We start from the raw sequence: 54501 nt of genomic DNA, 5'->3' as shown, positions 1-54501 counted from the left end.
CCTTCGCCGCAGCCGCCGTCCTCCTCGCCCTAGCCATCCCCACCATCCGCCACCCCCGCCCCACGGTCGCGGAGCCGGCCCTGGAAGAACTGGTCGGCTAACCCGTCGACTGCCGCGAGGACTCGGTCCCACGGCAACTCCCGCTTGGCTTCGGTCCGCGGCTCCAGCAACTCCCACTCCACCAGTACGACGCCTGCCTCGCGCAGTGTGTCCAGATGACCGGCCCACGCGGGATGCCTCGCGTGGGCCGCGTTCACTTTCGGGAACACGACCATCGGCGTACTGCCGAGTCCCTCCGAAAGCACGCTCAACGCCTGGTTGTCGCCGATCCCGAGGGCCAGCTTGGCAACCGTGTTGGCGCTCGCCGGAGCCGCCACGAACAGGTCGATCGGTGGGTGCGGCCGAGCCTCCCCGGGACGCCGGGGCTGCGACCGCACCGGCAGTCCGGTGATCCGTTCCAGTTCCCACCGCTCAGCCGGCGCGATCCACGCGGCCGCCGTCGGCGTGACGGTGATCGCCACCTGATGCTCCCGATCGAGCAGAGGCCTGACCAGCCCCTCCCGCAACTGCTCGACGCCGCCGGTTGCCGACGCGACCACTCCGATGACGCTCATGTCCCTAGTCTGAGGGGATGAAGCTGCCGCATCCGTTGACGGGGGAGTTGTTCGAGAGTCCGGTGCCGCCGGGGACCGGGTGGCCGGAGGATCCCGCCGTACGACGTACTCCGGTGGCGGAGGATGCGTCCGGGGTGCTGCGGTTGGCGGCGACCGCAGAGTTGCGGGAGCTGGAGGCGCGCGTGTCCGTCTGCCGCGCCTGTCCGCGTCTCGTCGAGTGGCGGGAAGACGTTGCCGTCAGCAAGCGAAAGTCCTTCGCCGACCAGCCGTACTGGGGCCGCCCGATCCCGGGCTGGGGTGCCGCCGATCCGCGGATCCTGATCGCCGGCCTCGCCCCAGCGGCCAACGGCGGCAACCGCACCGGCCGCGTCTTCACCGGCGACCGCTCCGGCGACTGGCTGTTCGCCGCCCTCCATCGCGTCGGCCTGGCCAACCAGCCCACCAGCGAACACGCCGGCGACGGCCTCCACCTGATCGGCACGCGCATGATCGCGGCCGTCCGCTGCGCCCCACCCGCCAACAAGCCCACCCCCGAAGAGCGCGACACCTGCGCTCCCTGGTTCCGCCGCGAACTCGAGCTCGTCCTCCCCACCACGCAAGCCATCATCTGCCTCGGCAAATTCGGCTACGACGCCCTCCTCGCCGCCCTGGCCACAGTAGGAGGCACCGTCCCCAAACCCCGCCCACCCTTCGGCCACGCCGTAGAGCACCCCATCGAAACGCCGTACGGCGAAGTCACCGTCCTGGGCTGCTATCACCCCAGCCAACAAAACACCTTCACCGGCAAACTCACCGAACCAATGCTCGATGCAGTCCTCACCCGCGCGAAGTCGATCGCCGGCCTCTGACGGTTGAACCATCTGACCGGTGCCCTGCGTATGAGTGGCCGCGTCTGCAACCTGGCGCCCAGCTACCCAGTACAAAGCAGAGCAGAGGAGAGGCATGACCATCGACAGCACGAGTCTGGTGAAGGTCCGCATCGCCGCCGGAGCCGCGGCAGCCGCACTGGCGTTCGCGGCCGCGCCCCAGGCGTCGGCATCCGCCGCGGCAAAGTCGGTCCATGGATTCACCAGCACCGGAATGGAGTTCATCAACTCGGACAACAGCGTCCTGGCCGAATGCGGGAACCAGTTCAGCGGTCGGGTGACAGCTGACGACGGCGGCGGCGAGGTGAAGGCTGCCATCGACAACTTCATCGTCAGTTGCAACGACGGCACCCGGGTGACGCCCAACGCCCTGCCGTGGACCCTCGACCTCCTGAAGGATCGCGGCTACACGATCGACGGCGTCGACCTGAACATCACCACGTCCAAGGGAACGTGTCGGTACACCGGCACGGTCAACGGTGTCATGGAATTCCCGGACGGCGTCTACGACCTGCGCGGTTCTCTGACCCGCCGAAGCGGTACCTGCGGCGGATCCGAAACCCTCAATGTGAGTGCCCTCACCGAGGTGATCAACACCGGCAATTGACGAGCCGCACCGCCCGCCGGCGCTCGGGGGCCGGCGGCGGTGCCATCTCCACAAAGAGGCGGTTGATCCCACCGGGAGCGAGTGGCAGGGTCCTGTCTCATGATCGACGACTTCGCGAAGGCATATCTGCACGATTACCTGCAACATATCCGCGAGGCGATGCTCGCCAAGGTAGATGGGCTCTCGGAGTACGACGCCCGCCGCCCGCTGACCACTACCGGGACCAACCTCCTGGGCTTGATCAAGCACTTGGCGACCTGGGAAGCCAGGTACTTCGGCGAGGTCTTCGATCGTCCCTTCCCCGAACCGTTGCCCCGCTGGGATGTCGAGGCCGAGCGCCTCGCCGACATGTGGGCGACCGAGTACGAGTCCCGCAGCAACATCATCGACCGGTACCGGCGAGTGTGGGACCACAGCGACGCGACGATCAAAGCGCTCGCTATCGATGCCCCTGGCCACGTTGCGTGGTGGCCGCGCCCCGAGGTGAAACTGTTCGACATCCTGGTCCACATGCTCGCCGAGACCAGTCGGCACGCCGGCCACGCCGACATCCTTCGCGAAGGACTCGACGGAGCGGTGGGAACGGACGCGGAGAGCATGGCCGTGCAAAGGCACGACGCGGCCTTCTGGAAGGAGCAGCGCGCAAAGATCGAGCAGGCCGCCAGAGCAGCCGACCCGACCAACGCCTGACGGGTACCGTGTCAGCGACCGGGCAGTCCTCCCGCATGGGGTCCGCGGTCAGTTCACAGGGGCGCGACGGCTTGCTTCGCGGACGATGCGATCGGCGGTCTGATCGGGGGTAAGGGTCGCGGTGTCGAACCACCAGCCGACATCGCCAAACTCGCGCTTCATGTCGGCGTCGAGGGTCTCGTAGTCGTCGAAGTCGAATCGCTCACGGGGATCCCTGATGGTGTTGCGGTATTGGCAAGCGTCGATGCCCGGCGCGAGGACAACGAACAAGCCCCGCCGGGCACTGAGGAGATCAAGGAAGAAGTCCAGCTTCTCGCGGGACGGCACCGTCGCATCGATCAAGGGCGTGAACCCGGCGTCGGAGAAGTTGTTCGCCAGCGCGCACAGATTGCGGTGCAACAGCTCCACCTGCCGCGCCGCTTCATCGGCAGGCTCGCCCAGCGCCCAGACGAAGCCATTGACAATCATCGCGTTCAGCCCGTCGCCGCCGAGCCGAGCGGAACGCTCCAGCCGCTGGGCAACCAGCCTTGCACAGTCGACTTCCCGGCGCCAGGCATCCCCGTCACAAGCAAGCAGTCCGACGCCCCAACACCAATCACGACCGAAATCGTGTCAGCACGCCCGCAGCCCGGCAGTCACATTTCCCAGACGCCTTCAAGGAGAGCCGGCGTTGTCCGATCCAGCGCTGACGTGAGCGTGATGTGCGACACGGGACGTCACAGGCGCGATGGCTGCGGCGTCGTATGGATGACCGCGGATTGCGGCCGAGCGTGGAGGATGACCAAGGAGGGTCGAGCCATGAAGCGCCCATGGAGCAACCTGCGAGCAAGGGTATTCCCCGACCATTGGTCGCTGCTGTTCGGGCAGATCGCCTTCTACAGCTTCGTCGTGATCGTACTCAGCGGCGTGGTCCTGACGGTGTACTACGAACCGTCGGTCGGTCACGTCGTGTACGACGGACCGTACGCACCGCTGCACGGCGTAGAGATGTCGCGGGCACTGGATTCGACCATGGCGATCACCTTCGAGGTCCGCGGTGGGCTGCTGATCCGCCAGATCCATCACTGGGCCACGCTGATCATGATGGCGGCGATCACGCTGCACTTGTTGCGGCTGTTCTTCACCGCCGGGTTCCGTCGGCCACGGCGCCTGAACTGGCTCGTTGTCGTCGGGCTGCTCATCGTCATGCTGGCCGCAAGCCTCACCGGCACTTCACTCCCGGACGACATGGCGTCCGGCACGAGCCTCGCCGTACTCGACGGTGTCCTGCAGGCGACTCCGCTCGTCGGCTCTGGCCTCTCGGCCCTGCTGTTCGGTGGGCAGTTCCCGGGCGATGTGCTCTCGTGGTTCTACCCGTTGCACATCGTCGTCCTGCCCGCCCTACTTGTCGTCCTCTTCGTTGTCGGTGCGGTCCTCGCGCTCAGGCACAAGCCCGCGCAGCTCGCCGAACCCGGGCGAACGGAAGACAACGTGGTGGGCCGTCCGGCGACTGTGGCCGCGGTCAAGAGCGTTGGCCTGTTCTGCTTCGTCGCGGGGGTTACGATCCTCATGGCCGCGACGGCGACCATCAATCCGGTGTGGCTGTACGGCCCTGCGGATCCGGCGAACACCTCGGCCGGTGTCGGCCCGGCGTGGTATCTCGCCTTCCTCGACGGCTCGCTTCGGCTGGCGCCAGGCTGGGAATTCGTCTGGTGGGGCAAAACGTTCAGCTTGGCCGTGCTGATGCCGGTCACGGTCTGCACGCTGTTCCTTGCACTCGTCGCCGTCTACCCGTTCATCGAGGAGCGGCTGACCGGCGACCGCAGGCATCACCACCTGCTCGAGCGGCCACGCAACAACCCGACCCGAACCGGCATCGGAGTCGCCGGCGTCACCTTCTATGGCATCCTCTGGGCCGCAGCCGGCGCCGACACCATAGCCGTGCAGTTCCACCTCTCGGTCAACTCACTCCTGCACGTCTTCCAGGTCCTCGTGGTCCTGGGCCCGCCCGCCGCACTGGTGATCACCCGCCGCATCTGCACCGGGCTGCAGGAACGGGATACGCAGATCGCGGTGCTCGGCGTCGAGACCGGCCGCGTAGTCCGGCGCACGGACGGCGGGTACGTCGAGCAACACCGTTCAGTCGACGTATATCGGCGCTGGCAGCTCGTGGGTGCATCCGCGGAAGACCGCGCGATGACCGCACAGACCATCCCCGCGACGACGGACGCAACGCACGAAGATGCTGAATGACAGGCACGAGGAGCGTGCTCAGCCCGTGCGATGGTGACATGTATTCCGAGCCTCGGGAGTTCATTGCAGGCCTGACAGGAGGGCCTTCCGGCCTTGCAGATTCCGTAGTGCGCATTCCGCTCGACAAACGGAACGACGACTGAGTGAGCCGGATGGCGGACCTCTGCATCGGCCCATCAGGAGGCACGGAATCGTAGGACATCAGGTGGCACACGACACTCAAGGGTGCACCGTGTACACGTGACGCGCGACGGTCGAAAGCACGGATCGTGCTAGCGCCGCGTCAAGCAAGGTTGGGGAGGTAATCCGCAGTGACCACCATCCCGAAGCCGGACCTGGCGGCCAGGTGCGGGGTTCACCCCTGATCTGGTCCCTTCACCCCGGGTATGCGGTGGGTAGAAGGGTGCAGCTGCGAGGTTCTCCCCCGAAATTGCCCCGGGCGGAAGGCGAGTGCGGTAACGACCTCGACGTTTCCTGGCGAGGCACTAGTAGACAGGTGGAGTCCGTGATGGTGGCTTCGGCGGCGACGAGTTGCCGAGGTGCTCGCTGGCCTGGAGTGGGGAGCTGGGTCACGCGGTGGGGACCTTGAACACGCTATTTCCTGTTCACGGTCCCTGTTCGGGGTCCACGGCCTCGCGCTGCGACCGCTGCCCGGCGTACCGGCGGCGGCGTGATTTCGGTGGGGGTCGCCCGGGACTGGCGTGCGGGCGCGGGCAGCTGCCGCTCACCAACCTCGATCGATGACCTGCAGCCACGCTCGCGTAGGAAAGCGCTCGACTGGAACGGCAAGTTGGTGAGTGCCGGCGGTCTGCCATCAGTCTCGCAACATCGCGGACCGCGGCTCCCTGGATGAGTGTGTTGCCGTGCAATCCCAGGGTCGGCGTTCGTCCGGCAGTTGTCGATCGAAAGGCCTTTGCGCAGGATCGATGACGAGGACATGGACCAGTTCCACTACTACTGCCCCGGACGGCATTCGAACCTGTATGCCTGTGAGAGCCGCGAGGTTTAGGTTCGACCTGGCCGTGTTCGGGGCGATCCGCACGGGTTCGTGTCGCCTCGGTCGCCCGGGCCGTGCACGCCGCCTGAACGCGACCGAACGCGGTCGAACTGCAACCGAGACGGCTGAGGTGCACGGACGGCCATCCGGCAGCCGTCCGCCAGGTGATCTGCGACAGTCGAAAGCACGGATCGCGGCATGTTCGCGCTTCGAAGCGGAGATAAAATTCGAGTGTGACCGACACCTACGACGACGGCATGATCGTGTGCGGCACCGACCGGCTGGAGATCCGCTCCTACTACTTCCCATTCGGTACCAAGCGCGTTCCGTACGCGCGGATCCAAGGCCTCCAACGCATCGAGATCAAGGGCGTTTGGTCCGGCAAGTGGCGCTTCTGGGGAACGGGCAACCCGCGGTACTGGGCCAACCTCGACAGGAAGCGACCGAACAAGACGGCCGGCTTTGTCGTCGACCTCGGACGCAGGGTCAGTCCGATCGTCACCCCCGACAAGCCCGACGCGTTCGAGTCCGTGCTCCGCAGCCGAGCGAACCTCGGAGCGGGCAACGCACGTCGGATGAAGGGTCCCTTCATCTGACGGACCGCCCTCGGCGCGCCACGAAGTCCTTCCGAATGCGCCGTTGGAGCCGCTGTGACATGCGTGCCGGGCAGCCGGAAACGTCCAGGAGACATCCCCACATCCAAATCGGCTGCCTTCGGACTGCACTGACAACTGCAACCGCTGTTGCAACTATCGCGGGTGTTCTTTCAGCCTGGCTAATATTCCCCGCAACGCATCTTCGCAGGTCAGAGGATGGTGCCCGGGACGGGATTCGAACCCGTATGCCTGTGAGGGCCGCGAGGTTTAAGCTCGCTGCGTCTGCCGTTCCGCCACCCGGGCCAGCCGGCTCGCCTTGAGGTTACAAGTTACTTGTAGACCTTGCGGGGGTAGACGGCGTGGGCGCCGGCGACGCGGTCGAGGAAGAGTTGGCCGTTGCAGTGGTCGATCTCGTGCTGGAGGGCGCGGGCCTCGAAGGCGTCGGTGGTGATGGTGAGGGCGTCCGTCGTACCGGGGAGGACGCCGGTGACGGTCAGGCGGGTGGCGCGTTTGACGTCGCCGGTGAAGTCGGGGACGGACATGCAGCCCTCGCGGCCCTTCTCCTGCCGGGTTGCCTCGACCACGACGGCGTTGCAGAGCACGAAGACGCCGTGGCGGGTGCGCGCCTTCGGGTGATTGGTCACGTCGAGAGCGAACATCTGCGCCGCCACGCCGACCTGGGGCGCCGCCAGACCGACGCAACCCGGCGACACCCGCATGGTTGCGACCAGATCCGCCGCGAGCTGGATCATCGCCGGATCGAGCGGATCCACGGTCGCGCCCTCGGTCGCCAGGACGGGGTGCGGGGCGCGGACCACGTCCAGAACCTCACCGGCCACGCCGAGCTGCGAAGGAGTCCAGCCGGAAATCAGTTCGGCCACGGTCACAGGTCGTCGCTCTCGGCCGGCCGCAAGGTGACGCCGACGCCGAGCTCTTCGGCGGTGATGTCGAGTGCGCGGTAGAGCATGTCCAGCTCGGCGGACGGCGGCAGCTCGACCTCCGCGGTCAGCACGTACAGCTCCCCGCTCAGCCGGGTCGCCAGGTCCGTGATCGTTCCGCCCGCCGACGCGATCATCCGCGTCACGGCGGCCACGATCCCGGGCCGGTCGGCGCCGTGCACGCTCAGCATGTACGGCGCTCCGATCGGCGCGTGCTCGTGTTCGGGGCCGACCCGGCGCACCGTGATCACCAGCTCACCGCGCAGTGGCTCGAGTGCGGACTTCACCTCGTCGTACGGTCCGGAGCAGACGATCATCATGGCGAAATGACCGCGCAGCAGCGTCATGGTGGAGTCCTCGAGGTTGACCCCGGTCCCGGCCAGGGCCTCGGTGACGTCCGCGATGATGCCCGGGCGATCCGGGCCGATGACGGTGACGGCGAGCTGACTCATGCCCGGAAACCTACCGCCGACCTAAGTAGCTCAAGAAAGCGACTTCGGTATGCGGACAGCCACAACTGCCCTGGAGAGCGCTTACGCACCGCTAGATTCGGGACATGACCGGGTCCACACATCGCCGTCGCAGCAGGCGGGACTGGATCGTGGACAGCATCGTCTTCGTTCTCGCGATCCTGTTCGGCATCTGGACATTCAGTGAGGGCGAGAGCGACCCCGTCCACCGGGGCCTGCTCGCGTTCGACTTCGTGTCGGGGATGGCGCTGTGCCTGACGCTCTGGTTCCGGCGCCGATGGCCGGTCCAGCTGGCCCTGGTGGCGGCCGTGGTCACGATCTACTCCGAGGCGGCCAGCGGGGCGGCGCTGGTCCTGATCATGACGGTCGCGATCCACAAGCCCTGGCGTACGTCGCTACTGATCTTCGTGGCCAACGCGGTCAGCCTGCTCGTCTACATCCAGGTCCGGCACAAGGCCGATGGAACAGCGCTGATGGTCGCCGCCATCGCGATCTACATCGCGGTGGCCGGCTGGGGCTTCTACATCCGATCGCGCCGCCAGCTCCTGCAGACTCTGCGGGATCGCGCCGAACGCGCCGAGACCGTCGCCAAGCTGGAGGCCGAGCAGGCCCAGCTGCGGGCTCGGGAGGAGATCGCCCGCGAGATGCACGACGTACTCGGCCATCGCCTGTCCCTGCTGAGCGTGCATGCCGGCGCGCTGGCCTATCGCCCGGACGCGTCCACCGCGGAGGTCGCCGGGGCTGCCGAGATCATCCGGGCCAGCGCGCACCAGGCGTTGCAGGACCTTCGCGAGGTGATCGGCGTACTGCGGGCCCCGGTGGGGGAGCTGCCGCAGCCGACGTTCGCCGATCTGCCCGTGTTGGTGGAGGGCTCGCGCAAGGCCGGGCTGCCGGTGGAGTTGGTGCTGGACGCGCCCGGCGCACTACCCGAGCACGTCGGGCGGACGGCGTACCGGATCGTGCAGGAGGGGCTCACCAACGCGCTCAAGCACGCGCCAGGCGAGCCGGTCCAGATCACCGTATCCGGTGCCCCGGGCAACGGCTTGGAGGTGGAGCTCCGCAACCCCGCGCCGAACCGCAGACGCGGGGACGGGCAAGGTTTGAAGGGATTGACCGAGCGCGCCGCCCTGGTGGAGGGACGGATCGAGCACGGCCGCACCCCCGACGGCGAGTTCCGGCTCTTCGCCTGGCTACCGTGGCCGGCATGAGCGAGCTCAGCATCAAGCACAGCCGATCTCGTGCCTCGGCCGGGCCCGGAGCGAACCGAGGACGTGGATGAGTATTCGGGTCCTGATTGTCGACGACGATCCGCTGCTGCGCGCTGGGCTGAAGCTGATGCTCGGCGGCGCGCCCGACATCCGCGTGGTCGGCGAGGCCGGTGACGGCAGCGGCGTACAGGGGCTGATCGACCAGTTGGCGCCGGACGTCATCCTGATGGACATCCGGATGCCTGGCACCGACGGCCTGACCGCGACGGAGGCCGTCCGGCGGCGTCCGGGCGCGCCCGAGGTCGTCATCCTGACCACGTTCGACGCCGACGAGCACGTGCTGCGCGCACTCCGTGCCGGGGCCGCCGGCTTCGTGCTCAAGGACACCCCGCCGGCCGAGATCGTCGATTCGGTACGGCGGGTGGCCGCCGGCCAGCCCGTACTCTCGCCGGCCGTCACCAAGCGGCTGATCACCAGGGTCGCCGCCTCAGGTCAGGACAACCGCAAGGCCAAGGCGGTCGCCCGTCTCGCCGGCCTGAACGACCGTGAGCGGGGGATCGCCGTCGCGGTCGGCGAGGGCAAGTCGAACGCCGAGATCAGCGCGACCCTCTACCTCAGCGTCCCGACCGTGAAGACGCACGTCTCCCGCATCCTGACCAAACTCGACCTGAACAACCGCGTGCAGATCGCGCTCCTGGTCCACGACGCCGATCTGTTGCACTAGGCAACGTCGCGCCACCACTCCGTAACGTCCGAAGAAGTGTGGGTTACAGCCCACACTTCTTCGGACGTAAGGACTCAGATAGCAACTCAGGATTGGGTCGCGCGGCGGAACTCGTCGTTCGGGGTCTGGAGGCTGCCGAGGCTGGTGACCTCGCGGCGGAAGAACAGCGCCAGCGTCCAGTCGAGGATGACGCGTGCCTTGCGGTTGAAGGTGGGGACACGGGACACGTGGTAGGTCCGGTGCAGGAACCAGGCCAGCCAGCCCTTGACCTTCACGCCGTACAGCTGGGCGACGCCCTTGTGCAGACCGAGGCTCGCGACCGAGCCGACGTACTTGTGCTCGTAGTCCTGCGGCGGCTGCCCGTCGACCACCCGGAGGATGTTCGCGGCGAGCTGGCGGGCCTGGCGTACGGCGTGCTGGGCGTTCGGAGCGCAGTACGCGCCGGTCTCGCTCGTCAGGTCGGGTACGGCGGCGTTGTCGCCGGCGGTCCAGGCGTCAGCGACACCCTCGATCCGCAGGTTGGCCAGCGCCTTGACGCGGCCCTTCTCGTCCAGCGGGAAGTCGGTCGCGGCCAAAGCCGGGTTCGCCTTCACGCCGGCCGTCCAGACGATCGTGTCGGCGTCGAACTCATCGCCGTCGCTGAGTACGACGTGGCCCTTCTCGCAGGACTCCAGCCGGGTCTCCAGCCGGATGTCCATGTTGCGCTTGCGGAGCTGGTCCACGGTGTACTTGCCGAGATCCGGGCCGACCTCGGGCAGGATTCGGTCGGTGGCCTCGACCAGCACCCAGTGCATGTCCTCGGGTTTGATGTTGTCGTAGTACCGGGTCGCGTAGCGGACCATGTCCTCGAGCTCCGCGAACGCCTCGACACCGGCGTACCCGCCGCCGATGAAGACGAAGGTCAACGCGGACTTGCGCAGCACCGGGTCCGGCTGGGACGACGCGACGTCGAGGCGGTCCAGCACCTTGTTGCGCAGGGCGATCGCCTCTTCGACGTTCTTGAACCCGGTGGCCTCGTCGGCCAGGCCGGGGATCGGCAGCGTCCGGGCGATCGAGCCGAGCGCGACCACGATCTGGTCGTAGGCCAGCTCGTACTCCGGGCCCTCCTCGGGCATCACCTTGGCGACCTTGTGGGCGTGGTCGATCCCGGTCACCCGGCCGGTCACCACCCGGCAGCCCTTGAGGGTCTTGCGCAGCGGCACCACGACGTGCCGCGGCTCCACCGAGCCGGCCGCGGCCTCTGGCAGGAACGGCTGGTAGGTCATCACCGACCGCGGGTCGACCACGGTCACCCGGATCCGGCCCTTGCGAGCCGCCCGGCGCAGGCCGTACGCGGTGTACATCCCGACGTAACCGCCTCCGACGACGAGGATGTGCGGCACTTGGGCAGTCATGCGGTTCACTCTCCCTGAGTGGTCTTCAGACTTCATGTTCACTTCAACGCTAAGCACTCGTGAAAGATTTCACAAACCCTCTCGCGGGTGATCTCACCCACCGAACAGTCCCCCTCCGGGTGACCTCTCATCCCCTCATGGTGAGGCCCGTACCCCCGCCCGACCAGCGCCAACCCGCACCGACACACAACCGCAAGCCACCCCTCGCCGGCCCGACGAAGACCTTGATGCCGAGCCAGGAAACGCTGCGTTCACACCGCGCGCTGCCTGGTCCTGGAATCGACTGACCCAGCGCACTCCGATGGGTCAGCCCATCAGCGTGCGGGTTGCCCCACCAGAGTCCGGTTGGCCAACCCACCGTCCGGTCGGCCAACCCACCGTCTCGTGGGCTGACCCACCGTCTCGTGGGCTGACCCATCAGACGGGGTTCACTAACCAGCGGGGGTTGGCGCCGGGTGCCGCGGTTCGCCGGACGTGGCCGGCGTGAGCGCACCTCGTACTCGCGGGTGATGAGGCCCCATCTACTCGGACTCGCCTTCCAGGGCGAGGCGGTAGCCGCTGGGGGTTTGGAGGAGGAGGCGGCGGTACCGCCAGCCGGGGGCCGGCTCGTTGACCTCGAGCTCGTAGTCGAGTCCCGCGGTCCGGCAGAGTTCGACGGCGGCGTCGACGTCGGAGACGCCGATCTGCCAGGTGAGGACGCTGGGTGGATCGTTGTCTGCGTCGGCCTGCTGGATGCCGAAGTTGATGGTGTCCGTTCCGAAGGCGATGAAGTCGGGGTACTCGTCGCCCTCGTAGATCACCGGCAGCCCGAGCTTCTCGTAGAAGGCGCGCTCCGCGGCGAGGTCTGACACGTTCAGTACGGGCGCCAGGCGGGTGAACAGCGGGTCAGTGGACATGGCCACCAGTGTCTTCCTCAGGCAGCCGGTAGACGGAAACGTGCGAGGGGGAGTCGGCGGTGAACTCGGTGCCGGTCCAGTTGGCGTGGCGGGATTCGAGGGTTAGGCCGGCTAGTTGGGCCATCAGGTCGAGTTCGGCGGGCCAGATGTAGCGGTGTGGGCTGCGGAAGAGCTCTGCCTGGGTGCCTTCGCCGAAGTGGAAGTGGTGTGAGACGACGTGTTGCTGCAGTACGTCGTACGTGTCCAAGAGGATGTACCCGGAGTCGGCGACCCCGACCGTGGCCGGGATGCCGGGTGGGAGGCGGCGGAGTTCGGGGACCCAGAGCTCGATCACGAAGCGGCCGCCGGGGGAGAGGTGGCGGGCGGCGTTCCGGAAGCACGCGACCTGCTCCTCCTGCGTGAGCAGGTTGGAGATCGTGTTGTAGACCAGATAGACGAGGGTGAACTCGCCCGGCACGCGGACGGCGGACATGTCGCCGACGGTCACCGGGATCGCGGCCTCATCGGCCTTCGTCCGCAGTTGCTCGAGCATCGCCGTGGACAGCTCGATCCCGCTGACCGGCACGCCGCGCTCCGCCAGCGGTACGGCGACCCGCCCGGTGCCGATCGCGAACTCGAGTGCCCGGCCATCGCCGGCCAATTCGGCCAGCCGATCCACGGTCGGCCCGAGTACGTCGGCCGCGAACATCCCACTGCCCGGGGTGTCGTACCTCCGCGCTGTGTCGGCGTTCCAGATCTCGTTCTGCCGGGCCGCGGCGGGTGAGAGCCACCGGAGCTTGTCCCCATCGGCTTCCTCGCCGATCTTGCGGAAGCCGAGGCGGTCATACAGCCGGCGAGCGTCCGGGTTGTCCCGTTCCACGCCGAGATCCAGCGGTACGCCGGTACTCGCGGCCTCGGACTGCAGTCCGGTGATGATCGCCGTACCGATCCCGCGGTTCTGGACCTCCGGCAGGAGCTGGATCCCGTTGAGCTGGATGGACTCCGTGGTCCGGCTGACCCGGAGACGGCCGACCGGGCGGCCGTCGAGCTCGATCACGCTCAGCGTGGACGACTCGTCCTCGAGCAGCTCACGGTGCCACGCGCCGAAACCGGCGTGCCACTCCGCCTCGTCGACGTCGGCGGCCAGGCGGCCCTGGGCGCGGGTCGCTTCGAGGGTCACGTGCGTGAGGAACGCGATGTCGGCCGCCGAGGCCGGGCGAATGCGGTAAGGCTCTGCCATGACCGACCAACCTATGCACCGGCTGCATCGCCCGCGACAGGTTTTACTCGCCCACCTGACCGTCGGTCGACTCTCTGAGGATGTCGAGGTGGCCGAGGTGGCGAGCGGTCTCCTCGATCAGGTGGGCGACGGCGTACCGAAGCGTGAAGGTCATGCCGTCCGAGCGGGCGCGATCGTCGAAGGCGGCCGCCGCCGTGATCTCGCGCGAGCGGGCGCATTCAGCCCGGTACGCCGCCAGCACGCTATCGACCGTGTCGTCGGGAGCGATCGGGAAACCGCCGTGCGGATCCTCCTCGGTCCACGGCCACTCGATGTCGAGACCCGCGAAGTCGATCGCGAACCAGAACCGCTCCACCGCGGTCAGATGTTTGACGATGCCCGCCGGTGTCAGTGCGGACGGATGGACCGGTCGGGCGAACGCCTGGGCGTCGGTCAGACCGGTGAGTTTGAGCTCGACGGTTGAGCGCAGGAAGTCGAGCAGGCCGGTGAGCGTACTGCGTTCGTCGGCGTCCTCGGCGGGCCGGACGCGGGTGATCTCGGGCATCGGACCACGGTAAGCGCGACAGAGCTCTGTGAGAAAGGTTGATCGGCGGGGTGTTGCGAGAGTGAATAGGAGTGTGGAGAGTTACCGCAATCTGGTGCTGGCGGGTTCGCTGCTCGTGCCTCCGGCCGTTTGTGCGCTGTTGACCCCGTTTCGCGACAACTTCGACAACGCGAACGCCGCCCTGCTGCTGGTGGTGGTGATCGTCGCGGTCGCGGCGTTCGGCATCCGGCTCGCCGGGGTGCTGGCGGCGGTGTCGAGCGCGGTGTGGTTCGACTTCTTCCTGACCGTGCCGTACAACACCTTCACGATCAACAGCAGCTCCGACGTCGAGCTGACCGTGTTGCTGGTGCTGATCGGTACCGCGGTCACCGAGATCGCGATCTGGGGCCGCAGGCAACAAGCCCGGGCGTCCCGGCATCTCGGCTACCTGGACGGCGTGATCACCACCTCGCAGGCGGTCGCGGCCGGTGGGTCCACGGACGACCTGATCGAGCAGGTGCGCGCCGAGCTGACCGCCGTACTGGGGATCGACGGGGTCAAGTTCGTTGCCGGGGACAAGCAAACGCAGGCGCCGCGGCTGAACGCGGACGGCTCCGTGACGCGCGGCAGCCACGAACTGAAGGTCGAACGCGACGGTCTGCCGACCAACTCCGAGATCGTGCTCGCCGTCCAGCACGCCGGCGAGACGCGCGGCCGCTTCCTGCTCACCGCGGCCGCCCGGATCGTCCGCCCCGACCTCGAGCAGCGCCTCGTCGCTGTCGCCCTGGCGGACCAGGTCGGCGCCGCCCTCTCCAGCCATGAGGCACTGCACCCGCACCTCTGACAGCACTGCGCCGTCCCCTCTGACCGGCCTGCGGGAGCAAGACGTCCCGGGTGGCCGCCGGTCCGGCGTCGTGCCTGCCCATACAGGCACGACGCCGTCAGACCGTGAGCACCATCTTCCCGGCGACGCGGCCGCTCTCGCTGAGCTCATGAGCCTTCGCGGCATGCTCCAGCGGAAACACCTGCTCCACCGCCACCCGCAACTCACCGTCATCCACCAGCCGCGCGATCGCGTCCAGGTCGTCCGTCGCCGGAGCCATCCGGAACTCCTCGTACCGGAGCCCACGAGCCGCGGCCTTCGCACGGACCTCGCTGCGGTCCGGCCCGGTCCCGCGGACATCGAGCAGGATGCCGTCCGGCGTCAGTACGTCGAGCGACCGTACGGCGTACTCGGCTCCGATCGGATCCAGTACGACGTCGACGTCGCGGACCGCGGTGGTGAAGTCGGTCGTGGTGTAGTCGATCAATTCGTCGGCGCCGAGCCCGCGCAGGAAGTCATGCTTCACCGCGCGAGCGGTCCCGATCACGTAAGCACCGCGGGCCTTGGCGATCTGGACGGCGAGGTGGCCGACACCGCCCGCCGCGGCGTGGATCAGTACCCGAGCACCCGGCCCGATCTTCGCGATGCCAACCAAAGGCTGGTACGCCGTCAACCCCGCGGTGGGAAGCGCCGCCGTGTGGACCCAGTCGGCCGTGGACGGCTTGCGGGCCAAGCGATCCACGCTCGCGACAGTGAACTCGGCGTACGCGCCTCGAGGTGGGTAGACGACGCCGTAGAGCTCCTCGCCGGTGTCCTCGCGGATGCCTGCGAAGTCGAGACCAAGGACGAACGGCGGCGGACCGAAGCGGGGGAGCAGACCGGAGCGCACCTTCCAGTCACTCGGGTTCACCCCAGCGGCGCGGACCCGGATCAGGACCTCGCCAGGGCCAGGGGTGGGTCGGTCGACCTCGGCGATCTCGAGGACCTCCGGACCGCCGAACGTGTGCTGGGTGAGGGCGCGCATCGTCATGCCCCCATCCTCGGCGTCGGTGGTATCCATTGTGAAGAAGGCACTTGTTTGGTATCTAGGTACCTCATGGATACCGCATTCGATGACTGGGTGAAGACCTACGGGCGCGACTGCCCGTCCCGCACGGTCATCGACGTACTGGCGAACAAGTGGGCCCTCTACGTGCTCGGCGCGCTGCGCCGGTTCGACCGCCCGCTGCGCTTCAACGAGCTCCGGCGGCTGCTCGACGGGGTCACCCAGAAGATGCTCACGCAGACCCTCCGCACCCTCGAGCGCGACGGCCTCGTCACCCGCACCCTCTATCCGGCCGTCCCCGTCCGCGTCGAGTACGCCCTCACCCCACTGGGCGTCGAAGCCGGTCACCTCACGACCGCCATCGCCGAGTGGTCCGTCACCCACGCCCACCAAATTCACGCCTCCCGCGCCGAATACGACGTACGGGGGTAGGGCATTCGCATCGGGAATCGATTGTCTCGTGCAACCGTTTTCCTCGGGGGATTTCGGTTGGGGAACAACGCGTCGATTCTCAGATGTTGTTAAGGCTGGGACCGTAGTATCTCGCTACGGCCCCGGATGTGGGTCCCCAGGAGGATGACATGCAGAGCAGTAACCCGGTCCTGAACCGGTCGAGTGCGTTTGCGCCTGGCCACGGCCAGGCGTATCCGGGCGCCGCTCCGTACGGCCAGCCTGGTCCGTACGGCTCCGGCGGGCCAGGTGTCCCGTCGCAGCAGTACCAAGGTGCTCCGGCCGGCAGCCGCCCGATGACGATGGACGACGTGATCGTCCGGACCGCAGCCACTCTGGGCGTCGTGACGGTTGTCGCCGTGATCGCTTGGAACACGATCCCGGTCAGCTTGGTCACCCCGGCGTTCCTGGCCGGTGCTCTGCTGGCCTTCATCCTCGCGATGGTGCTGTCGTTCTCCCGCAAGGTGAACCCGGCACTGGTGATGGTGTACGCCGCGGCCGAGGGCGTCTTCCTCGGGATCGGCAGCAAGTTCATCGCGAACTGGGTCGGTGACTCGGCCATCATCGTGCAGGCGGTGCTCGCCACCCTGGTGACGGCCGGTCTGACGCTGGCGACGTACAAGTACTTCGCGATCAAGGTGACGCCGCGGTTCACCAGGATGGTGATCATCGCGACGATGGGCTTCGCCGGCGTGATCCTGATCAACTTCATCGTCAGCCTGTTCGGCGTCAACACCGGGATCGCCGGCTTCGGCGTGATGGGCCTGGTGTTCGCCGCGCTCGGTGCCGGACTCGCGGTCTTCAACCTGATCCTCGACTTCGACCTGATCGAGCGTGGTGTCCGCGACGGCGCCCCGCAGAACGAGGCCTGGCGGGCCGCGTTCGCCCTGACCGTCACCCTGGTCTGGCTCTACTGGAACATCCTGCGCATCCTCGCCATCCTCCGCGGTGGCGACTGACCCCGACGAACGAACCGAAGGGCCGGCCCACCTGGGCCGGCCCTTCGGCTTTTCCGCACACTGCGGCACACACAAAGAAGACCCGCCCCTCCACCTGAAAGGGCAGGCCTTCTGTTTTCTCAGACTCCTGTTCGGCTCGTCAGCCCATTCGCCGGTGCGCCTTGACCAAGTCGTACTCGTGGACGATGGCGGTTGCGTGCCCGTGCGCGAGGGCGTACTCGCTGGAAAGCCATCTCACTCTGTCATCGAAGCGCAGGAACGACGGTCCGTCGTTCATCAGCTCGAACCACTCGGTCATCTCGCGTCCGGTGCACCTGGGCACCCTCTCCACCAGACGCTGGTGCGTCTCCTCGGAGTGGCTCAAGCCCATCTTCGCCTCCCGTTTATCGGGGTACCGCGTAGTTATCGACTGTGCACCACGAGGACGCCCACAGGCAAGACCTTCTTCATGTATGTCGCCGCTCAGCGGACGCACAGCCTGAAGAATCCGGGGACCCGGTTCAGTTCCCCACCGGTACGGTGTCCGCGGTCCCCTCGTCGATGCGCTCCACGTCGGTCTCCGGGTGCCGGCGGCGATGGCGGAGGGTGGCCCAGCGTCCGCGTGGACCGCGCTCGTGCCCGGCGACCTCGGTGGCCGCGACCTCGGTCCCCGCGGTTCGGGCGGCCTGGACCGCGGCCTCCGCGATCGGCAGGATCGCCTCGCCCCGGAACGTCTCCGGTGGCACGAAGGACTCCGGCCCGACCCCCATCGCTGCCGCCACCGACGGCAGCAGTGCGGCGGAGGCGGCGGCGTACCCGGTGGCGGAAGGGTGGAAGTTGTCCCGCCCCCACATCGACGGGTTGGTCCGGAACACCTCGCCGAGCAGAGAGCCCAGAGACACGGACCGGCCGCCTGCCTCGACCACTGCGATGGTCTGAGCGGCGGCCAGTCGGCGGCCCCAGGACCGGGCGACCTGCCGCAGCGGCGGCATGATCGTCCGGATCACGCCGAGGTCCGGGCAGGTACCCACCACCACCTCACAGTTCGCGGCCCGCAACCTGCGGACCGCGGTCGACAGCAGCCGCACGGAGGTTGACGGTGGCATCTTCGCCTTCACGTCGTTGACGCCGATCAGGATGACGGCCACATGCGGTCCGGCCTGCAGTGCGGCGTCGACCTGGGCCGCCAGATCGGTCGACTTCGCGCCGGTCTTCGACACGTCGGCCAGCCGCACCGGACGCTGGGCCAGCTCGGCGAGGCCGGACGCCAGCAGCACGCCCGGGGTCTCGTCCGGCGAGTCCGTGCCGTAACCGGCGGCACTGGAATCGCCGATCATGGCGAAAGTGATCGGACGTCCTGGATACCGGCCGAACAGGCCGTCGCCCGGAGTCGGGTAGTAGCGCATCGGTCCGATCACGCGCTTGGCATACTCGGCCTCAGCGGTCAGTACGCCGTACAACGTGGCACCGATGAGCCCGAGTCCCCCGCCCCCCACAGCTGCGGCCTGGGCCAGTCGCTTCGCGGCCCCGACTCTACTCATGAGTCAAGGATTACACGCTGTGACAGCGATGCAAGTGAAAATAGGGGAACGACGCGCAGATCACTACAGTGAAGCTGTGCGCTACGCAGAATCTCTCCTGGCCCTGGTCGGCAACACCCCGCTCGTGAAGCTGGGAAAGACGACCGACGGCGCCAAGCCGCTCGTGCTCGCCAAGGTCGAGTACTTCAATCCCGGCGGCTCGGTGAAGGACCGGATCGCGGTCCGGATGATCGAGGCCGCGGAGGCCTCCGGCGAGCTCAAGCCCGGCGGCACGATCGTCGAGCCGACCTCCGGCAACACCGGGGTCGGGCTCGCGATGGTCGCCCAGCAAAAGGGCTACAAGTGCGTCTTCGTCTGCCCGGACAAGGTCAGCGAGGACAAGCGCAACGTGCTCAAGGCGTACGGCGCGGAGGTCGTGGTCTGCCCGACCGCGGTCGCGCCGGAGCACCCGGACTCCTACTACAACGTCTCCGACCGCCTGGTCCGCGAGATCGAGGGCGCCTGGAAGCCGAACCAGTACGCCAACCAGAACAACCCGCGCTCGCACTACGAGACCACCGGTCCGGAGCTGTGGGAGCAGACCGACGGGAAGATCACCCACTTCGTCGCCGGGATCGGCACCGGCGGCACGATCACGGGCGTCGGCAAGTACCTCAAGGAGGTCTCCGGCGGGAAGGTGCAGATCATCGGCGCCGACCCGGAGGGCTCGGTGTACTCCGGCGGCACCGGCCGGCCGTACCTGGTCGAGGGCGTCGGTGAGGACTTCTGGCCGGAGACGTACGACCGGACCATCTGCGACCGGGTGATCGAGGTGTCGGACGCGGACTCGTTCGCGCTGACCCGGCGGCTGGCCCGCGAGGAGGCCATGCTGGTCGGCGGTTCGGCGGGCATGGCGGCCGCGGCGGCGATCCGGTTGGCGCATGAGCTCGACGACCCGGAAGCCGTCATCGTCGTACTGCTGCCGGACGGCGGCCGCGGTTATCTGACCAAGGTCTTCAACGACGATTGGCTGGCGCAGTACGGATTCCTCGCGCACGCCCGGCACGGGGTCACGCTCGGCGAGATCCTGGCCGGCAAGGACGGCAGCCTGCCGCCGCTGGTGCACACCCATCCGCACGAGACGATCGCCGAGGCGGTCGAGATCCTGCGCGAGTACGGCGTCTCGCAGATGCCGGTCGTCCGGGCCGAGCCGCCGGTGATGGCGGCCGAGGTGGCCGGCGCGGTGTCGGAGCGGACGTTGATGGACGCCCTGTACTCCGGCAAGGCGCGGCTGGCCGACATGGTCGAGCTGCACATGGACCCGGCACTGCCGTCCCTGGGCGCCGGCGAACCGGTCACCAAGGCGGTCGAGTTGCTCGAGGGCCGAGACGCCCTGATGGTGCTGGACGACGGCAAGCCGGTGGGCGTTCTGACCCGGCAGGACCTCTTGGTCCACTTGTCCGCCGACTGACTCCCTGACGGGAGACTTATCGGTCTACGACCGAAGGCACGATGGCGAGCAGCGCCATGACCACGATGCCGATCACGACGGCCGCCACTCCGGCGATCTCAAGGATTTCCATACCTCAAGAATCCCTCGCCGAGGCGCTCCGGACATCGGCCCTCGGACCGGTCTTTCCTTCATCCCAAGGTCGTACGGCGAACCCTGCCCCCTCCTCCTTCAGGAGTGCGGGGAACCCCTAGTGGACCAGCACGAAGTCGGTCGGGTCGAGGCGGCGGGTGCGGCGCCAGTAGGAGAAGGTGAACTCGGGCCAGGTGGTCGAGTTGCGGCCGGCGGCGTCCAGGTACCAGCTGTTGCAGCCGGAGTGCCAGACGGTCTCGTCCAGCTCGCTCTGGACCCCGTCGACGAACCGCTCCTGGGCGTCCTCGCGGACCTCGACGTACGACGCTCCCCGGCGCCGCAGCAGGTGCAGGGCCTGCATCACGTAGCGGACCTGGGCCTCGATCATGAAGACCATCGAGGAGTGGCCGAGCACGGTGTTCGGCCCGACCAGCAGGAAGAGATTGGGGTAGCCGGCAACGGTGATGCCGAGGTGGGCGCCGATGCCGTTGCGCTTCCAGTGGTCGGCCAGGTCGACGCCGTCCTTGCCCAGGATCGGCATCCGGGTCAGGTTGGCCGACACCTCGAAGCCGGTGCCGAACACGATCGTGTCGCAGGCCCGCTCGGTCCCGTTGCTCGTGACCACGCCGGTCGGCGTGACCCGCGCGATCGGGGTGGTGACGACGTCGACGTTCGGCCGGGTGAGCGCGGGGTAGTAGTCGTTCGAGAGCAGGATCCGCTTGCAGCCGATCTGGTAGTCCGGGGTCAGCTTGGCGCGCAGTTCGGGATCGGCGACCTGCTTGCGTAGGTGCCGTTTCGCCTGGAGTTCAAGGCCTTTCATCAGTTTCGGGTTGCCCGCGAAGCCGGCGCCGCGGCCCTCGAGTCCCCAGTAGACGGCGTTCCGGATCGCCCGCTGCCCGGCCGGGAACCGCTCGTGCAGCCGGCGCTCCCGCGGGCCGATCGGGCGATCCGGCTTCGGGGTGATCCACGGTGGCGTCCGCTGGTAGACGTCCAGTTGGGCGACCTCCGGGGCGATCTGCGGCACGAACTGGATCGCCGACGCCCCGGTCCCGATCACCGCGACGTTCCGCCCGCGCAGGTCGTGGGAGTGATCCCACTGCGCCGAGTGGAACGTCGTACCGCCGAAGGAGTCGAGACCGGGGATGTCGGGCAGCTTGGGCCGGTGCAGGCTGCCGACGCCCGCGACCAGGGCCTGGGTCTCGATCGTCTCCGAGCCGTTCACGGTCACGGTCCACCGGCCGGTCGCGTCGTCGAACACCGCCTCGGTGACCTCCGCGCCGTACCGGATCCGGTCCGCGATCCCGTACTTGTCCGCGCAGTGCCGCAGATAGGCGAGGATCTCGTCCCACGGTGCGAACATCCGCGTCCAGCCCGGGTTCTGCTCGAACGAGAACGAGTAGAGGTACGACGGGATGTCGCAGGCGCAGCCGGGATACGTGTTGTCCCGCCAGGTGCCGCCGAGGTCGTCCGCCTTCTCCAGGATGACGAAGTCCTCACAGCCGGCCTGCTGCAACTTGATGCCCATACACAACCCGGCGAACCCGGATCCCACGATGACAACCTCAGCCATACTGCCTGAGGTTACCGGCGGGTCACTCGACGGCGGAAGGGTCAGCCGGACGTGAGCCACTCACCAACGCTGACCCTGCTGCTGGGCCGGAGCGTGAATCCGCTGCCTCGCGACCGGTTGGGTGGCGTTGGTGAGTGTCTGGCGTCCGCCGGTCAGACGAGCCGGTGCAGGATCTCGCCGGCGTTGGGTATGACGAGCGTGCCGGGGTCCTCGTCGTACGCGGCCAGGTCGACGGTCGCGGGATCCAGGTAGCCGAGGTTGGCCCGGCGGACGACGTCCTCCGGGATGCCGGTGGCGAGGGTGACCCGGACGCGGAGATGCTCGCCGGTGGCGGGATCCCAGCTGCCGGCGCCGCGCAGGTGGGTCGAGTGCGCGAGTACGCCCCAGTGCAGGTCGCGGAACTGGTCCCACTGGCCGAGGAAGTAGTCGCGGCAGTGGTAGCCGATCTCCTCGATCTCCGGGTGCATCGCCGCCAGTTGGGTGACGTGCGGGGCGTAGAGGATGACCTCGCCGCCGTCCGCGACGATCGGCTCGACCTTGTAGAAGCCCTTGGCCGCGGTCCAGATGTCCTGGTACTTCGACGGCATCACCGACACGACTCGTTCGACCGGGTGGTCGACGTACCGGACGTGGGTCTGCGCGGAGATCTCGGCGGCGGCCTGCCACGACGAGATCGTGTCGCCGAAGGCGATCGCGTGCAGGGCGTCGGTGCCGGACTGGGCGACGACGGACAGCGCGAGTTTCTCGGCCGGGATCATCGCGGCGGCCTCGTCGATGAGCGCGCGGACCGGCGTAGTGCCCGGCGTACCGATGATGCTGGCACTGGTGATCAGCGCGCCGAGCCAGTGGCTCAGATCGATGACCTCCTGGCCCGCGACGCCCGGGAAGAAGTACTTGTTGCCGCCGGAGAAGCCGACGACTTCGTGCGGGAACACCGGTCCGACGACGAGCGCGACGTCGTGCTCGACCACGGCACGGTTGAGCCGCACCGGGACCTCGTCGCGCAGCATCTCGTCGGAGATCTCACCGACCCGGTCCGAACTGATCGTGCCGAGCTCGGTGAAGGTGTCGGGCTTCCACCATTCGTGATTGATCACGTTCGGGTAGTCGGCGCCGAGGTGCTCGCGGAGCTGCTCGGGGGTCATCTCCGCATGGGTGCCCAGGGCAACCAAGATGGTGAGCCGGGAGACGCGGCCGTCGAGCGCGCCGTGGACGGCCCGCAGCAGCAGCGGCAGCGGGCAGCTGCGGGTGGCGTCCGGGACGATCACGCATACGCTGCGCCCCTCGAGCCCCGCACCGGCCAGCGACCCACGGACGAAGCCGATCACCTCGTCCTCGGTCAGGACCCCACCCGCACCACCTAGTACGTCGACCATGACTGTCAGCCTAGGCGTTCTCGTCCCGTCGTTGACCGGTGCGTGCCTGGTTTCCAGCTGTGACCGGCTGAGAGCCCTTGGTAGGCAAGGGAATCCCGTCATCGCGGGGTAAGCGTCCAGGCGTTGACCGGGTCCGGGTCGCGGTGGACCATCGGTGGATCACCTGGGGGAGTGTGCGCGAGGGGGAGTTCCACCATGTCCGAGACGATCGAGTGGTCGAGACCGCAGGGTTTCGGGGGCGTGCTGCTGCGAGCCGGCGACGCGGCGTACGACGACGCCCGGACGGTCTTCAACGGGATGATCGACAAGCGGCCGGCGATGATCGCGCAGTGCGAGTCGGCGGCCGACGTCCAGGCGGCGGTGCGGTACGGCGTCGGCCAGGGCCTGGAGGTCGCGGTCCGCGGCGGCGGTCACGGGGTGGCGGGCACGGCGGTCACCGAGGGTGGTCTGGTCGTGGACCTGCGCCGGATGAACAGCGTCCAGGTCGACCCGTTCGCCCGGATCGCGCGGGTCGGCGGGGGTGCGACCTGGGGTGATGTCGACCGGGCCGGTCAGAAGTACCTGCTGGCGACGACCGGTGGGCGGGCGTCGACGACCGGGGTCGCCGGGCTGACCCTCGGGGGCGGATCCGGGTGGCTGGAGCGGAAGTTCGGGCTCGCGTGTGACGCGCTGATCTCGGTGGAGCTGGTCACGGCGGACGGGCGGTTGCTGATCGCGGACGAGACGAAGAACGCCGAGCTGTTCTGGGCGCTGCACGGGGGCGGCGGGAACTTCGGAGTGGCGACCTCGCTGACCTTCCACCTCAAGCAGTTGCCCACGACAACGTTGGCGTTGCTGATGTGGCCGGCGTCGATGGGTCCTGACGTGCTCCGCGCGTACCGGGATCTGATCGAGCAGGGCGCACCCGACGAGCTCGGCGGCGGCGTGATCTATCTGACCGGACCGCCGGAGGAGTTCGTGCCCACGCATCTGCACGGGGAGCTCATCGTCGGTGCGGCGGCGATCTACGCCGGCAGCGAGGCGGAGACCCGTGAGGTGTTCGCGCCGTTGTTCGCGCTGGCCCCGGAGGCCGAGATGGTCGCCGAGATGCCGTACGCGGACATCCAGTCGGCACTCGACGATCCGCCAGGCTTCCGCAACTACTGGTCGGCGGAGCATCTGTCCGCGTTCCCGGATGCGGCGGTCACGGCGTTCGCCGACCGGGCGCAGGACATGGTCTCGCCGTCACCGTCGCAGCAGGCGATCGTGCCGTGGGGCGGTGCGGTACGGCGGAGCGCCGAGAAGTGGCCGCAGCCGCATCGCCAGGCCGCGTGGGTGGTCCACCCGTTCGGGCTGTGGTCGGATCCGGCCGGCGACACGCGGGGGATCAGGTGGGCGCGGGACGTCTGCTCGGACCTGCAGGAATGGTCGACGGGGTACGTGTACCTGAACTTCATCGGGAACGAGGGACAGAACCGGGTGATCGCGGGCTTCGGCCAGGAGAACTACGACCGGCTGTCCCGGGTCAAGTGCGAGTACGACCCCGAGAACGTCTTCCACCTCAACCAGAATATTGAGCCGGGCTGGCCTCTTTAGGCACCCGCGACCACTGCACAGCGGCGACCGCCGCGTAGGTGATCGCGCCCAGCGGGACGGACCACAGACGGAAGAAGGGCAGCTGGCCGGTGAGCGCAGTCGCCGCGAAGATCACCCCGAACACGGTGACTCCGGCGACCGTCCCGCGCCGCCTGCCGTCGAGCGCCGTACTGGGAAGTGGGCCCATGTGCTGATCGAGCAGGACGCAGAGGCCACTCAGACCGGTGATCGTGACGACGATGAAGAGGACGCCGCCGGCGATGCCGCCGAAGACGATCGCGGTCGCGTTGAGGAACGTGAGCACCGCGACCACGACGGCGATGTCGAGCGCGCCGAAGGTCAGCTGGTTGAACTTGCGTCGTCCGAGGTTGACGTCGCCGGCCGCCCGGATCGGGCCGGGGTCGCCGGACAGGCGCCGTACCGTCAGGACCAAGCCGGTCAGCAGCACGACGAGGATCAGTACGCCGGTCACGGACAGAACCGCCGACCGCGCCGGGGACATGAACTGACGGACGTCGCCGTCGAAGACGCAGCTCGCCGCCGGTGGGAACCACCGCGTCCGCACGGTCACGTCCGCACTGTCGGCAGCCGCTGGAAACTTGTGCGTGCAGGCCTCGGTCGGATCGAACCAGCTCGGCATCGAGAGCGTCACCGCGGCCGTCCACGCCAGCCCGAAACACAGCCCCACAGCCAGCAACGACCCCGCCCGACGCCTCGCCCAGTCCACGCCCCTACCCTCTCATCGATGACGTACGAGGGTTCTTACCTGTGGGACATCCGCCGGCAGCTCGGCTCCCGTCCGCTGCTGATGCCGGGCGCACAAGTGCTGGTCGTCGACGATGCCGAACGCGTCCTCCTGCAGCGGAGTCGGGACTCCGGCTTGTGGGAGCTGCCCGCGGGGGCCGCCGAGCCGGGCGACAGCTTCCGGTCCGCGGCGGCACGTGAGCTCCTCGAGGAGACCGGGTTGGTGGTCGCGGAGGCGGACCTGGTCCCGTTCGCCAGCCTGTCGGAGGCCGACGTCCACACCCTGACCTATCCCAACGGTGACGTCCTGCACTGCTTCGCCCTGTGCTTCGAGGCTCGCCGCTGGACCGGCGACCTGCGTCCTGCGGCGGACGAGGTGCTGGATGCGGCCTTCTTCGATCAACCACCGGCGGACCTGCATCCGCCGACGCGGGTGGTGCTGGAGTTGTACGCCGCATTCCGCGCGTCGGGGGTCTTCCAGGCCCGCTAACGGCGGGCGACGGTGATGATGTTCTCGCTGGCGGAGGTGAGTGGGCCTCGCGACCAGTCGCCGTACTGCGCTTCGATGGTGAAGCCGGCCTTGGTGAGTACGGCGTTCAGCGTGTCGACGCCGGGGAAGTTGAGGCTGGCGCGGTCGGTGCGCAGCGGGGTGTCGTCGCGGAGCGCGGTCGTCTCGGTGAACGTGACCACGTCGCCCTCGACCTTCTCGACGTGGTAGATCATCCGGAGTTCGCGTCCGTTGTGGTCGACGACGTCGTACGGGTTGGTGGGGTTCCACGACTCCCACTCGCGGACCTCCGGGTTGCGGGTACCGAAGACGAACCGGCCGCCGTCGACGAGCGCCTCCCGGATCCGGTGCAGCGACTCCTCCAGGTCTGTCACCAGGAACTGGAACGCGTTGCTCGCCATGATCGCTCTGTCGAACTCACCCAGCCAGGTGATGTCCGCGGCCTTCCCCTCGACCCATTCCGCATCCGGCACCCGCCGCCGGGCCCGCTCGAGCATCGACACATCGGGATCGATCCCCGCGAGCCGTCCGGTGTGACCTTCCGCCCGCGCCCGCGCCAGCAGCACGCCCGTCCCACACCCCACGTCGAGCACACTGCCCGCACCCATCACGAAGGTCAGGTAGAAGTCGTCGCTCTTCCCCCACCGGTTGAGCAGATCGTAGAGCTCGGCAGCGTCCGCGTCGGAATATCCCACCGTCCTACCCTCTCCCGGGCCGCAAACGATTTTTGCTCCCTGGCGCCCGGGATCGCAGTTGGTCGAAGGCTGTTGTGCGGTTGCCGCGCGCAAGCTCTCGTCGGCGCAGCTCGGGGAGTGAGCATCTGACTCCGACGAAGTACACGGGAAGGCACGACGCGCCCGTCGGTGGGCCCAGGGAGCCGGAAGGCAGCCTGGGCCCGGCGACGTGTGACTCAGTGGCTGGCGCGGGCGGCTTGTTCGATGACCTTGGTGATGGGACGGGGGTTGGTGATCAGGCCGAGGTGGCCGTCGGGGATTCGGGTGATGGCGGAGTGGGCTCGGGTGGCCATGAACAGCTGGGCCTTCGGCGTGATGATGAGGTCGCTGGTGCCGAGCACATACCAGGACCGGATCGTCAGCCACGCCGGCGTACCTGACACGCCGTTTCCGGCGGCGAGCGTGAGGGGTCGCTGCGCGGGATAGAGGTTCTCGGCCTGGCGGCGGGGGACCCCGGACGCGAACGAGTTCACGAAGGTGTCGTGCTTGAGGTAGAGGTCGACGTCACCGGCGGGCGCGCCCGGGTAGGGGACGAAGTCGAAGACGGTGCTGGGATCAGGGACGGCCAGGGCGGAGTCCGCGCCGGCCAGCGGGAAGATCGACTCGTCTGCCGCGGGGGCGAAGGCGTCGACGTAGACCAGGGCCTTGACGTTCGGATTGCCGGTCGCCGCGTTGGTGATGACGGCCCCGCCGTACGAGTGCCCGACCAGGACGATCGGTCCGGACAGGGTGGAGAGGAAGTCCTTGATGGTCGCGGCGTCGTTGGGCAGGCTGCGCAGTGGGTTCGGTGGTACGCGCACTGTGTAGCCGTCGTCCAGGAGGCGGCTGGTGATCTTGGCCCAGCTGGATCCGTCGGCCCAGGCGCCGTGCACCAGCACGATGGTGGGTTTCGGGCCGCTGGGGTGGGACGCCGCGGCGGGCGTCACGGCGGTCAGTACGACGGCCAGGACTGCTGCCAGGACGGTGAACACCCGCAAGAGAGCTGCACGCGGTCGATCGCTGTACATCCAAAGGTCCTTTCGTCAGGCGACTGTCGCCGGGAGGGCGTCGAGCATGACGAAGCCGTGTGTGATTGCGGTACGGCGCACAGTTGTACGCCGTACCGCGGTCGAGCAAGGGATTACGACTGCAGGAACTCGAGCAGGTCGGCGTTGATCACGTCGGCCTGGGTGGTCGGCATGCCGTGCGGGAAGTCCTTGTAGGTCTTGAGGACCCCGTTCTTCAGCAACGCCGCCGACTTCGGGCCGGATGCGACGTACGGAACGATCTGGTCGTCCTCGCTGTGCATCACCAGCACCGGGATGGTGATCTTCTTCAGGTCTTCGGTGAAGTCGGTCTGGGAGAACGCGACGACGCCGTCGTAGTGAGCTTTCGCGCCGCCCATCATCCCCTGGCGCCACCAGTTCGCGATGATCGCCTCCGAGGACTCCACGCCCGGCCGGTTGAAGCCGTAGAACGGTCCGGTCGGCAGTGCGCGGTAGAACTCGGAGCGGTTCGCCGCGAGTTGGGCCTGCAGGTCGTCGAAGACGTCCTTGGGCAGGCCCTCGGGGTTGGCGTCGGTCTTCACCATCAGAGGCGGTACCGCGCTGATCAGCGCGGCCTTGGCGGCGCGGCCTTCGCCGTGCCGGGCGAGGTAGTGCGTGACTTCGCCGCCGCCGGTCGAGTGGCCGACGTGAATGGCGTCGTGCAGGTCGAGATGTTCGACGACCGCGGCCAGGTCGTCGGCGTAGTGGTCCATGTCGTGACCGTCGGCGGTCTGCGTGGATCGCCCGTGACCGCGGCGGTCGTGAGCGACGACGCGATACCCCTGCTGCAGGAAGAACAGCAGCTGATTGTCCCAGTCGTCGGCCGACAGTGGCCAGCCGTGACTGAACACGATCGGCTGACCGCTGCCCCAGTCCTTGTAGAAGATGTCGATGCCGTCGCTGGTCGTGATCGTTCCCACGTGTGTTGCCCCCTCGAAGTGCGTCATCCAGGCATGACTCGATGGGACGTCGGGCAGGCGTCGCAAACGCCCGACGTCTTGGGCCTCGCACCGATCGTCATCGGCCCGAAACCCTTTGTCAGCAACAGGTTCGGTGGCCTCACCACCCCCACGTCACCTTAGCCCGCGACCGCCGATGCCGGTAGCTATTGGGACACGGCTCAGTGGAGTAGACGGGCTTGCTCGCGGAGGTAGTCGCCGGCCGACGTCGGCTTGATGCCGCGCTGCCGCAACGGCTCGTCGTCGCACTGCGACTCGTGGAGGTCCTGGAGAAGACCCGCGCCGAAGATGGAGGCGAGAGCGTCGTTCCGCTTGTCGAGCAGACGGATCGCGAGCCGGGCGACCGACCGGGGCAGGTGCTGCACCTTCATCCGGCGATGGGTGAGTTCCTCCGCCATCGAGGCGGCTTCGTTGCGACTGATGGCCTCGGGGCCGCCGAACTCGACGACGGCGGGTGGATCGGTCTCGACCGCTATGGCGGTGACGAGTGCGGCGACGTCGTCGGTGCCGACCCAGCGTCGCTTCGTGTCGAGACGTACACGAACCGCTCCACCCCGGCGGCCTCGGCCGCGTCGACCAACGACGCCATCCCCACCTCGTCGGCCTCGAAGATCGACGGCGTACGTGCTCCGGCGAGTCGGCGTCCGATCACGGTCGCTGTCGCCACGGCCGTGTCGACTCCCGCGCAGGCGGCACGGAGGCTCTCCGGCTGGGTGAGATCACCGCGTACGACGTCGACGCCGATCTCGAGGAGGCCGGAGTCGTCGGTGCCCGGGCGGACCAGGCACCGGACGGCGTTCCCTTGTGCGCGCAGGCGCCGTACGACCCGATGCCCCAGATCTCCGGTTCCCCCGACAACGAGCAACATCTCACTCACCACCCCTTCACGACCACGCTCGTACGTCCGGACTCCAGAAGCCAGCGTCTTTCGTAATAGAGGTCAGATGCTGTCCTCTATGCCTCTTAGGCTCGGGGTATGACAGCGAACGAGCAGACTCTGATCGGTGAACGTGTCGACATCCTCGACCTCCTCGCCAAGCACCGCTACTTCCTGCGCCACACCGCGCAGGGCCTCTCCGACGAGCAGGCGAACACCCGCAGTACGGTCAGCGCCCTGACGGTCGGCGGCCTGATCAAGCACGTCACCGCGGTCGAGCGGACCTGGGCCGACTTCACCCAGGGAGGCGGCGGCAAGGAGGTCTCCGAGGAGATCGAGTACACCCCGGAGATGATCGCCGCGTGGGAGAACCAGTTCCGGCTCGCCGAGGGTGAGACGCTGGCCGGCGTACTCGCGGAGTACGAGAAGGTCGCCGCGGCCACCGACGACCTGGTCCGTACGCTCGACCTCGACGCCAGCTACGAGCTCCCGGCCGCGCCTTGGCAGCCACCGGGTGTCTTCTGGACGGTGCGCCGGGTCCTCCTGCACATCGCGGCCGAGACCGCCCAGCATGCTGGCCACGCCGACATCATCCGGGAGACGATCGACGGCCAGAAGACGATGGGCTAGCCGGAGGACTTTCGTGGACGAGTACGCGATCAGGGCGCTGCGGGATGACGACCCGGAGGTGATCTCGGCCGCGTTCACCGCGCTCGGCTGGGACAAGCCGGTGGCGCAGTACGAGAAGTATCTGGCTGAGCAGCGGGCCGGATCGCGTGACGTGCTGGTGGCAACCGTTGCGGACGAGTTCGCCGGATATGTCACCGTGCGGTGGGAGTCGCCGTACGAGCCGTTCGACGGGATCCCGGAGATCGCTGACTTCAATGTGCTGCCGAAGTTCCGGCGGCGGGGGATCGGGAGCGCTCTGATGGACGCGGCCGAGGCGCTGGTTGCCGCGCGATCCGATGTGGTGGGTATCGGTGTCGGGCTGTACGCCGACTACGGCACCGCGCAACGGATGTACGTACGCCGCGGCTACCTACCCGACGGCCGCGGCCTGGTGTACGACGGCAAACAGGTCCCACCGGGTGAGCTGGTCCGCAACGACGACGCCGCCAACCTGATGTTCACCAAGTCCCTCCACGGCTGAGCGGGACGTCGGTTCACACCGGCGTCCCACTCGCTGAAATCACTCGGTCGGGGGACGCTGCCCATGTGACGGACACGACGGTGACGGACCCAGATGGTTAGGGTAGCCTCAGCTGTGTGATCGTCTGCCACTGCGAGGTCGTCAGCGACCGGGACGTCCGCGAGAGCATCGCCGACGGCGCCCGGACGGTTGCGCAGGTGTGCGGGGCGACCGGGGCGGGACGGAACTGTGGTGGCTGCGTCTTCTCGTTGAAGCGGTTGCTGTGCCAGCATGGGAGGTCGGTCTCGGCACCCTCGTTCACGGAGGTCGCAAGTGCAACCGGTTGACCCGCGCGTCGTCGTACTGCTCAACGAGGCGCTGACACTCGAGCTCACGGTGATCAACGGGTACTTCCTGGAAGCCAGGATGCTCGACAACTGGGGATTCGGCCGGCTGGGCAAGGCCTTCTACGACCTGTCCATCGACGAGATGAAGGATGCCGACGAGCTGATCAGCCGCATCCTGCTGTTCGACGGTCACCCGAACCTGCAGAAGCTCGGTGCCGTCACAGTCGGCGAGGACGCCCAGGAGATGCTCCGGCTGGGACTCGAGGGCGAGCTCGCCGCGGTGGCGCAGTTCAACGCGGGCGCGAAGGAGTGCCACGACCTCGGCGACCACGGCACCGCCGCGGTGTTCGAGGAAATGGTCCGCGACGAGGAGAAACACGTCGACTGGTTCGAAAGCCAACTCGACGCCATTGAGCGGATCGGCGTCCAGCAATACCTCGCCCAACAACTCGACCCCGGCAAGTAACCCCGCCGAATCACGAAGGGCGCCACCCATAGGTGACGCCCTCCGCCGCTCCTCAGTTCACTGACTCAGTTTGGTGAGTCTGGTGTACCAGTTGCCGAGGCTGGTGCGCGTGCCTCCGCAGCTTCCGAAATTCGCCAGGGTCGGCGAGGGGAAGTACTCCGCGAGTGTGCACGTCTGGCCGATGTACTCCGACGCCAGCCAGATGTTGCCACCGTCAGTCACGGCGGCGCCGTAGTCACCCCAACGGGTCCGCGGCGGATCTCCGACGAACGCCTTGTACGACGTGAATCCGTCAGCCGGCCCGAGGCCCGCGGCCACGAGGTGGATCGGCCCCACCGACCCGGTTTCGTCGATGCGGACGTAGCCCGCACTCGGGAAGTTGGTCTCGCCGAGCACCGAGAACGCGATCGCACCCTTGCCGGCCGGGGTGAAGGCGATGGCCGGCATGGTGAGGTTGTTGTTCGCGAGGGCGATGTAACCCTGCTTGGTCACCCGTCCCTCGATCTTGCCGGCGCCGTTGATCTTCGGGCTCACCGCGAACCAGGCGATGCCCGCCTTGAGTTCGCCATTCACCCTGACCGCGGTACCGGAGGAACCCCACAGGGTCCCGTTGACGTACCAGGTCTGCTGCATCCGCGAATCCAGCGAGTCCGGTGTGGACTCCACCTCGTTGTGGGCGGGTTCGTCTGCGGGGAGGAAGAAGGCCTGCCAGCATCCGGGGCCGAACGGTGTCGGCATCGTCGTGTCGTTGATGCAGTCACCCAACGGGATGTTGCCCGGCTTCTGGTCCGACTTCGGCGGGACCACGTACGTCTGGCTGTTCGTCAGTCGGCTCGTGATGCCGAGGTTCGGAGCCGCGGTGTTCAGCGACGCGGTGTTGGTGATACCCCAGATGCCCAGCCGGCGCGCGGTACCGGTCGGGTTGCCGGTCTCGCTGCCGTCACCGGCGATCGTGCTCAACGCGTACTCCGTGCCGTTCCGTTCGCTGGAGTACTCCCCGGCCGGCGAGTTGGCCGGCCAGACGGTGAAGCCCGGCGAGCCGTCGACGGCGAGGTTCTCGACCAGGGTCAAGTTCACACTGGCCGGGTGGCCGGCGAGCTGGGCCTTCGAGAACGCGAAGATCTGCGCGGCGTTGAAGTTCGGCCCGAACAGGTCGTACTCGTTGGTCGACACGTACACGCCGTTGGCGTCCTGACCGATGTGCGGGTAGTCCTGGAAGCACGGGCCGTGGACGACACCGTCAAGGGTGCAGCCGTGGTCGGGTGTGCCGTCGGTCCCGTCGTTCTGCGCCGGGACGTGGTAGATGGTCCAGGTTCCGAGCGGGTTCGCGGTGTTGGACACGGCGAGGTCGATCGTGTTCTTGCCGGTGAAGTCGCCGTTCGGCAGGCTGCCCAAGGTGGTGAGGGCCACCATGAAGCGCTGGTGGTCCGGGTCGTACAGGCACACCGGGTCGATGACCTGCGGCCCGATCACGCCGGTCGCGCGGTTGACTGCGGCCGGGTAGCCGAAGAACGTGTTGAGGTCCTGGACCCCGCTCAGCGCGGCGGCGTTCGCGGAGCTGTGGACCCGCAGCACGCTGTTGACAGCCTCGACGACGAACCCGTTGCCGACACACAGCGCCTGGTCGGGCGGCTCGAGCGAGAACTGGTTACCGCCGTTGGCGAGGCGCTGGTCGCGGTGGGTCAGGCCGTTCACGCTCGCCTGGACATCCGCGTTGGAGCCGGCCACGGCGCTGGACGCGACGACCGGCGCGTCGAGCGGCTTCTTCGGGAACTTGCCGTTCTTGAAACCAGGGCGCGGACGGGTGAACTGACCGGCCTCGCCGGCGCCTTCCTCCTCTGCCCTGCCTCCAGGCCGCAGCTCCGGCTGCTGGAGACCGTCCACTCCGAATGGACGCGTCTGGATGCTCGTCGTTCCGCCGCTGGGGATCGCGCGCGTGCCTCCGGCGGCCGCACCCAACGAGGTTGTCGGGGTGATCAGGCCGGCGGAGATGATCAGGGACGCAGTTGCCAGACCCACCGCTCTGCGGCGGGTCATCTGAGAGGTGAACTTCATGGGTTGCCTCCATGCTGATCGCGTGCCACTGGAGTGACGACCGAACGTCAGCACGTCGGCACCCCCGCGATGCAGTGGTCGGCTTGCCGCACCCCGAGTTGCCCGTTCGCCAAGCTTCACAGCCATTTGAGACCTGAAAGGCGCCGGGCGCAAGAACACGGAGCCTTCAGAACGTTGGCGCCATCGGCCGGCGACTCGGAGAAGGGGCGTGCTTCTCCGAGTCGCGGCGGGTGGTTACGGCGTCGGATCGGCGTACTGCCCTCCGAAGATGTCGCTGTTGCCGAACGTTGCTGGGCAGGTGCCGAGCACGTTGGGCGGGCTCACCGGGCTGGCCGTGTACAGCGAGGCCCGGTAGGCGTTGATCGAGTCGCACGGAGCAGCTTCGCGGGTGTCGTTCCAGACCGCGACCGCGAAGTCGTTCGTCGCCGCGGCGTACACGTAGTCACCGAGGAACTCCGAGATCAGGGCGTTCGCGCTGCTGCCGCGCGGATCTCCGACTGGAGTCCGTTCGAGCACCGACCAGCCGGTGGGTACGCCGTTCACCACGTTCGCATGCAGTACGACGCCGACCAGCCCACGTGGACTCGTGGTGTCGTTGCGATATGGCGTGGTGAACGCGTTGTAGACGACGTACAGATCCGACCCGTCCGGAGACACCGCCGGTGCACTGTAGACCGGCCGGTCGCCGGCAGCGATCGGCACTGCGAGCGGCGTGGCCCAGGCCTGTCCGGCGTTCCGCGACCAGGTCAGCATCAGTTGCTCCTGGTTGAGACCCAGCCGGCCATCGGCCCAAGTCATGAAGATCTCGTTCGTACCACCGGTCCCAGTGGGCCGGGCGTTCGCGATGTCGACGTTCGGAGCGCCGGCCAGGTCGACCCGGGCCCCGGCGATGCCGTCCATCACGGGACGTCCCTCGACCGGGTCGAAGACACCCGGCTTCACAACGGGCGTGACCAGGAACGGTCCCTTGAAGTGCGCGCCGCCGTCGGTGGACCGGTACATCATCTGGAAGTTGGTGCCCTGTCGGGTGCCGACGCCGAAGACGTAGACCGCGCCCGTGCTGTCCGTACGTACGACGCAGCCGTCGGGCTGGCTGTTGATGCCGTTGCTCGTCGCCGGTCCTACCTGACGAGTGGTCCAACTGGTTCCGCCGTCAGTGGATGTCGCGACGGTCAACGGTACCGGGAGCGCGTGCCCCTTCTCTTGGCTGCGGAACGACGCCCAGCACACGTAGACGTGGCCGAAGAACGGGCTGCTCGAGGCGTTGTCGGCATAGACCTGCTCCTTGTCCGAGAACGTCGTCGAGGACTGCTTGGAGATGATCACCGGCGCCCGCCAGGCGGAGGCGTTGTTCGCCGACGCTCCACGCACGTCGTCGGTGGTCGACACCGCGATCGCCTCGAAGCCGCGGAAGGTCTCGAGTTGCCGGGTGGCGCCGAAGTTCGAGGTCAGGTTCGCGTAGTACAGCCGCGACCCGTTGCTCCACGAGAAGGTGCCGCCGGCACCAGGCCGGGGGCCGAACGCCACTGCCGGGTCACCGTCGGACACCAGCCCGGCTTCGAAGTAGTGGGGCAGTGTGCCGATCGCGCCTACGCGCGGAATGCAGACCGCCGGACCGAGGCAGTGCCGGGCGCTCCACCCGGTGTACGTCGGCTGTGTCCAAGCCCCACCGTTGAACGAGAAGTACACCCCGGACACACCGACCCCGCCGGTGAACGGGCAGGTCGACGGGTCGCCTGCCGCGCAGGACTCCATGTCGATCTCCTCGTTCGCCCCGGCGACCACGACGCCAGGGTCGTGTGCGTCGATGGCGACGGCCGGCTCGTTCTGCTTGTTCTGCGAGAACGGCGTCGACGGGCTACCGACGGTGACCTCAGAATCCGCCGGTGAGGCAGAAGCAGCGACGGCGGCTCCGGCGAAAGCGGCTGCGAGTGCAGCGACGGAAGCGATGATGCGGCGTGATGCGCCCATGATCCCTCCCCGGGAACGACCATCGGCCCGGGACCGTTTCCCGGCCCGTCTGGACGCCTCGACACTGCACCCACAACCCCCACCACACAACACCTCAAGCCCCGGCGAGGGTGGTCAACCTCCGGACAGACTGGCTGGGACGTTGACACGCCCTCGGTGGTGCGGAGCATTGGGTGCGGGGGAGGTGCCGTGTTCGTTGCATTGCCTGGGCGCCGGTCGTACGACGGCTTGTGGTTCGTGCTGTTCGTCGTACTCGTCTTCGTCGGCTCGGCCGTCGTATCGCTGCCGGAGTCCGATCGCCCGGCGGAGGCCATCTCGTCGTTCTATCAGGTGCACCGCAGCGCCGTTGTGATCACGCAGGCCGTCGGGCTGGCGGCGGTCGTCGTACTGCTGATGGTGCTCGCGGTCCTTCTGCGCTGGGTCGGTGGTGGGTGGCCGCTGCTGATCAGCGGCGGGCTCGTCGCACTCGCGAGCCTGGGGACCGCGGTGCCGGTGCTGGTGCTCGCTCTCGATGACCGGCTCGGTGCGTCCGGCACCATATCGGCCGCTCGTTGGGCTGACTGGTCTGACGACGCGTTGTTCATCACGATCGCTTTGTTCGTCGGCGTTGTCGCGACGCGGATGCAGACGTCGGCCCTGCGAGTGTCGTGCATCGTCGTCGCCGTTGCTTGCGGGCTCCGCGGCGTCGGGGCTCCGCTCGGCTTCCATGCCCTCGACGTCGTCGCCCCACTGATGTTCCTGATCCTGATGATCTGGCTGGGAATCGCCCGTTTGAGAACCAGTCCTGCGATCCGATCCGAGTAGTTCTTGTGGAGGTACTGCTGGTGGTAGCAATACCGCCAGGGCGAAGAAGCGATGCGCACTTCCGCGCACGGATGTGCTGAGGAGGTGGGCGGGGCTAGCGGCCGTAGGCGGTGAGGAACCGGTCCCGGAAGGTATCCATCGGCCAGACCGGTGCGCCGGCGTCCGGCCGCAGCCCGTCCCGCCAGCCCCAGTCCGCTACCCGATCCGTCACGGCTGGGTCGGCGGCGATGATACTCACCGGCACGTCGTGGCTCGCCCCATTGCCCGAGACGATGCTGGCCGGCTGATGGTCGCCGAGGACGACGAGCACCAGGTTGCGGTCGTGGAGCTGCTGTACGAACGAGGTCAGGGCATCCAGCGAGTAGGCGATGGACTGTGCGTAGGCGGCCTTCACACGGTCCGGCTGTCGCCACACGTATTCCGGCGAGTCGCCCTCGGCCGGCATCGGGTCGAAGACCGAGCCGTCGCCCAGCCGGCTCCAGTCGACGAGCCGGGGGAGCGGTGCCCAGGGGGTGTGGCTGGAAACCAGGTCGACCTCGGCCATGACGGGGGCGCGGTTCGGCTTGTCCAACTCCAGCCGCTGGAGCGCGGCCAGGGTGTACTGGTCAGGCATCGAGGCATAGCTGAACGGCGGCCCGGCGTACCCCACGTTCCGGCGGTCGTACACCTTGTCGTAGTGGTAGTACGTCTTCGCCACCGACCAGTCCTCGTCGTTGGACGGTACGTCGGCGACTGTCCGCCAGCCGGCGCGACCGAACGCGTCGGTGAGAGTGAGCCGGTCGAGGGTGACGAGGTGGTCGTACCGCCGCTGGTTGTTCACCCACAGCCCGGACTGCAGGGTGGAGTGCGCCAGCCAGCTGATGCCGCCGAAGGTCGGCGAGGTGAGGAAGCCGCTGCGCGAGGAGAAGCCGGCCTGCTGCAGCCGCCGGTCCCCGGCCTGGAGCGCCGACCCGACGACAGGAGAGTCGAGCGCCGTGCGTCCGTAGCTCTCGACGAAGACCACGAGCACGTCCTTGCCCCGCAGACCGGTCAGCAAGTCGTTGCCCGGGGTGTCGCGGAAGGGATCCTGCTTGAGCGCCCGCACGAACTCCCGCTGGTCGCGGAGGTCGTCACGGACCTGCGTGGCGAGCCTAGCCGCGGAGGTCGAGGCGAGCCGTCGTACGGGCTCCGGCCCAGCGCCGGTCAGTGCGGGCACGATCGAGATCGCGGCCAGGACGGCTACGATCCGGATCGTCGGCCGCCGGTGTCTCGCCACGAGCCGGGTCACCCGCACTGCCGACAGCGGCAGCAGGGCGAGCAGGGCCACGCAGAGGACTCCGGCTCCGATGAAGACTGCGAGGGCGCCGACGCGGCCGATCGAGTCGCCGAGCAGGCCCAGCGCGGAGCCGGCGTACGCCGCGTCGTAGACGGGGTGGAAGGCGCGGTCGAAGGCGAAGTAGAAGCCTCTGTCGAGCAGCCGCAGGATCATCAGCACCCCGACGAGGAGACCGCCGATCACTGCGAGGATCCGCGCGAGTCTCGACGGCAGCACCGCTACGAGGACGACGAACACCAGGCCCTCGAGCGGGATCCGGAGGAAGGCGGCCGGCGACAGGTCGCCGGTGTGGTCCGGCACGAGGAGCGCAGCCCAGACCAGGAGCACCGCCAGCGCCGACGTCACGGTGGCACGAGTGCCGGGCGGGCTTCCGGCCAGGCGCCACAGCCCCCAGATGTGACGGCCGAACGACTCGGCCAGAAGTCCCAGCGCGACCAGGACCACCACGGTGGTCACGGCATCGGGCAGGATGCCGGCCGCCGCGACGGTCAGGGCGATGCCCTGGATCGCGGCGACTACCTTGGCCCAGTAGCGGGGCGGGAGCGAACCGCGCAGCCACGGCAACGCCCAGCCGGCGGTCACGAACACATAGCGGGCCGCACCGATCGCGAGCACCCACCAGCCACTCGTCTGTGCGACGTACACGCTCAGGATCAGGATCAGGAACGCGTCGACTTCCATGTCGAAGCGCGCCCCGAACGCCGAAGCGGTGCCGGTACGCCGAGCGACCTGACCGTCCACCCCGTCGAGGACTAGCGCCACCGTCGAGAGCGCCACGAGGATCGCCACCGGCGCCCGGCCGCCGAACGAATCCACCGTGAGCGCCGCGACCCCGCAGGCGAGGACCGCGCGAGCCAGTGTCACTCTGTCCGCGGGCCCGAGCCCGTCACGACGGTGACGCGCCAGCGCTCGGGCGAGCAGCGCGGCAAGGCCGGCTCCGCAGGCGATACTGGTCGCCCATCCGGCGGCATCGAGGCCGGTGGTCGCAGCTAGTACACCGAGGAGCACGAGCAGGCAAGCGAAGCCGGCGAGCGGGCCGGTCAGGATACGGCTGCGCATCCTACCCTGAACCAGACGCACAGTGCCTCCGTATCTAGGGGTACGACACCCATACGAGAACAGCGACGCTTCGGTTCATCCGGGCGGGAGAAGGAGGCCGCGGGTGCCGATCGAAGCACACGCGTTGTGGATACGAGAACCCGGCCGGAGCGACTGGCTGGCCCGGATCGGGGTGACGCTCGGCGAGTCGACCATCGCGTCGGCGACCTACGAGCGGTCGCTGTGACAGCGGTGCACTTCGTCGTCCCGGACGGGATCGACGACCCGAGGCGGCCGAGCGGTGGCAATGTGTACGACCGGCGGATCTGTCGCGGGCTCGTAGCGCTCGGATGGTCGGTCCACGAGTACGCCGTGGCCGGCCAGTGGACGCGACCCGACGCCGCGGCCCGCTCGGCCGTGGCTGCGGCGCTGGCCCGCGTGCCGGACGGCGGGCAGGTGTTGGTCGACGGCCTGCTGGCTTCCGTGGTCCCGGAGGTGCTGGAGCCGGAGGTCGACCGACTGCGGCTCGTCGTACTTCTGCACATGCCGCGGGACGAGCCGCCCGAGGTCGCAGCGCTCTCGGCGGCGTCCGCGATCGTGGCCACGAGCAACTGGACGCGACGGTGGCTGCTCGACCACTACGCGTTGCCGGAGGAACGTGTGTACGTCGTGCCGCCGGGCGTCGATGTCGCCGACGTTGCACCGCCTTCGCCGTCCGGCGGGCGGCTCCTCTGTGTCGGAGCCATCACCCCGGTCAAGGGCTACGACCTCCTGCTCGATGCCTTGGCCACGCTCGACGACCCGGCCTGGCGATGCGCATGCGTCGGCTCGCTGGACCTCGACGTGGAGTACGTCGACCTGTTGCACAAGCAGGCCGAGGACAGGGGGCTCGGCGACCGGGTGTGCTTCACCGGCCCGCTCACGGGCGCGGAACTCGAGCGCGCCTACGCGGAGGCGGACGCGCTGGTGCTGGCCTCGCACGCCGAGACCTACGGCATGGTGGTCACTGAGGCGCTCGCCCGCGGGTTGCCGGTCGTGGCCACGGACGTCGGTGGAGTGTCGGAGGCGCTCGGTCACGCCGCCGACGGCAGCCGGCCCGGCCTGCTGGTCCCGCCGGGCGACCCACAGGCTCTCGCGCAGGCGCTGTCTCGGTGGCTGGGGGATGCCTGCGAGCGCACGCGGCTCCGCGCCGCCGCCAGGTCCCGGCGACTGACGCTGTCGGACTGGACGCAGACCTCGCGCGAACTGTCGGCCGTGCTGACGGAAATCGCCGGGTGAACCGGCACCCGGTGACAGCCGTATCACAGTCAAGGGGACCGACCAGCAGAATCGGAGCCACCGCCATCGGCCGAAGCATCTGGACCTGGGCCCGCCTGGCAGGCGGCGCCGCGATCCTGGCTGTTCTCGTTTGGCGGGTGGGCACCGGGCCGTTGGTGGACGGGCTTCGATTGACGACCGGATGGGCGCTCGCCGCCGCCCTGGCGATCACGGCGCTGACCACGTTGTGCTGTGCGTGGCGGTGGAGGCTGGTCGCGGGCGGGCTTGGTGTCGGGATGCCGCTGAGCACCGCGGTGGCCGCGTACTACCGGTCCCAGTTTCTCAACGCCACATTGCCCGGCGGAGTGGTCGGCGACGTCCACCGGGCCGTGCGCCACGGGCGCGACCTCGGCCACCTGGGCCTGAGCCTCCGGGCCGTCGCGTGGGAGCGGGCGTCGGGACAGGCGGTACAGCTGGTGCTGACACTGGGTGTGTTGCTCCTGCTGCCCTTGGGCTCACGCTCGTTGCTCCTCGTGGTCGCCTGTGCGATCGCGATCGTCGCCGGGGTCGCGCTGGTCGCCGTACCTCTCCGCCTGAGTCCAAGTCGCCTCCCAGCCCGGATCGCACGCGCCTTCACGACGGACCTCCGCGACGCGGTTCTCGCGCGGCGGGCCTGGCCGGGCATCCTGCTAGCCTCTGTCGTCGCCGTGCTCGGCCACGCCGCCGTGTTCCTGGTCGCGGTGCGGACGACCGGGATACACGTGTCGCTGGGTCGGCTGCTGCCACTGGCACTGGTCGTGCTGATGGCCTCGGCGGTACCGGCAAACATCGCCGGCTGGGGCCCGCGCGAGGGCGCGGCCGCTTGGGCGTTCGGCTCGGTCGGGCTGAGCGCGGCGCAGGGCGTCACCGTCGCGGTGGTGTACGGCGTACTCGCGCTGGTGGCCACTCTGCCCGGAGCCGTCGTGGTGCTGGCTGGGCGACGGCGCCCCCAGGACAGTGCGCCCGGCCCGACCGAGGCGCCGCCGGAGCAAGTCGGGAGCGTTGTCGATGCCTGATCACCCCTACAGCGACGTGATCCTCGTCGGCGCCGCCACGGTCCGCAACGACAATCCGCGGCATCTCAACGCGACCAACGCCCGCTACCTGGCCACGAAGGCGCGACGAGGCGCACACACGCTCGACCTCCCGTTCGGCGAGCGGCTCGACGCTGAGGCACAGGCCAGGGACTGGTAGCTGCCGGTGCCACAAGGGTTCACCGGCCGCGCAGAACCTCAGCTGGGCCGCACCAGCAAATCGAGGTGATCGACAGTGACGGACAGCCGACCGGCCGCTGCCTCGGCCAAGCGTCGCTTTGCATACGAAGGGGCCTCGGCGCGCAGCTCCGGTCGCTGCTCGCATGCCGCCGCCAGCCAGCCGGTGAACCACTCAGCCGCTAGAGCGGCCTGATCGGGCCCGAGCCGCCACGGGCTAGGGCGGACCAGGACATCGAGGCCCAGCCGGGAGAAGCCGTCCACCGCGGCGCCGACCGCGTCGGGACCGAGGAGCAGTCCGGCGCTGGTTGTGCGTCGCTGATGGGCGTTGAACGCTTCGGTGACGCGTAGGTCGAACGGATCGCTCGGTGTGAGTTCGACGCGACCGGTGACGCTGAGGGCGATCAACACGGGGCAGCCCGGCCCGGCACAGGTGGCGACGAATCGTCGGAGCTCCTCCACGGTCATCATGTCCAGCAGCGCCGAGGCAGTGATGAGGGCTGCGCCCGCCAGCTCGTCGGCTTTCAGCCGGGTGATGTCGCGCCGACGGATTTCGACGGTCACCGGGGCGCCGTCGCAGGACTCGCCCGGTTGGTCCGCGGCGGGGAGGGTGAGCAGCTCGGCGTCCCGGTCATACATAACCCAGTGCTGGGGTCCGCTCAGCTGCACGGCGAGCCAGCGGGCCATCGACCCGGTGCCGCACCCGAGGTCGTGAATAGCCGCCCCACCGTCGGTCGGCAGGTACGCCCGGACCTCGTCGACGAGCTCGGGCGCCCGGGCTGCCGCGTCGGCCGGCTCCCGCAACCTCAGCCACTCGGCGCTGGCCCGGGCCTGGCCGGTCGTCATACCGCCTCCTCGCACGCACCCGGCGTGCGCACCCGGACTGTCAACGCCTGACTCCGCACGGGCCAATCACCTCGCCTCAACTGAACCGGACGATAGCAATGTTCACAGTCCCTCACGGCCACTCCTTGTCTGCCGGGAACGGCACGCCGGCGTTCCTGTGGCAGCGGGCTCCGCTCGGCTTCCATGCCCTCGACGTCGTCGCCCCACTGATGTTCCTGATCCTGATGATCTGGCTGGGAATCGCCCGGTTGAGAACCAGCTCGGCGATCCGATCCGAGTAGAGCGGAGATAGGCCGGGTGCGCCCTCAGGCGATAGTGCCGCAGGTCGGTCGCGAGCGCCGCCCAGCCAACGTCTGGGCGGCGCTCGGTGGCTGTCAGGCGTCAGCCGGGAACGGGACACCGGTGTTGCTGTGGCACCTGTAGCCGTTCGGGTTCTTCGAGGGGGACAGGTACTGCTGGTGGTAGCCCTCGGCGTAGTAGAACGTCGTCGCCGGGGCGATCTCGGTGGTGATGTCGCCGTAGCCGAGGGGCTTGATGACCGGGGCGTAGAGGTCCCGGGTGCGCTCGGCCTCGGCGCGCTGGGCGTCGGTGGTGTAGTAGATGGCCGAGCGGTACTGGGAGCCGAGGTCGTTGCCCTGCCGCATGCCCTGTGTCGGGTCGTGGGTCTCCCAGAAGACCTTCAGCAGGTCGGTGAAGGTGGTCTTGGTCGGGTCGTACACGACCCGGACGGCCTCGGTCTGGCCGGTGCGGCCGCTGCAGACTTCCTCGTACGTCGGGTTGGGGGTGTAACCGCCCGCATAGCCGACGGCCGTGGTGTACACGCCGGGCTGCTGCCAGAAGATCTCCTCGGTCCCCCAGAAACACCCGGTGCCGAACCAGACCTCCTCGAACCCCTCGGGTGCGGCGGCGGTCTGCGGCGTACCGAGCACGATATTCTCGGCCGGGACGGCAAAGCCAGGGGTGGGCCGGCCGGGCAGTGCGGCCTCGGGCTCGACCAGGGCTGTGTTGCGCTTGAAGAACGACATCTCACGCCTCTCGCAGTGTGACTCTCATAGTCTCCCAACGCTCCCGGTGAGGTGATCCTTCCCCGCACCCCTTACGGCGCGATGACGTCAGGCGATCATTGCGGCCGAGCGTCTGGCGGGCGCGGGACCGGTGGTCAGCGCGGCGTACGACGCTGCCAGGCGACGGACTCCGTCACGCAGCGCATCCGCCGGCAGCGTGTACGGCAACCGGATAAAGGACTCCAGCCCACCATCCGGTGAGAAGCGCGACCCGGCCACCAGCAGTACGCCGTTCCGCTGCGCAACCCCGACCAGACTCGACCCGACCGGCTCCGGCAGCTCGCACCACAGCGACAAACCGCCACCCGGCAGCCGGAACCGCCACGACGGCAACTCCGCCGATACTGCCTCCGCCAGCGCATCCCGCTGGCGGGCGAGCGTCACCCGCCGCTCCGGCAGGAGTGCTGCGCGCTGCCGCAACAGCCGGGCGACGACCAACTGCTCCAGCACCGGCGCCCCCAGATCGAGCGAAGCGCGCGCGTCGAGGACCTGGGCGACGAGCGCCTCCGGCACCCGCATCCACCCGATCCGCAGCCCGCCCCAGAACAGCTTGCTCGCCGAGCCGACCGTGATCACGCCTTCCGGGTGGTACGACGCGAACGGCGGCGGCATCTCCTGACCGTCCAGCGACAGACCGAACAGCGTCTCGTCGATGATCGCCGTCGTCCGGGTCCGCGCGAACGCGATCGCCAGCCGCTGCCGGTCCGCCGCCGACATCAGCCAACCGGTCGGATTCTGGAAGTCCACCACCATCCAGGCGGCCCGCGGAGCGGTCTGCCTGATCGTTGCCTCCAGCAAAGGAAGGTCCCAGCCGGTGGGCCCCATCGGCGCCGCCACCAGCCGGCAGCCGCTGTGCCGGATCGCGTCGACCGAGTTCGGGTGGGTCGGGCTCTCGGTCAGTACCCGGTCGCCGATCTGGGTCATCGCCCGGATCGCGATCGACGTCGCTGCCAGCGCGCCGGCGGTGATGATGATCTGGTCCGGCGAGGTCGGCAGCCCGCGTTCGGTGTAGACGGCCGCGACCTCCTCGCGCAGCTCCGGCAGGCCCTGCGGGTGGTACCCGGGAGTGGCGAGGTGAGCCGGGAGATCGGGCGTCGCGGCGGCGACCGCGGCGCTGATGCCCGGGATCGCGGCGGGCGCCGCGGCGGTGAAGTCGTAATGCGCCTCGGTGTCGAACGTGGGGGCGTGGTGCCGTCCGAGCTCAGGCTCGAGCCGGCCGGGGAGGGCGGTGACACTGCCCGAGCCGCGGCGGCTGATCAGGTACCCGCCGTCGCGCAACTCCCGGTACGCCGAGGCGACCGTCGTACGACTGACGCCGAGAGCCTCGGTCAGCTCGCGCTCGCTCGGCAGCCGCGAACTCGGCATGATCCGGCCGTCCGCGATCAGCAGTCGCAGCCGCTCGGCGAGGACCCGGTACGCCGGACCCGTCCCGTCGGCCCAGGCGCCGAGCAGGCCGGTGAGAGTGCTGGCGGGGAGATATTGCCCTTTCATGCAGTCCACTATTACGCAATTGGCTATCGATCGCCAGGCCACTTGCCGCACAAACTGGACAGGTGACCGCCACTTCCGATGCTCCGCCGCGTCAGCTCGCGCCCCTGAACCCGCTCCAGCAGCTGAAAGCGGGCCACCTGCCGCGCCGCCTGGTGCAGTTGTACGTCGGCCTGATCCTGTACGGCGCCTCGATGGGCCTGATGATCCAGGGCAACCTCGGCCTGGACCCGTGGGACGTCTTCCACTCCGGCATCACCAAGCACGTGCCGCTGAGCTTCGGCACCATCGTGATCGCGGTCAGCTTCGTCGTACTGCTGGCGTGGATCCCGCTGCGGCAGTGGCCCGGGTTCGGCACGATCAGCAACGCGATCGTCATTGGCTTGGTGACGGACCTGACGCTGGCCACGGTCGACCGGCCGGACGCGCTCTGGCTGCGGATCGTCTTCATGGTCGCCGGCGTCGTGGTCAACGCGCTGGCCGGTGCGCTCTACATCGGCGCCCAGTTCGGCCCGGGTCCGCGCGACGGGCTGATGACCGGCCTGGTGCGACGTACCGGTCTCAGCGTCCGCCTGGTCCGCACCACGCTCGAACTCGCCGTCCTCGCGACCGGCTTCCTGCTCGGCGGCTCGGTCGGAGTAGGCACCGTCGTCTACGCCCTGTCGATCGGCCCCTTGGTCCACTTCCTCCTCCCGATCTTCACCGTCCGCCTCAAGGAGGTGAACTAACGTCTCCCGGCGCACGGGCATCTCGGTTGTCGGTGGTCGGAGTTAGCGTTTGTGGGGTGAGTCGCCTCGGCACGTTCCGGTTCTCCGCGCCGCTGTGGCAGTACCCGGGCGAAGGGAGTTGGTACTTCGTCACGGTCCCGGAGGAGATCAGTGACGACATCGCCGACCTGACCGCGGGTACGCGCAAAGGGTTCGGCTCAGTGCGGGTCACCGCCACCGTCGGCGGTACGACGTGGCAGACCTCGGTCTTTCCCGGCAAGTCCGGCAGCTACTTCCTGCCGGTGAAGAAGCCGGTGCGCATCGCCGAGCACCTGACCGAGGGCTCACCGGTCGACACCCAGCTCGAACTGGCCGACCTGTAGCTCCTGCGCGAGCCGGCTGCCCGCCGACGCCAGGGGCAGCCGGCCCGTGTGGTCAGGCGGCGTTGAGGTAGTCGACCAGTTCGCCGAGCTCGGAGGCCCAGCCTTCGGTGTTGCTGCTGAAGGCCTTGCGGTAATCCTCGTCGGGGAGCTGGGCGAAGCCGGACTCGACGACGGTGAGGCGGGTGCCGGTGTCGACGGGTTCGAGCGTGAACTCGACGTACGTCCGGCGCGGGTCCTCGGCGGGGAGGCCGTAGATGTGCCAGGTGAAGCCGAAGATGGTCGGCTCGTCGATCCGCTCGATCCGCATCTCGGCCTTGTCGCCGCTGTTCCAGGTCATCTGCCCGGTCCCGCCCGGCCGCAGGTCGATCGTCGCCTGATGCCCGAACCAGGTGCCGAGCCCTTCCGCGGTAGTGAGCGCCGCCCACACCTTCTTCGGCGGGTGAGCAAGCTCAACCGTCCGTTCGATCCGATCGGGAAACCCCATGACAACCTCCAGCGAATAGCAACCATCTAGTTGCAACCCAATCTATTGCAACCCCTAGGTTGCGTCAAGATCTCCAGTTCGAGATTGCCGGAAGGGCGGGTGGAAAGGCGAACGCCGCCGGGGTGGCCGGCGGCGTTCGGGTGCTTCGGGGTGGTGCGCGCTACTTGGTGATTGCGGGACCCTTTGGGTCGATTGTTGGGCCGCCGATGCGCTGGGCTTCGCCTTGGTCCTGCTGCTGGCCCTGCGGGTTCGTTGGCTGCGCGGCGGCCCGGGCCGGGATCTGACCTGCGGAGGGCTGCCCGGCGCTGACGAACTGAGCGAGGTTGCCCTCCCGGTCGGCGCCGGCGCGGTGCTGGCCCGGGCCTTGCTGGTTGCTCGACGTCTGCAGGGACGAGGCGGCCTGCACCAACTGCTGGGCGGCGGCCGCACGCGCCTCGGGGGTCTGCGCACTGACCAGAGCGTGAGCGTGGGCGCTCAGGGCCTGAATGTCCTTGCCGTCCACGTTGGCCTGGTTCAACGCCGGGTTCTTGAACGCGGCGAAGGCGGCCCGCGCGGCGTTGGCGCGGTTGGACGCGTTGGATCGCCGATCCTGCGCCCAGCGGGACATCCGGTCGACCGTGTTGCGACCGACCTGGACGGCGTTGCGGCCCGCCGCCTGCGCACCGTTGACAGCGTTGCGGCCCAGGTTCTGTGCACCTTCGACGGCGTTGCGACCGGCCTGGACGGCGTTGCGGCCCGCAGTCTGCGCACCCTCGACAGCGGTGCGGCCGAGGTTCTGTGCACCCTCGACGGCGGCGCGGCCCTGGGCTGTGATCGCCCGGCCGGCAGCGTCCAGGCGCTCGTTCACGACCTGGGTGGCGAGGTCCGCCTGGACCTGCACCCGCTGCCCGAAATCAGTCACCCGGTTGACGGCGTTGTCCCGGACCTCGCCGGCCCGGGTGGCGGTGTTCCGGCCGAACTGAGCGGTCTGAGACGCCAAGGACTTGGCGCCCTCGCTCAGCCGTTGATACGTCTGGGCGGCCACCTGCTCGACGCGGACGGCTGCGTTGATGATCGGGGCGAGTGCCCGTTGGATGCGGATCGCGCGCCGGAGGGCGATCTGGTCGGGCTCCGAGAGGTTCGCGCCCCACTGGACGAATTGTTCCCGGTTGCCCGGCTCCCACATCCCTGGGCCTTGGTACGGCGTGGTCATATTCGAGCTCCTAGTCGATGTAGACCGCGTAGTTGACACAAACCGAGCTGGTCAGCGGGTCCCTGGTGGGCTTGTCGCTGAAGAGGTGGATCTGGGCGCCGGGGCGAACCCAGACGGCGAGGTGACGCCGGTCCGCGCCCGCACCCCGGGCCCACTCGTCGAGGAACGTCGGGCTGCTCTCGTCACCCAGGTAGTCGGGATCGCCGAAGTGCTTGCGGGCGAGCTCGAGGTGATCCGGCCAGGCCTTGTCCAGTCCGGCCTCGGCGGCCGGGATGTCGTCCGGCTCGATCTCGTACGCGATCCAGCCGCTGTTGCGGCAGTCGGAGAAGGCGAGCCCGTCGAACACGATGATCGTGCTGCCGCGCCGCGTGGTGAATCCCCACGACGCCACCAGCGGGTCGATCTCTTCGCCGGCCGCCAGGGGCCATGGCTGCCAGTCGGTGGCGGCCGTGACCCGCTGCACGAGTGCGCGGACCACTGCCGGGCCGGACGCGTCGCTGTCCGGGCCTGCCACCCTGGTCCAGTCCGCTACGTCGGCGAGGTCGGCCATCGCCAGGTCGTCCTCGTCGAGCGGCCTGTCCTGCGTCTTCATCCGGGCTTGTTCCTTCCGTCTCTGTCAAGCCTTTCGGCCGCAACCGTAGGGCGCGGTCAGGGTCACGTCATCGGGCCAATGGTTGCGGTCAGGTCACGGGATCACAGGGTCAGCGGTTGATCGAGTCGCCCTTCCGCTCGATGTCCTGACTTGTCTTGTGCAGTCCCTTCTCGGCCGCGACGGCGGTGTCCCGGGCGCCCGCGGGGCTCGAGGGTTCGGCCGGCGGCCTGCCGGCAAAGGCAGCGTGGACCTCTTGCATGTCTCGCACCGACAGGTTTCCTGAGTTCCTGGCCGCGCCGCCCGGTGCGGTCTGTTGCCCGTCGGGCCGTTGCCCCACGGCTTCGGCTGCCGCTGCCGCGGGTTGCCCGGGCGTCTGTCCCGCGGCCGCGTCCACCCAGTGCTGGGCGTTCTCCGGGTCGCCCTCCTGCCGGGCTGCCGGCCGCTGGGTCTCGACGACCTGGTGGATTCCGACATTGTGCCGGCCCTCAGTCATCTCCGGCTGCTGCAGGGCCCCGGCCCGCGGTTGCACCACCTCAGGCTGCCGCTGTGCACCCTCGGCCCGCTCCGGCGCACCCTCGGTCCGCTCGGGGGCACCTTCGGGTTGTTGCTGTGCCGCACCGGTTTGCGCTTCCGCTGCCTCGGGTTGCTGTTGGGCGACTTCCGGCTGGAGTTGCTGGGCGACCTGGAGCTGCTGCTCGAGCTGGGTTTGCTGTGCCTGGAGCTGGGCAACCTGATTCCGGAGGGCCTCGACCTCGACTTCCAGCTGCTGGATCCGATCCCGCAGGAGCGCCTCCTGCGGGGTCGGGACCTGCTGGGTCTGCTGCTGCCCGATCGGCGCGGCCTGCTGTGTTCCGGGCTGCTGTGCTCCGAGTTGCTCATAGGCCTGCTGCTGGAACTCAGGCGCCAAGGTTGACGGGCCACCGGTGACGACTCGCCGCATGCCCTGTTCCGCCAGGTACTGGAGTCTGGCTGGGGTCATTCGCTGGGCGCCGATGGTCTGCAGGTCAGTCGGTTCCATGCGGTCGACCGCGTTGCGAGCCATTGCGTACCCGGCCTTGAGCTCCTTCGTCCCCCGACGGACGTCGGCCCAGCGGGACGCGGCGTTGCGCACCATCTTGGCCGGGTTCCACTGCAGGATCCGGTCGGGCCCTCCCGCGTCCGCCAGGAGTTGGCGCGCGGTGCCCTCGTAGCTCAGGCCGACGGTCCGGGCCGTGTCGTTGAAGTGACCGGCGACGTGCTGCGTCGCCATCTCGGCCAGGTGGGCTCTGGTCAGGCCGGCGCGGCCGACTGCCCCACGCTCGGCTCGGCTCATCCTCCGGACGCCCGCGCGGGCGTTGGCGAAGGCGGCCTTGGCTGACTTCGCCCCCAGCTTTTCGGCTTTCCAGCGGGACTTGCGGTCCCGCTTCGCGGCCTTGGCGGCGCTGCGGCGTTCGCGAAAACCGGGACGGGCGGCGGGGGACTGGTCGCTCATCGGGTCTCCTAGTCGATGTACACGGCGTAGTTGACGCCGACGGCGTTCGTCAGGGGGTCCTTGGTGGGCTTGATGCTGTAGAGGTGGAGCTCGGCGCCCGGGCGCAGCCAGACGGCCAGGTGGCGGTGGCCGGCGGCGGCGCCGGGAGCCCAGTCGTCGGCGAAGCCGGGCTCGGAGTCGTCGCCGACGTAGTCGGGCTCGCCCCAGTGGCGGGTGGCCAGAGCGAAGTGGTCGGGCCATTGCGCGTCCAGGCCGGCCTCTGCAGCGGCGATGTCGTCGGGGCCGATGTCGTACGCCGACCAGCCGCTGTCGGGGCAGTCGGCGAAGACCAGGCCGTCGAACACGATCAGGGTGGAGCCGCGCGGAGTGGTGAATCCCCAGGAGACCATCTCGTCGGCGATCACCTCACCCTGCCGCAGCGGCCACGGCTGCCAGGGTGTCTCTGCCATCACGCGGTGGACCAGCGCCCGCACGACCTCCGGACCGGAATCGTCGCCGTCGGGGCCGGCCAGGCTGGTCCAGTCCTGGATCTCGCCGAGGTCCGCCATCGCCAGGTCGTCCTGGTCGAGCGGCCTGTCCTGCGTCTTCATCCGGCGCTGTGTCCTTCCGTCCGCGGTCCGGGGGCAACCACTGAGCGCAACGGTAGGCTGCCGTACGGGTCAGTTGCCACCGGCTCCGACGCGGCTGTGGACAACTCGGATCCATCGAATCGCCCCGGCTGTGGACGGCGTGCGTGGCGGCAGCAGACCAGGCCGTACGCTGGTCCGGTGAACACGGAACACCACTACGGCTTCGAGACGCTCGCCATCCACGCCGGGAACGAGCCCGACCCCACCACCGGTTCGGTGGTGCCGCCGATCTACGCGACCAGCACCTACAAGCAGGACGGCGTCGGCGGGCTGCGCAACGGCTACGAGTACTCCCGGTCGGCGAACCCGACCCGGACGGCGCTGGAGGAGTGTCTGGCCGCGATCGAGTCTGGCAACCGCGGGTTCGCGTTCGCCAGTGGTCTCGCAGCCGAGGACACCCTGATCCGGTCGCTGTGCGTGCCGGGTGACCACGTGGTCTTCCCCGACGACGCGTACGGCGGCACGTTCCGCCTGTTCTCGAAGGTGCTGGGCGCGTGGGGTGTCGAGATGACGCCGGCCGCGGTCACCCACCCGGAGGCGATCCGGGCCGCGATCCGCCCGGGCAAGACCAAGGTGGTCTGGCTGGAGACGCCGACCAACCCCCTGCTGAACGTCGCCGACATCGCCATCGTCGCGCAGATCGCCCACGACGCCGGCGCCTTGCTGGTGGTCGACAACACCTTCGCCTCGCCGTACCTGCAGCAGCCACTGGAGCTCGGCGCGGACGTGGTCGTGCACTCGACGACGAAGTACATGGGTGGTCACTCCGACGTCGTCGGCGGCGCACTGATCGTCCGCGACGCCGAGCTGGCCGACAAGATCGCCTTCCATCAGAACGCGATCGGCGCGGTCGCCGGCCCGTTCGACTCCTGGCTGGTGCTGCGCGGCATCAAGACGCTCGGCGTCCGGATGGACCGGCACAGCGACAACGCCGAGAAGGTCGTCGAGTTCCTGCAGCGGCACAACTCCGTCAGCCAGGTGCTGTACCCGGGCATCGACGGCCACCCCGGCCACGAGACCGCCGCGAAGCAGATGAAGCGGTACGGCGGGATCGTGTCGTTCCGGGTCACCGGGGGAGAGCCGCACGCGCTGGACATCTGCAACAAGGCCGAGGTCTTCACCCTGGGTGAGTCGCTCGGCGGCGTCGAGTCGCTGATCGAGCACCCGGGCAAGATGACCCACGCCTCGGTCGCCGGCACGCCGCTCGAGGTCCCGGCCGACCTGATCCGGCTCAGTGTCGGTATCGAGACCGTCGACGACCTGCTGCAGGACCTCGACCGCGCGATGTCCTGATCCGTGGGGCTCGTGGTCGCGGTCGACTTCGGGTCGACCTTCACCAAGGCGATCGCGGTGGACTCCGGCTCGGGTGACCTGGTCGCCCGAGCCGAGCATCGCACCACGATCGACACAGATGTGATGGACGGCTGGCACGCCTGCCGGGCTCTCCTCGCGGAGGTCGACCGCGGCGTCGACAACGCCGAGGTCCTCGCCTGCTCGAGTGCGGGTGGCGGTCTGCGGATCGGTGTCGTGGGCAACGAGGAGCTCGTCACGGCCGAAGCAGGCCGGCGCGTCGCACTGTCCAGCGGTGGCCGGGTCGTTGCCGTGGTCAACGGTGGGCTCACGGCAACCAGTCAGAAGGGGCTCCGCAAGGACCGTCCCGATGTCGTGCTGCTGCTGGGCGGCACGGACGGAGGCAACTCGGCGGTGTTGCTCAAGGCAACCGAGACGCTGGCGAAGTACAAGTGGCGCCGACCGGTCGTTGTCGCGGGCAACGTCGAGGCGCGGGCCGAGGTCGGCGAGATCCTGACGGCCGCCGACGTGCCGCATGTGCTCGCGGACAACGTCGTACCGGAGATCGGGGTGTTCGCGCCGGACAGCGCGCGGGCCGCGATCCGGGAGATGTTTCTCGCGCACGTGATCGGTGGGAAGAACCTGTCCCGCGATCCCGCGTTCGCGCGGATGGTCCGGGCCGCCACGCCCGACGTCGTACTGCGGGGTGTCGAGGTGCTGGCCGGGTTGCACGGTGACGTGGCGGTCGTGGACATCGGTGGGGCGACGACCGACGTGCACTCGGTGATCGAACTCGACCCCGAGGACGCGAACCTCGGCCGTGAGGTGGTCGCGACCCACCCGGTGACGCGGACCGTCGAAGGCGACCTCGGCATGCGGTGGAGCGCCGTACCGGTGGTCGCCGCGGGCGTCGAGGCGGGCCTGGTCGCGGACGACGACACGATCCGTACGGCGGCCGCGCGCCGGCACCGTGATCCGTCGTACCTGCCGGACAGCGCGCTCGAGGCGTCGTACGACGAGACCCTGGCGACGGTGGCCGCGACGGTCGCGCTCAGACGGCACGCGGGGCGGCAGCGGGTCGTGTTCGGGCCGGGTGGCCGGGTGATCGAGCGGTCCGGGAAGGATCTGCGCGAAGTGGATCTGCTGGTCGGATCCGGGGGAGTGCTGCGGCACAACGGGCCGGAGGTGGCGGCGCGGATCCTGGGCTCGGTCGGCACGAACGCGCGGGAGGAAGGATGGCTCGTGCCGGAGCGCGCCGAGGTCTGTGTGGACACCGACTACGTGCTGGCCGGTGTCGGTCTGCTGGCCGGCGAGGACCCGAAGGCCGCCGAGGGCTTGGCCGCCCGGATTCATGGAACTACCGCGGCCGGGCACTAGTCTCAGCAGCAAGCTAGCTGCGGAGGTGTGATGAGCGAGGCGGGGAGGGACGACGCGGACGCGTCGGCGACCGGGAGGCCACCGGAGGGGAACGACGATCCGAGTCCGGTCGCGGACAACCAGGTGCTCGAGGAGTCCAGTGTGCCGGCGGAGAAGTCGAGAGCCGTGGCTGCCGAGCGAACATCGGCGGGCGGCCCGGGCGGCCCGGGCGACACAGAGGTGACGCGTGGGATGCACATCGCCAGTGCGTGGGCCTGGCGGTTCCTGGTGGTCGTCGCCGCCGTCCTGGTGATCGGCTACGCGGTGCAGTACCTGTCCGAAGTGGTCATCCCGGTGATCGTCGGCGTACTGCTCACCGCACTCCTCGTCCCGATCACGAACGGCCTGCAGCGGCTCCGCATCCCGCGTGGTCCCGCCGCCGGGATGACCGTGATCGCCACGATCGTGGTGGTGGCCGGCCTGCTCACGCTGGTCGGGACGCAGATCGCCAGTCAGTTCGACAGTCTGTCGACGCAGGTCGGCGAGGGTGTGCAGAAGCTGCGGGAGCTCGGCCGGATCAACTTCGGGCTCACCGACGCCGACGTCACCAACGCCATCAAGTCACTGCGCGAGCAGTTCACGTCCGGAGGTTTCCTCGGACAGCAGGCAGCCGCCGTCGGTACTACGGCCACCCACGTCGTCGCGGGTCTGTTCATCTCGCTGTTCTGTCTGTTCTTCTTCCTCTACCAAGGCGAGCAGATCTGGCGCTGGCTGGTCCGGCTGTTCCCGCGCCGGGCCCGGGTCAAGGCGGACACGTCGGGGCGGAAGGCCTGGGTCTCGCTGACCGCTTTCGTCCGAGCCACCATCATCGTGGCCGCCGTGGACTCGATCGGGATCGCTTTGGGTGCGGCGATTCTCGGTCTGCCGCTGGTGAGTGCGATCGGCATCCTGGTGTTCGTCGGCGCGTTCGTGCCGGTGGTTGGTGCGCTGGTCAGCGGCGTGGTCGCCGTACTGGTCGCCTTGGTTGCCAAGGGCCCGATCGTCGCGATCATCATGCTCGGGGTGGTGATCGGCGTTCAGCAACTCGAGGCGCACGTCCTGCAGCCGTTCCTGCTCGGGCGCGCGGTCAGCGTCCACCCGCTCGCCATCATCCTCTCGATCGCCACCGGCGTGATCATCGCCGGCATCGTCGGCGCCCTGGTCGCCGTACCGACCGCCGCCGTCCTCAACACCATCGTCAACTACCTGGCCGGCAACGACGTCGACCCCGAACCCCCGCGACACATACCCCCATTCCCCAGACGCCGCCACCCCACCACCCCAGCCCCAGCAGACGACTAACCCTGCGCCAGTCAGCAGTGTGGCCGTCAGGCCGGCGGTTTGTCTCACGCAGCAGAACAGCCGCCCCCGGGAAACTCCCGGGGGCGGCTGTGATGGCGAATCGCGGTCAGTGCATCGCCACGGGCGCGGAGGCCTCGACGGACTCCTCGCCTTCCGGCTCCGCGCCTGCCGGCTTGGGGCCGTCGGAACGGCCGGCCAGCCGCTGCTCCGGGGTGATGATCGCCAGGATCAGCGCGATCGCCAGGAACGGCAGGGAGACCAGGAACACGTCGTCCATCGCGTCGACCAGACCGTGCAGGGCCCAGCCCTTCATCGGCTGCGCCAGC

Annotated in this window: 61 protein-coding genes and 1 tRNA gene (2 of these 62 only partly in view); 29 read left to right on the top strand and 33 right to left on the bottom strand. The window is 68.7% G+C overall.

Translation table 11 applies throughout. The features are described 5' to 3' along the window. On the top strand, positions 1-101 hold the 3' portion of the coding sequence (locus OG555_RS04725) for an MFS transporter (RefSeq protein ID WP_329481445.1). Its footprint begins 1321 nt before the window's first position; 101 of the gene's 1422 nt are visible here — the last part of the coding sequence; its start codon lies off the left edge, out of view; its stop codon occupies positions 99-101. Here the strand turns inward: OG555_RS04725 and OG555_RS04720 are convergent. Further along, complete coding sequence (locus OG555_RS04720) at positions 30-614, bottom strand: flavoprotein (RefSeq protein WP_329481444.1); 585 nt, start codon at positions 612-614, stop codon at positions 30-32. The genes OG555_RS04725 and OG555_RS04720 overlap by 72 nt on opposite strands. Before the next feature lie 17 nt (positions 615-631). Between OG555_RS04720 and OG555_RS04715 the strand changes: the two genes are divergently transcribed. The 3 genes from OG555_RS04715 to OG555_RS04705 all read left to right on the top strand — a co-directional run bounded on the left by OG555_RS04715 (position 632) and on the right by OG555_RS04705 (position 2777). Continuing rightward, positions 632-1462 (top strand): uracil-DNA glycosylase, encoded by an 831-nt coding sequence (locus tag OG555_RS04715; RefSeq protein WP_329481443.1) that lies wholly within the window; start codon positions 632-634, stop codon positions 1460-1462. 94 nt (positions 1463-1556) lie between these two features. Then, on the top strand, positions 1557-2087 hold the full coding sequence (locus tag OG555_RS04710; protein WP_329481442.1) for a hypothetical protein: 531 nt from the start codon (positions 1557-1559) through the stop codon (positions 2085-2087). A gap of 99 nt (positions 2088-2186) precedes the next feature. Beyond that, complete coding sequence (locus OG555_RS04705; RefSeq protein WP_329481441.1) at positions 2187-2777, top strand: DinB family protein; 591 nt, start codon at positions 2187-2189, stop codon at positions 2775-2777. A 48-nt stretch (positions 2778-2825) separates the two neighbouring features. On the opposite strand, the gene OG555_RS04700 is transcribed toward OG555_RS04705, so the two are convergent. Next, positions 2826-3245 carry a phosphotransferase gene (locus tag OG555_RS04700; RefSeq protein ID WP_329481440.1) on the bottom strand — a complete coding sequence of 140 codons (420 nt, stop codon included), beginning with the start codon at positions 3243-3245 and terminating at the stop codon, positions 2826-2828. A gap of 330 nt (positions 3246-3575) precedes the next feature. Between OG555_RS04700 and qcrB the strand changes: the two genes are divergently transcribed. Then, positions 3576-5009 carry a cytochrome bc1 complex cytochrome b subunit gene (gene qcrB / locus OG555_RS04695; protein WP_329481439.1) on the top strand — a complete coding sequence of 478 codons (1434 nt, stop codon included), beginning with the start codon at positions 3576-3578 and terminating at the stop codon, positions 5007-5009. A 1230-nt stretch (positions 5010-6239) separates the two neighbouring features. Beyond that, positions 6240-6602 carry a hypothetical protein gene (locus OG555_RS04690; RefSeq protein WP_329481438.1) on the top strand — a complete coding sequence of 121 codons (363 nt, stop codon included), beginning with the start codon at positions 6240-6242 and terminating at the stop codon, positions 6600-6602. Positions 6603-6819: 217 nt separating this feature from the next. Here the strand turns inward: OG555_RS04690 and OG555_RS04685 are convergent. From OG555_RS04685 to OG555_RS04675, 3 genes are all read right to left on the bottom strand, one after another. After that, positions 6820-6905, bottom strand: a tRNA-Leu gene (locus OG555_RS04685). Positions 6906-6931: 26 nt separating this feature from the next. Continuing rightward, a complete protein-coding gene (locus OG555_RS04680; RefSeq protein ID WP_329481437.1) occupies positions 6932-7483 on the bottom strand; it encodes a peptide deformylase in 552 nt (183 codons plus the stop codon). 2 nt (positions 7484-7485) lie between these two features. After that, on the bottom strand, positions 7486-7992 hold the full coding sequence (locus OG555_RS04675) for a glycine cleavage system protein R (RefSeq protein WP_329481436.1): 507 nt from the start codon (positions 7990-7992) through the stop codon (positions 7486-7488). A gap of 104 nt (positions 7993-8096) precedes the next feature. On the opposite strand from OG555_RS04675, the gene OG555_RS04670 reads away from it, so the two are divergent. Further along, the gene (locus OG555_RS04670) at positions 8097-9218 is read left to right on the top strand and encodes a sensor histidine kinase (RefSeq protein ID WP_329481435.1); all 1122 of its coding nucleotides are present in this window, start codon (positions 8097-8099) and stop codon (positions 9216-9218) included. A gap of 67 nt (positions 9219-9285) precedes the next feature. Continuing rightward, entirely contained in the window at positions 9286-9942 is a 657-nt protein-coding gene (locus OG555_RS04665; RefSeq protein WP_329481434.1) for a response regulator transcription factor, read from the top strand. Between the two features lie 86 nt (positions 9943-10028). On the opposite strand, the gene OG555_RS04660 is transcribed toward OG555_RS04665, so the two are convergent. The 4 genes from OG555_RS04660 to OG555_RS04645 form a co-directional block, all read right to left on the bottom strand. Beyond that, complete coding sequence (locus tag OG555_RS04660; RefSeq protein WP_329481433.1) at positions 10029-11336, bottom strand: NAD(P)/FAD-dependent oxidoreductase; 1308 nt, start codon at positions 11334-11336, stop codon at positions 10029-10031. Between the two features lie 521 nt (positions 11337-11857). After that, a complete protein-coding gene (locus OG555_RS04655; RefSeq protein ID WP_329481432.1) occupies positions 11858-12232 on the bottom strand; it encodes a VOC family protein in 375 nt (124 codons plus the stop codon). Beyond that, a complete protein-coding gene (locus tag OG555_RS04650; RefSeq protein ID WP_329481431.1) occupies positions 12222-13451 on the bottom strand; it encodes a bifunctional GNAT family N-acetyltransferase/class I SAM-dependent methyltransferase in 1230 nt (409 codons plus the stop codon). Before OG555_RS04650 ends, OG555_RS04655 begins: the two co-directional genes overlap by 11 nt. Positions 13452-13494: 43 nt before the next feature. Continuing rightward, positions 13495-13995, bottom strand: coding sequence for a DinB family protein (locus tag OG555_RS04645; protein ID WP_329481430.1), 501 nt, complete (start codon positions 13993-13995; stop codon positions 13495-13497). A gap of 61 nt (positions 13996-14056) precedes the next feature. On the opposite strand from OG555_RS04645, the gene OG555_RS04640 reads away from it, so the two are divergent. After that, positions 14057-14818, top strand: a complete 762-nt coding sequence (locus OG555_RS04640; protein WP_329481429.1) for a DUF4118 domain-containing protein — start codon at positions 14057-14059, stop codon at positions 14816-14818. A gap of 97 nt (positions 14819-14915) precedes the next feature. On the opposite strand, the gene OG555_RS04635 is transcribed toward OG555_RS04640, so the two are convergent. Beyond that, positions 14916-15827, bottom strand: coding sequence for an NADP-dependent oxidoreductase (locus tag OG555_RS04635; protein ID WP_329481428.1), 912 nt, complete (start codon positions 15825-15827; stop codon positions 14916-14918). A 66-nt stretch (positions 15828-15893) separates the two neighbouring features. On the opposite strand from OG555_RS04635, the gene OG555_RS04630 reads away from it, so the two are divergent. Together OG555_RS04630 and OG555_RS04625 are read left to right on the top strand one after the other, a co-directional pair. Beyond that, the gene (locus tag OG555_RS04630) at positions 15894-16274 is read left to right on the top strand and encodes a winged helix-turn-helix transcriptional regulator (RefSeq protein WP_329481427.1); all 381 of its coding nucleotides are present in this window, start codon (positions 15894-15896) and stop codon (positions 16272-16274) included. Positions 16275-16423: 149 nt separating this feature from the next. After that, positions 16424-17251: a Bax inhibitor-1/YccA family protein gene (locus OG555_RS04625; RefSeq protein ID WP_329481426.1), complete on the top strand. Its 828-nt coding sequence runs from the start codon at positions 16424-16426 to the stop codon at positions 17249-17251. Between the two features lie 139 nt (positions 17252-17390). Here OG555_RS04625 and OG555_RS04620 read toward each other — a convergent pair whose 3' ends face one another. Next, on the bottom strand, positions 17391-17549 hold the full coding sequence (locus tag OG555_RS04620) for a DUF4287 domain-containing protein (RefSeq protein ID WP_328526676.1): 159 nt from the start codon (positions 17547-17549) through the stop codon (positions 17391-17393). A 202-nt stretch (positions 17550-17751) separates the two neighbouring features. Next, positions 17752-18771, bottom strand: a complete 1020-nt coding sequence (locus OG555_RS04615) for an SGNH/GDSL hydrolase family protein (RefSeq protein WP_329481425.1) — start codon at positions 18769-18771, stop codon at positions 17752-17754. Positions 18772-18847: 76 nt separating this feature from the next. On the opposite strand from OG555_RS04615, the gene OG555_RS04610 reads away from it, so the two are divergent. Further along, positions 18848-20221, top strand: coding sequence for a cystathionine beta-synthase (locus OG555_RS04610; RefSeq protein WP_329481424.1), 1374 nt, complete (start codon positions 18848-18850; stop codon positions 20219-20221). Between the two features lie 229 nt (positions 20222-20450). Here OG555_RS04610 and OG555_RS04605 read toward each other — a convergent pair whose 3' ends face one another. Further along, positions 20451-21902 carry a flavin-containing monooxygenase gene (locus tag OG555_RS04605; RefSeq protein ID WP_329481423.1) on the bottom strand — a complete coding sequence of 484 codons (1452 nt, stop codon included), beginning with the start codon at positions 21900-21902 and terminating at the stop codon, positions 20451-20453. 152 nt (positions 21903-22054) lie between these two features. Further along, positions 22055-23278 carry a lactate racemase domain-containing protein gene (locus tag OG555_RS04600; protein WP_329481422.1) on the bottom strand — a complete coding sequence of 408 codons (1224 nt, stop codon included), beginning with the start codon at positions 23276-23278 and terminating at the stop codon, positions 22055-22057. A gap of 195 nt (positions 23279-23473) precedes the next feature. Between OG555_RS04600 and OG555_RS04595 the strand changes: the two genes are divergently transcribed. Continuing rightward, positions 23474-24853: an FAD-binding oxidoreductase gene (locus OG555_RS04595; RefSeq protein ID WP_329481421.1), complete on the top strand. Its 1380-nt coding sequence runs from the start codon at positions 23474-23476 to the stop codon at positions 24851-24853. Here the strand turns inward: OG555_RS04595 and OG555_RS04590 are convergent. Further along, entirely contained in the window at positions 24819-25580 is a 762-nt protein-coding gene (locus OG555_RS04590; RefSeq protein WP_329481420.1) for a hypothetical protein, read from the bottom strand. The two genes, OG555_RS04595 and OG555_RS04590, sit on opposite strands and share 35 nt — an antisense overlap. 18 nt (positions 25581-25598) lie before the next feature. On the opposite strand from OG555_RS04590, the gene OG555_RS04585 reads away from it, so the two are divergent. Further along, positions 25599-26087: an NUDIX domain-containing protein gene (locus OG555_RS04585; protein WP_329481419.1), complete on the top strand. Its 489-nt coding sequence runs from the start codon at positions 25599-25601 to the stop codon at positions 26085-26087. Here OG555_RS04585 and OG555_RS04580 read toward each other — a convergent pair. The 6 genes from OG555_RS04580 to OG555_RS04560 form a co-directional block, all read right to left on the bottom strand. After that, the gene (locus OG555_RS04580; RefSeq protein WP_329481418.1) at positions 26084-26800 is read right to left on the bottom strand and encodes a class I SAM-dependent methyltransferase; all 717 of its coding nucleotides are present in this window, start codon (positions 26798-26800) and stop codon (positions 26084-26086) included. The genes OG555_RS04585 and OG555_RS04580 overlap by 4 nt on opposite strands. A 4-nt stretch (positions 26801-26804) precedes the next feature. Continuing rightward, positions 26805-26945: a phosphotransferase-like protein gene (locus OG555_RS42720; protein WP_442914483.1), complete on the bottom strand. Its 141-nt coding sequence runs from the start codon at positions 26943-26945 to the stop codon at positions 26805-26807. A gap of 70 nt (positions 26946-27015) precedes the next feature. Then, positions 27016-27846, bottom strand: coding sequence for an alpha/beta fold hydrolase (locus tag OG555_RS04575; RefSeq protein ID WP_329481417.1), 831 nt, complete (start codon positions 27844-27846; stop codon positions 27016-27018). 113 nt (positions 27847-27959) lie between these two features. Beyond that, complete coding sequence (locus OG555_RS04570) at positions 27960-28784, bottom strand: alpha/beta fold hydrolase (protein WP_329481416.1); 825 nt, start codon at positions 28782-28784, stop codon at positions 27960-27962. 200 nt (positions 28785-28984) lie between these two features. Continuing rightward, positions 28985-29221 (bottom strand): hypothetical protein, encoded by a 237-nt coding sequence (locus OG555_RS04565; protein ID WP_329481415.1) that lies wholly within the window; start codon positions 29219-29221, stop codon positions 28985-28987. A 74-nt stretch (positions 29222-29295) separates the two neighbouring features. Further along, positions 29296-29691 (bottom strand): SDR family oxidoreductase, encoded by a 396-nt coding sequence (locus tag OG555_RS04560; protein ID WP_329484767.1) that lies wholly within the window; start codon positions 29689-29691, stop codon positions 29296-29298. 108 nt (positions 29692-29799) lie between these two features. Here OG555_RS04560 and OG555_RS04555 point away from each other — a divergent pair, with 108 nt between their 5' ends. The 4 genes from OG555_RS04555 to bfr all read left to right on the top strand — a co-directional run bounded on the left by OG555_RS04555 (position 29800) and on the right by bfr (position 31642). After that, positions 29800-30330, top strand: coding sequence for a DinB family protein (locus OG555_RS04555; protein WP_329481414.1), 531 nt, complete (start codon positions 29800-29802; stop codon positions 30328-30330). A gap of 13 nt (positions 30331-30343) precedes the next feature. Beyond that, the gene (locus tag OG555_RS04550) at positions 30344-30850 is read left to right on the top strand and encodes a GNAT family N-acetyltransferase (protein WP_329481413.1); all 507 of its coding nucleotides are present in this window, start codon (positions 30344-30346) and stop codon (positions 30848-30850) included. A 116-nt stretch (positions 30851-30966) separates the two neighbouring features. Further along, entirely contained in the window at positions 30967-31176 is a 210-nt protein-coding gene (locus OG555_RS04545) for a (2Fe-2S)-binding protein (RefSeq protein WP_329481412.1), read from the top strand. Then, the gene (gene bfr, locus OG555_RS04540) at positions 31163-31642 is read left to right on the top strand and encodes a bacterioferritin (RefSeq protein WP_329481411.1); all 480 of its coding nucleotides are present in this window, start codon (positions 31163-31165) and stop codon (positions 31640-31642) included. Before OG555_RS04545 ends, bfr begins: the two co-directional genes overlap by 14 nt. Positions 31643-31699: 57 nt before the next feature. On the opposite strand, the gene OG555_RS04535 is transcribed toward bfr, so the two are convergent. Together OG555_RS04535 and OG555_RS04530 are read right to left on the bottom strand one after the other, a co-directional pair. Continuing rightward, positions 31700-33697: a hypothetical protein gene (locus tag OG555_RS04535; RefSeq protein ID WP_329481410.1), complete on the bottom strand. Its 1998-nt coding sequence runs from the start codon at positions 33695-33697 to the stop codon at positions 31700-31702. Positions 33698-33931: 234 nt separating this feature from the next. Further along, positions 33932-35668, bottom strand: coding sequence for a sialidase family protein (locus OG555_RS04530; protein WP_329481409.1), 1737 nt, complete (start codon positions 35666-35668; stop codon positions 33932-33934). A gap of 189 nt (positions 35669-35857) precedes the next feature. Here OG555_RS04530 and OG555_RS04525 point away from each other — a divergent pair, with 189 nt between their 5' ends. Continuing rightward, on the top strand, positions 35858-36472 hold the full coding sequence (locus OG555_RS04525) for a hypothetical protein (RefSeq protein WP_329481408.1): 615 nt from the start codon (positions 35858-35860) through the stop codon (positions 36470-36472). A gap of 94 nt (positions 36473-36566) precedes the next feature. On the opposite strand, the gene OG555_RS04520 is transcribed toward OG555_RS04525, so the two are convergent. Beyond that, the gene (locus tag OG555_RS04520) at positions 36567-38846 is read right to left on the bottom strand and encodes a CDP-alcohol phosphatidyltransferase family protein (RefSeq protein ID WP_329481407.1); all 2280 of its coding nucleotides are present in this window, start codon (positions 38844-38846) and stop codon (positions 36567-36569) included. Positions 38847-38949: 103 nt separating this feature from the next. Here OG555_RS04520 and OG555_RS04515 point away from each other — a divergent pair, with 103 nt between their 5' ends. From OG555_RS04515 to OG555_RS04500, 4 genes are all read left to right on the top strand, one after another. Continuing rightward, positions 38950-39072, top strand: a complete 123-nt coding sequence (locus OG555_RS04515) for a hypothetical protein (RefSeq protein WP_329481406.1) — start codon at positions 38950-38952, stop codon at positions 39070-39072. After that, positions 39069-40103: a glycosyltransferase family 4 protein gene (locus OG555_RS04510; RefSeq protein WP_329481405.1), complete on the top strand. Its 1035-nt coding sequence runs from the start codon at positions 39069-39071 to the stop codon at positions 40101-40103. Before OG555_RS04515 ends, OG555_RS04510 begins: the two co-directional genes overlap by 4 nt. A gap of 137 nt (positions 40104-40240) precedes the next feature. Next, complete coding sequence (locus tag OG555_RS04505; protein WP_329481404.1) at positions 40241-41137, top strand: lysylphosphatidylglycerol synthase transmembrane domain-containing protein; 897 nt, start codon at positions 40241-40243, stop codon at positions 41135-41137. Then, on the top strand, positions 41130-41315 hold the full coding sequence (locus OG555_RS04500; protein ID WP_329481403.1) for a hypothetical protein: 186 nt from the start codon (positions 41130-41132) through the stop codon (positions 41313-41315). Before OG555_RS04505 ends, OG555_RS04500 begins: the two co-directional genes overlap by 8 nt. A 38-nt stretch (positions 41316-41353) precedes the next feature. Here the strand turns inward: OG555_RS04500 and OG555_RS04495 are convergent, their stop codons facing one another. Further along, complete coding sequence (locus OG555_RS04495; RefSeq protein WP_329481402.1) at positions 41354-42178, bottom strand: class I SAM-dependent methyltransferase; 825 nt, start codon at positions 42176-42178, stop codon at positions 41354-41356. 98 nt (positions 42179-42276) lie between these two features. Here OG555_RS04495 and OG555_RS04490 point away from each other — a divergent pair, with 98 nt between their 5' ends. Beyond that, a complete protein-coding gene (locus tag OG555_RS04490; protein ID WP_329481401.1) occupies positions 42277-42459 on the top strand; it encodes a hypothetical protein in 183 nt (60 codons plus the stop codon). 93 nt (positions 42460-42552) lie between these two features. On the opposite strand, the gene msrA is transcribed toward OG555_RS04490, so the two are convergent. Then, a complete protein-coding gene (gene msrA / locus OG555_RS04485) occupies positions 42553-43203 on the bottom strand; it encodes a peptide-methionine (S)-S-oxide reductase MsrA (protein WP_329481400.1) in 651 nt (216 codons plus the stop codon). An 87-nt stretch (positions 43204-43290) separates the two neighbouring features. Next, a complete protein-coding gene (gene yczR / locus OG555_RS04480; RefSeq protein ID WP_329481399.1) occupies positions 43291-44733 on the bottom strand; it encodes a MocR-like transcription factor YczR in 1443 nt (480 codons plus the stop codon). Positions 44734-44795: 62 nt separating this feature from the next. Here yczR and yczE point away from each other — a divergent pair, with 62 nt between their 5' ends. Further along, a complete protein-coding gene (gene yczE / locus OG555_RS04475; protein WP_329481398.1) occupies positions 44796-45458 on the top strand; it encodes a membrane protein YczE in 663 nt (220 codons plus the stop codon). A 56-nt stretch (positions 45459-45514) separates the two neighbouring features. After that, complete coding sequence (locus tag OG555_RS04470) at positions 45515-45820, top strand: DUF1905 domain-containing protein (RefSeq protein ID WP_329481397.1); 306 nt, start codon at positions 45515-45517, stop codon at positions 45818-45820. Between the two features lie 52 nt (positions 45821-45872). Here OG555_RS04470 and OG555_RS04465 read toward each other — a convergent pair whose 3' ends face one another. The 5 genes from OG555_RS04465 to OG555_RS04445 all read right to left on the bottom strand — a co-directional run bounded on the left by OG555_RS04465 (position 45873) and on the right by OG555_RS04445 (position 50149). After that, complete coding sequence (locus OG555_RS04465) at positions 45873-46304, bottom strand: SRPBCC family protein (RefSeq protein WP_329481396.1); 432 nt, start codon at positions 46302-46304, stop codon at positions 45873-45875. Positions 46305-46464: 160 nt separating this feature from the next. Beyond that, positions 46465-47496 carry a hypothetical protein gene (locus tag OG555_RS04460; protein ID WP_329481395.1) on the bottom strand — a complete coding sequence of 344 codons (1032 nt, stop codon included), beginning with the start codon at positions 47494-47496 and terminating at the stop codon, positions 46465-46467. 10 nt (positions 47497-47506) lie between these two features. Next, entirely contained in the window at positions 47507-48088 is a 582-nt protein-coding gene (locus tag OG555_RS04455) for a hypothetical protein (RefSeq protein ID WP_329481394.1), read from the bottom strand. Positions 48089-48197: 109 nt separating this feature from the next. Continuing rightward, a complete protein-coding gene (locus OG555_RS04450) occupies positions 48198-49559 on the bottom strand; it encodes a hypothetical protein (protein WP_329481393.1) in 1362 nt (453 codons plus the stop codon). An 8-nt stretch (positions 49560-49567) separates the two neighbouring features. After that, a complete protein-coding gene (locus OG555_RS04445) occupies positions 49568-50149 on the bottom strand; it encodes a hypothetical protein (RefSeq protein WP_329481392.1) in 582 nt (193 codons plus the stop codon). Positions 50150-50326: 177 nt separating this feature from the next. Here OG555_RS04445 and OG555_RS04440 point away from each other — a divergent pair, with 177 nt between their 5' ends. Genes OG555_RS04440 through OG555_RS04430 form a run of 3 tightly spaced genes read left to right on the top strand, consistent with a single transcriptional unit; the run spans position 50327 to position 54175 of the window. Beyond that, entirely contained in the window at positions 50327-51481 is a 1155-nt protein-coding gene (locus OG555_RS04440; protein WP_328526714.1) for a cystathionine gamma-synthase, read from the top strand. A gap of 3 nt (positions 51482-51484) precedes the next feature. Then, positions 51485-52855: a glutamate mutase L gene (locus OG555_RS04435; RefSeq protein WP_329481391.1), complete on the top strand. Its 1371-nt coding sequence runs from the start codon at positions 51485-51487 to the stop codon at positions 52853-52855. 30 nt (positions 52856-52885) lie between these two features. After that, positions 52886-54175, top strand: a complete 1290-nt coding sequence (locus OG555_RS04430; RefSeq protein WP_329481390.1) for an AI-2E family transporter — start codon at positions 52886-52888, stop codon at positions 54173-54175. 106 nt (positions 54176-54281) lie between these two features. Here OG555_RS04430 and OG555_RS04425 read toward each other — a convergent pair whose 3' ends face one another. Further along, positions 54282-54501, bottom strand: the 3' portion of a protein-coding gene (locus OG555_RS04425; RefSeq protein ID WP_329481389.1) for an MDR family MFS transporter. The gene runs 1418 nt beyond the window's last position; 220 of the gene's 1638 nt are visible here — the last part of the coding sequence; the start codon falls outside the window, past its right edge; it ends in the stop codon at positions 54282-54284.

Source organism: Kribbella sp. NBC_01484, from assembly GCF_036227145.1.
Classification (GTDB): domain Bacteria; phylum Actinomycetota; class Actinomycetes; order Propionibacteriales; family Kribbellaceae; genus Kribbella.
Note: the sequence above shows the minus strand (reverse complement) of the source record. Positions and strands in the feature narration are given on the sequence as shown.

Coding starts and splice junctions, on each gene's coding strand:
- OG555_RS04720 (WP_329481444.1), bottom strand. CDS start 614: ATGAGCGTCATCGGAGTGGTCGCGTCGGCAACCGGCGGCGTCGAGCAG.
- OG555_RS04715 (WP_329481443.1), top strand. CDS start 632: ATGAAGCTGCCGCATCCGTTGACGGGGGAGTTGTTCGAGAGTCCGGTG.
- OG555_RS04710 (WP_329481442.1), top strand. CDS start 1,557: ATGACCATCGACAGCACGAGTCTGGTGAAGGTCCGCATCGCCGCCGGA.
- OG555_RS04705 (WP_329481441.1), top strand. CDS start 2,187: ATGATCGACGACTTCGCGAAGGCATATCTGCACGATTACCTGCAACAT.
- OG555_RS04700 (WP_329481440.1), bottom strand. CDS start 3,245: ATGATTGTCAATGGCTTCGTCTGGGCGCTGGGCGAGCCTGCCGATGAA.
- qcrB (WP_329481439.1), top strand. CDS start 3,576: ATGAAGCGCCCATGGAGCAACCTGCGAGCAAGGGTATTCCCCGACCAT.
- OG555_RS04675 (WP_329481436.1), bottom strand. CDS start 7,992: ATGAGTCAGCTCGCCGTCACCGTCATCGGCCCGGATCGCCCGGGCATC.
- OG555_RS04670 (WP_329481435.1), top strand. CDS start 8,097: ATGACCGGGTCCACACATCGCCGTCGCAGCAGGCGGGACTGGATCGTG.
- OG555_RS04665 (WP_329481434.1), top strand. CDS start 9,286: ATGAGTATTCGGGTCCTGATTGTCGACGACGATCCGCTGCTGCGCGCT.
- OG555_RS04660 (WP_329481433.1), bottom strand. CDS start 11,336: ATGACTGCCCAAGTGCCGCACATCCTCGTCGTCGGAGGCGGTTACGTC.
- OG555_RS04655 (WP_329481432.1), bottom strand. CDS start 12,232: ATGTCCACTGACCCGCTGTTCACCCGCCTGGCGCCCGTACTGAACGTG.
- OG555_RS04650 (WP_329481431.1), bottom strand. CDS start 13,451: ATGGCAGAGCCTTACCGCATTCGCCCGGCCTCGGCGGCCGACATCGCG.
- OG555_RS04645 (WP_329481430.1), bottom strand. CDS start 13,995: ATGCCCGAGATCACCCGCGTCCGGCCCGCCGAGGACGCCGACGAACGC.
- OG555_RS04635 (WP_329481428.1), bottom strand. CDS start 15,827: ATGACGATGCGCGCCCTCACCCAGCACACGTTCGGCGGTCCGGAGGTC.
- OG555_RS04630 (WP_329481427.1), top strand. CDS start 15,894: ATGGATACCGCATTCGATGACTGGGTGAAGACCTACGGGCGCGACTGC.
- OG555_RS04625 (WP_329481426.1), top strand. CDS start 16,424: ATGCAGAGCAGTAACCCGGTCCTGAACCGGTCGAGTGCGTTTGCGCCT.
- OG555_RS04620 (WP_328526676.1), bottom strand. CDS start 17,549: ATGACCGAGTGGTTCGAGCTGATGAACGACGGACCGTCGTTCCTGCGC.
- OG555_RS04615 (WP_329481425.1), bottom strand. CDS start 18,771: ATGAGTAGAGTCGGGGCCGCGAAGCGACTGGCCCAGGCCGCAGCTGTG.
- OG555_RS04605 (WP_329481423.1), bottom strand. CDS start 21,902: ATGGCTGAGGTTGTCATCGTGGGATCCGGGTTCGCCGGGTTGTGTATG.
- OG555_RS04600 (WP_329481422.1), bottom strand. CDS start 23,278: ATGGTCGACGTACTAGGTGGTGCGGGTGGGGTCCTGACCGAGGACGAG.
- OG555_RS04595 (WP_329481421.1), top strand. CDS start 23,474: ATGTCCGAGACGATCGAGTGGTCGAGACCGCAGGGTTTCGGGGGCGTG.
- OG555_RS04585 (WP_329481419.1), top strand. CDS start 25,599: ATGACGTACGAGGGTTCTTACCTGTGGGACATCCGCCGGCAGCTCGGC.
- OG555_RS04575 (WP_329481417.1), bottom strand. CDS start 27,846: ATGTACAGCGATCGACCGCGTGCAGCTCTCTTGCGGGTGTTCACCGTC.
- OG555_RS04565 (WP_329481415.1), bottom strand. CDS start 29,221: ATGGCGGAGGAACTCACCCATCGCCGGATGAAGGTGCAGCACCTGCCC.
- OG555_RS04560 (WP_329484767.1), bottom strand. CDS start 29,691: ATGTTGCTCGTTGTCGGGGGAACCGGAGATCTGGGGCATCGGGTCGTA.
- OG555_RS04555 (WP_329481414.1), top strand. CDS start 29,800: ATGACAGCGAACGAGCAGACTCTGATCGGTGAACGTGTCGACATCCTC.
- OG555_RS04535 (WP_329481410.1), bottom strand. CDS start 33,697: ATGAAGTTCACCTCTCAGATGACCCGCCGCAGAGCGGTGGGTCTGGCA.
- OG555_RS04530 (WP_329481409.1), bottom strand. CDS start 35,668: ATGGGCGCATCACGCCGCATCATCGCTTCCGTCGCTGCACTCGCAGCC.
- OG555_RS04520 (WP_329481407.1), bottom strand. CDS start 38,846: ATGCGCAGCCGTATCCTGACCGGCCCGCTCGCCGGCTTCGCTTGCCTG.
- OG555_RS04500 (WP_329481403.1), top strand. CDS start 41,130: ATGCCTGATCACCCCTACAGCGACGTGATCCTCGTCGGCGCCGCCACG.
- OG555_RS04495 (WP_329481402.1), bottom strand. CDS start 42,178: ATGACGACCGGCCAGGCCCGGGCCAGCGCCGAGTGGCTGAGGTTGCGG.
- OG555_RS04490 (WP_329481401.1), top strand. CDS start 42,277: ATGTTCACAGTCCCTCACGGCCACTCCTTGTCTGCCGGGAACGGCACG.
- msrA (WP_329481400.1), bottom strand. CDS start 43,203: ATGTCGTTCTTCAAGCGCAACACAGCCCTGGTCGAGCCCGAGGCCGCA.
- yczR (WP_329481399.1), bottom strand. CDS start 44,733: ATGAAAGGGCAATATCTCCCCGCCAGCACTCTCACCGGCCTGCTCGGC.
- OG555_RS04465 (WP_329481396.1), bottom strand. CDS start 46,304: ATGGGGTTTCCCGATCGGATCGAACGGACGGTTGAGCTTGCTCACCCG.
- OG555_RS04460 (WP_329481395.1), bottom strand. CDS start 47,496: ATGACCACGCCGTACCAAGGCCCAGGGATGTGGGAGCCGGGCAACCGG.
- OG555_RS04455 (WP_329481394.1), bottom strand. CDS start 48,088: ATGAAGACGCAGGACAGGCCGCTCGACGAGGACGACCTGGCGATGGCC.
- OG555_RS04450 (WP_329481393.1), bottom strand. CDS start 49,559: ATGAGCGACCAGTCCCCCGCCGCCCGTCCCGGTTTTCGCGAACGCCGC.
- OG555_RS04445 (WP_329481392.1), bottom strand. CDS start 50,149: ATGAAGACGCAGGACAGGCCGCTCGACCAGGACGACCTGGCGATGGCG.
- OG555_RS04430 (WP_329481390.1), top strand. CDS start 52,886: ATGAGCGAGGCGGGGAGGGACGACGCGGACGCGTCGGCGACCGGGAGG.